At 52.4% G+C, this 57,028-nt stretch carries 65 protein-coding genes and 1 other RNA gene (2 of these 66 only partly in view); 61 read left to right on the top strand and 5 right to left on the bottom strand.

The window, feature by feature from the left end; all coding sequences use genetic code 11:
* Positions 1-3,880: the final stretch of an MBG domain-containing protein gene (locus BM322_RS07570; protein WP_075429326.1), read on the top strand. The gene continues 6,014 nt to the left of window position 1, outside the view; only the last 3,880 of its 9,894 coding nucleotides appear in the window; its start codon lies off the left edge, out of view; its stop codon occupies positions 3,878-3,880.
* A 217-nt stretch (positions 3,881-4,097) separates the two neighbouring features.
* Positions 4,098-4,859, top strand: coding sequence for a trans-aconitate 2-methyltransferase (locus tag BM322_RS07565; protein ID WP_075429324.1), 762 nt, complete (start codon positions 4,098-4,100; stop codon positions 4,857-4,859).
* Positions 4,860-4,933: 74 nt separating this feature from the next.
* Here BM322_RS07565 and ssrA read toward each other — a convergent pair.
* Positions 4,934-5,287, bottom strand: a transfer-messenger RNA (tmRNA) gene (gene ssrA / locus BM322_RS07560).
* Between the two features lie 346 nt (positions 5,288-5,633).
* Here ssrA and BM322_RS07555 point away from each other — a divergent pair.
* From BM322_RS07555 to rbr, 4 genes are all read left to right on the top strand, one after another.
* Positions 5,634-6,587 (top strand): magnesium transporter CorA family protein, encoded by a 954-nt coding sequence (locus tag BM322_RS07555; RefSeq protein WP_075429322.1) that lies wholly within the window; start codon positions 5,634-5,636, stop codon positions 6,585-6,587.
* A gap of 14 nt (positions 6,588-6,601) precedes the next feature.
* A complete protein-coding gene (locus tag BM322_RS07550) occupies positions 6,602-6,826 on the top strand; it encodes a hypothetical protein (protein ID WP_075429320.1) in 225 nt (74 codons plus the stop codon).
* 176 nt (positions 6,827-7,002) lie between these two features.
* Positions 7,003-8,796 (top strand): methyl-accepting chemotaxis protein, encoded by a 1,794-nt coding sequence (locus BM322_RS07545; RefSeq protein WP_075429318.1) that lies wholly within the window; start codon positions 7,003-7,005, stop codon positions 8,794-8,796.
* Positions 8,797-8,889: 93 nt separating this feature from the next.
* On the top strand, positions 8,890-9,429 hold the full coding sequence (gene rbr / locus BM322_RS07540) for a rubrerythrin (RefSeq protein WP_075429316.1): 540 nt from the start codon (positions 8,890-8,892) through the stop codon (positions 9,427-9,429).
* Positions 9,430-9,479: 50 nt separating this feature from the next.
* Here rbr and BM322_RS07535 read toward each other — a convergent pair whose 3' ends face one another.
* Positions 9,480-10,748 (bottom strand): metallophosphoesterase family protein, encoded by a 1,269-nt coding sequence (locus BM322_RS07535; protein WP_177220835.1) that lies wholly within the window; start codon positions 10,746-10,748, stop codon positions 9,480-9,482.
* Between the two features lie 5 nt (positions 10,749-10,753).
* The gene (locus BM322_RS07530) at positions 10,754-11,464 is read right to left on the bottom strand and encodes a TVP38/TMEM64 family protein (RefSeq protein ID WP_075429314.1); all 711 of its coding nucleotides are present in this window, start codon (positions 11,462-11,464) and stop codon (positions 10,754-10,756) included.
* A 161-nt stretch (positions 11,465-11,625) separates the two neighbouring features.
* Here BM322_RS07530 and BM322_RS07525 point away from each other — a divergent pair, with 161 nt between their 5' ends.
* The 41 genes from BM322_RS07525 to rplQ all read left to right on the top strand — a co-directional run bounded on the left by BM322_RS07525 (position 11,626) and on the right by rplQ (position 39,098).
* Positions 11,626-12,906: a hypothetical protein gene (locus BM322_RS07525; RefSeq protein WP_075429312.1), complete on the top strand. Its 1,281-nt coding sequence runs from the start codon at positions 11,626-11,628 to the stop codon at positions 12,904-12,906.
* A 55-nt stretch (positions 12,907-12,961) separates the two neighbouring features.
* Entirely contained in the window at positions 12,962-13,750 is a 789-nt protein-coding gene (locus tag BM322_RS07520; protein WP_075429310.1) for a glucosaminidase domain-containing protein, read from the top strand.
* Between the two features lie 56 nt (positions 13,751-13,806).
* Positions 13,807-15,426, top strand: coding sequence for an ABC-F family ATP-binding cassette domain-containing protein (locus BM322_RS07515; RefSeq protein ID WP_075429308.1), 1,620 nt, complete (start codon positions 13,807-13,809; stop codon positions 15,424-15,426).
* Between the two features lie 30 nt (positions 15,427-15,456).
* Positions 15,457-17,058 carry an AarF/ABC1/UbiB kinase family protein gene (locus tag BM322_RS07510; RefSeq protein ID WP_075429306.1) on the top strand — a complete coding sequence of 534 codons (1,602 nt, stop codon included), beginning with the start codon at positions 15,457-15,459 and terminating at the stop codon, positions 17,056-17,058.
* 16 nt (positions 17,059-17,074) lie between these two features.
* On the top strand, positions 17,075-17,437 hold the full coding sequence (gene aroH, locus BM322_RS07505) for a chorismate mutase (protein ID WP_075429304.1): 363 nt from the start codon (positions 17,075-17,077) through the stop codon (positions 17,435-17,437).
* 163 nt (positions 17,438-17,600) lie between these two features.
* Positions 17,601-19,604 carry a transketolase gene (tkt, locus tag BM322_RS07500; protein ID WP_075429302.1) on the top strand — a complete coding sequence of 668 codons (2,004 nt, stop codon included), beginning with the start codon at positions 17,601-17,603 and terminating at the stop codon, positions 19,602-19,604.
* 250 nt (positions 19,605-19,854) lie between these two features.
* Entirely contained in the window at positions 19,855-20,100 is a 246-nt protein-coding gene (locus BM322_RS07495; protein ID WP_075429299.1) for a ribosomal L7Ae/L30e/S12e/Gadd45 family protein, read from the top strand.
* 89 nt (positions 20,101-20,189) lie between these two features.
* Positions 20,190-20,567, top strand: a complete 378-nt coding sequence (gene rpsL / locus BM322_RS07490) for a 30S ribosomal protein S12 (protein WP_075429297.1) — start codon at positions 20,190-20,192, stop codon at positions 20,565-20,567.
* Positions 20,568-20,608: 41 nt separating this feature from the next.
* On the top strand, positions 20,609-21,079 hold the full coding sequence (gene rpsG, locus BM322_RS07485) for a 30S ribosomal protein S7 (protein ID WP_005842089.1): 471 nt from the start codon (positions 20,609-20,611) through the stop codon (positions 21,077-21,079).
* A 35-nt stretch (positions 21,080-21,114) separates the two neighbouring features.
* Entirely contained in the window at positions 21,115-23,193 is a 2,079-nt protein-coding gene (gene fusA / locus BM322_RS07480) for an elongation factor G (RefSeq protein WP_075429295.1), read from the top strand.
* Between the two features lie 17 nt (positions 23,194-23,210).
* Complete coding sequence (tuf, locus tag BM322_RS07475) at positions 23,211-24,407, top strand: elongation factor Tu (protein WP_075429293.1); 1,197 nt, start codon at positions 23,211-23,213, stop codon at positions 24,405-24,407.
* 178 nt (positions 24,408-24,585) lie between these two features.
* Entirely contained in the window at positions 24,586-24,897 is a 312-nt protein-coding gene (gene rpsJ, locus BM322_RS07470) for a 30S ribosomal protein S10 (RefSeq protein WP_014423834.1), read from the top strand.
* A gap of 18 nt (positions 24,898-24,915) precedes the next feature.
* Complete coding sequence (gene rplC, locus BM322_RS07465; RefSeq protein ID WP_033169667.1) at positions 24,916-25,560, top strand: 50S ribosomal protein L3; 645 nt, start codon at positions 24,916-24,918, stop codon at positions 25,558-25,560.
* Between the two features lie 23 nt (positions 25,561-25,583).
* Positions 25,584-26,207, top strand: coding sequence for a 50S ribosomal protein L4 (gene rplD / locus BM322_RS07460; protein WP_075429291.1), 624 nt, complete (start codon positions 25,584-25,586; stop codon positions 26,205-26,207).
* On the top strand, positions 26,207-26,488 hold the full coding sequence (rplW, locus tag BM322_RS07455; protein ID WP_075429290.1) for a 50S ribosomal protein L23: 282 nt from the start codon (positions 26,207-26,209) through the stop codon (positions 26,486-26,488). Before rplD ends, rplW begins: the two co-directional genes overlap by 1 nt.
* A gap of 23 nt (positions 26,489-26,511) precedes the next feature.
* A complete protein-coding gene (rplB, locus tag BM322_RS07450) occupies positions 26,512-27,339 on the top strand; it encodes a 50S ribosomal protein L2 (RefSeq protein WP_075429288.1) in 828 nt (275 codons plus the stop codon).
* 52 nt (positions 27,340-27,391) lie between these two features.
* Positions 27,392-27,673, top strand: a complete 282-nt coding sequence (gene rpsS, locus BM322_RS07445; protein WP_075429286.1) for a 30S ribosomal protein S19 — start codon at positions 27,392-27,394, stop codon at positions 27,671-27,673.
* Between the two features lie 21 nt (positions 27,674-27,694).
* Positions 27,695-28,030, top strand: coding sequence for a 50S ribosomal protein L22 (gene rplV / locus BM322_RS07440; RefSeq protein WP_075429284.1), 336 nt, complete (start codon positions 27,695-27,697; stop codon positions 28,028-28,030).
* 16 nt (positions 28,031-28,046) lie between these two features.
* Positions 28,047-28,715, top strand: a complete 669-nt coding sequence (gene rpsC, locus BM322_RS07435) for a 30S ribosomal protein S3 (protein ID WP_075429282.1) — start codon at positions 28,047-28,049, stop codon at positions 28,713-28,715.
* Entirely contained in the window at positions 28,715-29,158 is a 444-nt protein-coding gene (rplP, locus tag BM322_RS07430; protein ID WP_075429280.1) for a 50S ribosomal protein L16, read from the top strand. The genes rpsC and rplP overlap by 1 nt, the downstream gene beginning before the upstream one ends.
* Complete coding sequence (gene rpmC, locus BM322_RS07425; RefSeq protein ID WP_033169659.1) at positions 29,148-29,342, top strand: 50S ribosomal protein L29; 195 nt, start codon at positions 29,148-29,150, stop codon at positions 29,340-29,342. The genes rplP and rpmC overlap by 11 nt, the downstream gene beginning before the upstream one ends.
* A 36-nt stretch (positions 29,343-29,378) precedes the next feature.
* Complete coding sequence (gene rpsQ, locus BM322_RS07420; protein ID WP_033169658.1) at positions 29,379-29,636, top strand: 30S ribosomal protein S17; 258 nt, start codon at positions 29,379-29,381, stop codon at positions 29,634-29,636.
* 30 nt (positions 29,637-29,666) lie between these two features.
* Complete coding sequence (rplN, locus tag BM322_RS07415; RefSeq protein ID WP_075429278.1) at positions 29,667-30,035, top strand: 50S ribosomal protein L14; 369 nt, start codon at positions 29,667-29,669, stop codon at positions 30,033-30,035.
* A gap of 33 nt (positions 30,036-30,068) precedes the next feature.
* Complete coding sequence (gene rplX / locus BM322_RS07410) at positions 30,069-30,386, top strand: 50S ribosomal protein L24 (protein WP_173432698.1); 318 nt, start codon at positions 30,069-30,071, stop codon at positions 30,384-30,386.
* 20 nt (positions 30,387-30,406) lie between these two features.
* Complete coding sequence (gene rplE / locus BM322_RS07405; protein WP_075429274.1) at positions 30,407-30,946, top strand: 50S ribosomal protein L5; 540 nt, start codon at positions 30,407-30,409, stop codon at positions 30,944-30,946.
* A gap of 14 nt (positions 30,947-30,960) precedes the next feature.
* Positions 30,961-31,146 (top strand): type Z 30S ribosomal protein S14, encoded by a 186-nt coding sequence (locus BM322_RS07400; protein WP_033169654.1) that lies wholly within the window; start codon positions 30,961-30,963, stop codon positions 31,144-31,146.
* Positions 31,147-31,178: 32 nt separating this feature from the next.
* Positions 31,179-31,577 carry a 30S ribosomal protein S8 gene (gene rpsH / locus BM322_RS07395; RefSeq protein WP_075429272.1) on the top strand — a complete coding sequence of 133 codons (399 nt, stop codon included), beginning with the start codon at positions 31,179-31,181 and terminating at the stop codon, positions 31,575-31,577.
* A gap of 24 nt (positions 31,578-31,601) precedes the next feature.
* On the top strand, positions 31,602-32,153 hold the full coding sequence (rplF, locus tag BM322_RS07390) for a 50S ribosomal protein L6 (protein WP_075429271.1): 552 nt from the start codon (positions 31,602-31,604) through the stop codon (positions 32,151-32,153).
* Between the two features lie 30 nt (positions 32,154-32,183).
* Positions 32,184-32,543, top strand: a complete 360-nt coding sequence (gene rplR / locus BM322_RS07385) for a 50S ribosomal protein L18 (protein WP_075429269.1) — start codon at positions 32,184-32,186, stop codon at positions 32,541-32,543.
* Positions 32,544-32,568: 25 nt separating this feature from the next.
* Positions 32,569-33,075, top strand: a complete 507-nt coding sequence (gene rpsE, locus BM322_RS07380; RefSeq protein ID WP_075429267.1) for a 30S ribosomal protein S5 — start codon at positions 32,569-32,571, stop codon at positions 33,073-33,075.
* 14 nt (positions 33,076-33,089) lie between these two features.
* Entirely contained in the window at positions 33,090-33,275 is a 186-nt protein-coding gene (gene rpmD / locus BM322_RS07375; protein WP_075429265.1) for a 50S ribosomal protein L30, read from the top strand.
* A 23-nt stretch (positions 33,276-33,298) separates the two neighbouring features.
* The gene (gene rplO, locus BM322_RS07370; RefSeq protein WP_075429263.1) at positions 33,299-33,739 is read left to right on the top strand and encodes a 50S ribosomal protein L15; all 441 of its coding nucleotides are present in this window, start codon (positions 33,299-33,301) and stop codon (positions 33,737-33,739) included.
* A 1-nt stretch (position 33,740) separates the two neighbouring features.
* Positions 33,741-34,997, top strand: coding sequence for a preprotein translocase subunit SecY (secY, locus tag BM322_RS07365; RefSeq protein WP_075429262.1), 1,257 nt, complete (start codon positions 33,741-33,743; stop codon positions 34,995-34,997).
* A 14-nt stretch (positions 34,998-35,011) separates the two neighbouring features.
* Positions 35,012-35,656, top strand: a complete 645-nt coding sequence (locus BM322_RS07360; RefSeq protein ID WP_075429260.1) for an adenylate kinase — start codon at positions 35,012-35,014, stop codon at positions 35,654-35,656.
* A gap of 188 nt (positions 35,657-35,844) precedes the next feature.
* Positions 35,845-36,063, top strand: a complete 219-nt coding sequence (gene infA / locus BM322_RS07355; protein WP_009645081.1) for a translation initiation factor IF-1 — start codon at positions 35,845-35,847, stop codon at positions 36,061-36,063.
* 129 nt (positions 36,064-36,192) lie between these two features.
* Positions 36,193-36,306 (top strand): 50S ribosomal protein L36, encoded by a 114-nt coding sequence (rpmJ, locus tag BM322_RS07350; RefSeq protein ID WP_014423857.1) that lies wholly within the window; start codon positions 36,193-36,195, stop codon positions 36,304-36,306.
* A gap of 26 nt (positions 36,307-36,332) precedes the next feature.
* Positions 36,333-36,704, top strand: coding sequence for a 30S ribosomal protein S13 (gene rpsM / locus BM322_RS07345; protein ID WP_075429259.1), 372 nt, complete (start codon positions 36,333-36,335; stop codon positions 36,702-36,704).
* Between the two features lie 17 nt (positions 36,705-36,721).
* Entirely contained in the window at positions 36,722-37,114 is a 393-nt protein-coding gene (gene rpsK, locus BM322_RS07340) for a 30S ribosomal protein S11 (protein ID WP_005842142.1), read from the top strand.
* Between the two features lie 19 nt (positions 37,115-37,133).
* The gene (rpsD, locus tag BM322_RS07335) at positions 37,134-37,727 is read left to right on the top strand and encodes a 30S ribosomal protein S4 (protein WP_075429258.1); all 594 of its coding nucleotides are present in this window, start codon (positions 37,134-37,136) and stop codon (positions 37,725-37,727) included.
* A 58-nt stretch (positions 37,728-37,785) separates the two neighbouring features.
* Positions 37,786-38,745 (top strand): DNA-directed RNA polymerase subunit alpha, encoded by a 960-nt coding sequence (locus BM322_RS07330; protein ID WP_075429257.1) that lies wholly within the window; start codon positions 37,786-37,788, stop codon positions 38,743-38,745.
* A 14-nt stretch (positions 38,746-38,759) separates the two neighbouring features.
* The gene (gene rplQ, locus BM322_RS07325; RefSeq protein WP_033169642.1) at positions 38,760-39,098 is read left to right on the top strand and encodes a 50S ribosomal protein L17; all 339 of its coding nucleotides are present in this window, start codon (positions 38,760-38,762) and stop codon (positions 39,096-39,098) included.
* 310 nt (positions 39,099-39,408) lie between these two features.
* Here the strand turns inward: rplQ and BM322_RS07320 are convergent, their stop codons facing one another.
* On the bottom strand, positions 39,409-40,698 hold the full coding sequence (locus BM322_RS07320) for an MFS transporter (protein ID WP_075429256.1): 1,290 nt from the start codon (positions 40,696-40,698) through the stop codon (positions 39,409-39,411).
* Positions 40,699-41,159: 461 nt separating this feature from the next.
* On the opposite strand from BM322_RS07320, the gene BM322_RS07315 reads away from it, so the two are divergent.
* Positions 41,160-42,044, top strand: a complete 885-nt coding sequence (locus tag BM322_RS07315) for a LysR family transcriptional regulator (protein WP_075429255.1) — start codon at positions 41,160-41,162, stop codon at positions 42,042-42,044.
* 25 nt (positions 42,045-42,069) lie between these two features.
* Here the strand turns inward: BM322_RS07315 and BM322_RS07310 are convergent, their stop codons facing one another.
* Positions 42,070-42,618 carry a BsuPI-related putative proteinase inhibitor gene (locus BM322_RS07310; protein ID WP_075429254.1) on the bottom strand — a complete coding sequence of 183 codons (549 nt, stop codon included), beginning with the start codon at positions 42,616-42,618 and terminating at the stop codon, positions 42,070-42,072.
* Between the two features lie 128 nt (positions 42,619-42,746).
* On the opposite strand from BM322_RS07310, the gene BM322_RS07305 reads away from it, so the two are divergent.
* The 13 genes from BM322_RS07305 to purD all read left to right on the top strand — a co-directional run.
* Positions 42,747-43,133: a desulfoferrodoxin family protein gene (locus BM322_RS07305; RefSeq protein WP_075429252.1), complete on the top strand. Its 387-nt coding sequence runs from the start codon at positions 42,747-42,749 to the stop codon at positions 43,131-43,133.
* A gap of 112 nt (positions 43,134-43,245) precedes the next feature.
* Positions 43,246-44,094 (top strand): energy-coupling factor transporter ATPase, encoded by an 849-nt coding sequence (locus BM322_RS07300; protein ID WP_143102203.1) that lies wholly within the window; start codon positions 43,246-43,248, stop codon positions 44,092-44,094.
* Positions 44,079-44,948: an energy-coupling factor transporter ATPase gene (locus tag BM322_RS07295; protein WP_075429250.1), complete on the top strand. Its 870-nt coding sequence runs from the start codon at positions 44,079-44,081 to the stop codon at positions 44,946-44,948. The genes BM322_RS07300 and BM322_RS07295 overlap by 16 nt, the downstream gene beginning before the upstream one ends.
* Positions 44,938-45,738 (top strand): energy-coupling factor transporter transmembrane protein EcfT, encoded by an 801-nt coding sequence (locus BM322_RS07290; RefSeq protein WP_075429248.1) that lies wholly within the window; start codon positions 44,938-44,940, stop codon positions 45,736-45,738. The genes BM322_RS07295 and BM322_RS07290 overlap by 11 nt, the downstream gene beginning before the upstream one ends.
* Before the next feature lie 21 nt (positions 45,739-45,759).
* Complete coding sequence (truA, locus tag BM322_RS07285) at positions 45,760-46,536, top strand: tRNA pseudouridine(38-40) synthase TruA (RefSeq protein WP_075429247.1); 777 nt, start codon at positions 45,760-45,762, stop codon at positions 46,534-46,536.
* A 169-nt stretch (positions 46,537-46,705) separates the two neighbouring features.
* On the top strand, positions 46,706-50,962 hold the full coding sequence (locus BM322_RS07280; protein ID WP_075429246.1) for a 2-hydroxyacyl-CoA dehydratase: 4,257 nt from the start codon (positions 46,706-46,708) through the stop codon (positions 50,960-50,962).
* Between the two features lie 149 nt (positions 50,963-51,111).
* Entirely contained in the window at positions 51,112-51,984 is an 873-nt protein-coding gene (locus BM322_RS07275) for a phosphoribosylaminoimidazolesuccinocarboxamide synthase (RefSeq protein ID WP_075429245.1), read from the top strand.
* Positions 51,985-52,049: 65 nt separating this feature from the next.
* Entirely contained in the window at positions 52,050-52,535 is a 486-nt protein-coding gene (purE, locus tag BM322_RS07270) for a 5-(carboxyamino)imidazole ribonucleotide mutase (protein WP_075429244.1), read from the top strand.
* 89 nt (positions 52,536-52,624) lie between these two features.
* Positions 52,625-54,067: an amidophosphoribosyltransferase gene (purF, locus tag BM322_RS07265; protein WP_075429243.1), complete on the top strand. Its 1,443-nt coding sequence runs from the start codon at positions 52,625-52,627 to the stop codon at positions 54,065-54,067.
* A 14-nt stretch (positions 54,068-54,081) separates the two neighbouring features.
* Positions 54,082-55,134 carry a phosphoribosylformylglycinamidine cyclo-ligase gene (purM, locus tag BM322_RS07260; protein WP_075429241.1) on the top strand — a complete coding sequence of 351 codons (1,053 nt, stop codon included), beginning with the start codon at positions 54,082-54,084 and terminating at the stop codon, positions 55,132-55,134.
* Positions 55,127-55,744, top strand: coding sequence for a phosphoribosylglycinamide formyltransferase (gene purN / locus BM322_RS07255; protein ID WP_075429240.1), 618 nt, complete (start codon positions 55,127-55,129; stop codon positions 55,742-55,744). Before purM ends, purN begins: the two co-directional genes overlap by 8 nt.
* 26 nt (positions 55,745-55,770) lie before the next feature.
* On the top strand, positions 55,771-56,364 hold the full coding sequence (locus tag BM322_RS07250; RefSeq protein WP_075429239.1) for an IMP cyclohydrolase: 594 nt from the start codon (positions 55,771-55,773) through the stop codon (positions 56,362-56,364).
* 12 nt (positions 56,365-56,376) lie between these two features.
* A protein-coding gene (purD, locus tag BM322_RS07245; protein WP_075429238.1) for a phosphoribosylamine--glycine ligase crosses the window boundary here: on the top strand, positions 56,377-57,028 show its 5' portion. 623 nt of this gene lie beyond the right edge of the window; 652 of the gene's 1,275 nt are visible here — the first part of the coding sequence; the start codon lies at positions 56,377-56,379; the stop codon falls past the right edge of the window.

Genomic DNA, 57,028 nt, shown 5'->3' with positions numbered 1-57,028 from the left:
TGAGGATACGGTCAACGTCATCCAGGGGTATAAGAACTCCAATGCCGCGGTGAAGATCAGCGGCAAGATGTCCTTCGGTGAGAAAGACTACAATATCCGCAGCCAGAATGTCGTCCTTTCCGGGGCCGATATCGAAACGACTACGGGTAATGTCAACATCACGACGAACAGCCTGACGAATGATACGAGCCAGGGAAGAAACAGCATCAAGACCACCCAGGGGGGCAAGCTGACGCTGGATACCTTTGACAAGGAAAGGGAAATCCATATCGGCAAGACTGGCACGCCGGGCACGCCGGGTCTGGATATCGACAAGGAGTGGTTCGATACTGAGACGACCACGGAGACGTCAATCTTCCACGGCTTCAACGAAATCAATTTCGGTGGTGAGGATTACACAGGCAATATCACGGTCAATGGGTTCGAAGCACCAAAAGTCGATGGCTCCAAACCGAGCGTGGTGTCCATCAAGACCCAGGGCGATGTTGGGCAGCAGGCAGATGGCGGTGGTCTCATTGCGGACAAGGTAACGATTGCTGCTGGTGGCGATATTGACTTGTCAGCTGCTGAGAATCACATCAAAGAAATCGGCGATGTGACAGGCCGCAAGATCGATATCAAGAACAACACGTCAACAAGCAGCAAGACAACAGAAACGACCACCATCACGGGCCATATCCAGGGCGAGACGATTACGGTCAAGACGGATGGCAACATCAAGATTGACTCGTCAGGCAGCCTGGAGTCTACGTCCGGCGGCGTGACAATTGACGCAGCCAAAGGTCATTTCATCAATGAAAATACCAATCCGGGCAGTCAAGTGATAAAGACGCCGGATTCGCAGCGCTGGATTATCCATACGGATAGTCCGGAAGGCGATAATCCAGGGACACTTGTGCCTGATGGCATCCGCTACAATACGCAGGATGATAGAGAGGTCAAGAACCCGACGGGCAAGGACTATGGTTGGGATAAGAATGTCATTGCTTATACGAAGCCGCTGGTCGTCAATGTGACATCGGAGCGCGTCTATGGAGATGGCAATGCCAACTTCATCACTGGCGATGCTTTCAAGGCAGAACCAGCCAATAAGTCTCATCAGGGAACTGCAAAAGAGCAGGCGCAGTATGCCAAGCTGCTTGAGGCCCTGCGCAACAATCCGGATAAATCCTATACCTGGGATCCGGAATTGACGCAGACGACCGCCGTGAATACGGCTGGCGGGCCGGCAGCTGGTGCTATCTACGGCAGCGGCAAGGTGGTTGGTATTGCTGGCAAGGACCGCCGGATTGAATATGTCGGCGATAACAATCTCAATGCAACCGTCAATATTGATTTCAAGATCACGCCGCGTACCGTGACGGTGAAAGCAGCGGATGATACGAAGACATATGATGGACAAGGCTTTACCAGCATTGGGCGTGGCAATGGCCAAGTGACCTATGAGAACATCATAGAAGCTGATAAGGAGGCAGAAGGCGGTTTCAAGGACGGGATCATCACCGGCGGCAGCATCCTCTATGGCAAGACAAAGGCTGGCAAGCCGTCGGCCGAAGGTGCCAAGGATGCGGGCAGCTATGCAATCGGCATCCAGGCAAGCAATCTGCAGTCCAATGGCAACTATGCGTTTGTCTATGAGGATGGCACGCTTACCATCAACAAGCGCAAACTGGCAGTGAGCGCTGGCGATGTGCAGAAAGTCTACGGTACCGACGATCCGTCGGCGGTGGCCGGGACTGTAACCGGTGGCAGCCTGGCTGATGGCCAGCAGTCGCGGCTGGATATCCAGACGGCGGGGCAGAAGTACCAGAACGTCGGTGAGACCACAGCCGTAACGGTCAATAAAGTGACCATATTGGATGAAAATGGCGAAGATGTCACCAAAAACTATGACATCACGCAAACCGATGGTACGCTGAAAGTCACACCGCGGGATGTCATTGTCACAGTGGCAGATCATGAGCGCGTCTATGGACAGGATAATGATCAGCTGAAACCGGTGAATGGCAGTGCTGCCTATACGGTCGGTGCTACCATCGATACGGCAGAAGTGCATGCTGGCTTGGTGAATGGCGATACCCTTACGGCAGTGTCTGTCAATAAGGACGTGGCAGGCATCGACGCACTGGCAGATGCCGGTATTTATGCGGGAGCCATGCAAGCTGCGGGAGGAACCATCACACCAGGAAAGGCACAGAATTACCATATCCTCTACAAGGATGGCAATCTGGTGATCCGTAAGAAACAGGTCGTGGTAAAGGCTGCCGATGACAGCCGCAAATACGATGGAACCGCTTATGCTGGCGGCAATGGTGTCACCTATGAGGGCTTCCTGTCTGGACAGGATATCATCAATATTGCCGGTAAGTCCGGTGCAATCAGCTATGGCAAGACTGCGGACACAGGGCAGGAAAATGCCCAAGGGGCTGTGCATGCTGGCAGCTATGCAATCGGTATCCAGGGCAGTGACCTTACGGCGAAGAATTATGAGTTTGCCTATGAAGATGGTAATCTGACAATCACGCCGCGCCAGGTCAAGGTCAAGGTGGAGAATGGTTCACGCGTCTTTGGCCAGCCCAATGACGTAGTCAAAGTGACTGGCCATGCCGTTGATGAAGCAGGCTATGATGGCCTGCTGGTCGGGGATTCCTTTGCGGACTTTTCGATAACCTCGGCAGCTGATGATAAAGCAAACGTCGGCGACTACTCCATGCAGGTCAAGGAGGCAAGCTTGTCAAAGGACAGCAAGAGCTGGAGTACGGACTATCATGTAACGGCGGATCCTGGCAGATTGACGATCACGCCACGCGAAGTATGCATCACAGCTGGTTCAGCTTCCCGCAGCTACGGGGAGGAGAATCCGGTAGTCAAAGCGTATACGGTAGAGCGCGGCGACAGTCGTACGACGCGGGGCTTGTTGTTTGGCGATGCGCTGGCGGATGTCACGCTGTACTATGATGCAGGCATCACACCGGCAACGGAACAGGGAAGCTATGCAGGCGTTATCCACGCCAATAAGGATTGGAAATTCCAAGGAACAAGCGTAGACAACTATCGCTTTGTCTATGCGCCAGGTGACCTGACAATCACGCTTGGTGGCTTGCGCCCTGGCTCACCGGAGCACATTGGTGTAGAAACCAGTACAACGGTTATTACGCCGCGCTTGACGGAACCGGTTGATACGGAGGTGGATTCGCCACAGGGAACGAGGCAACCTGTGCCAGCAGTAAGTCCAGGCAACGTTGCGACGGGAGAGCATATTCCAAGCATTGACACGGCCGCGCCAGCTATTGACGTGCCGGTCAATACGAAGGGGACGATGGCTCAGCCGGATACGGTGGTCATCAAGACTGGCGGGGACAAGCCAGCCGCGTCATCGTTCCAGTCCAATCCGGATGGTTCGTTTGGCTTGACGTTGCAGGCTGATGCCGGGCCGCTGGAAGGTGAGGACATCCGCGTGGCTGGTTACATGGAACACGGCGGGCAGAGTGAGACGCCGGGCGCAATCCCGGTGCTGTATACGGATGGTGCGGCGAAGAAGCTCGATGGCATTTACATCATCAATTATGCTTCGGACAAGCTGACCATCATGCCGTCAGCCCAGAAGGTAACAATCCCGGATCCCTCGGAGATACGCCGGGAATCCACCAGCAAATACAGCTTCATGTACCAGAGCCGTGAGGGCAGTTATGATGTCAGCTATGGCAATGGCATCGTGGCAATCTATCCGCAGGATGAGGATTCGCGGAAGGTTCTGACGGATGACAGCAAGAAAGCTGGCCGTACGGTCCTGTCTGTCGGTATCTTGTCGGCTGTGCAGGATCTTGGCGTCATGCCAGATCAGATCCGGGCGGTGTATATGTTCACGAAAATTGTCTGATGGCAGTATGAAGAAAGAAAACGGCACCACATGCAGGGATTCCTGCTGCGGTGCCGTTTTTATATTGCCCGAAGGCGCTAGATGGTCAATTGCGGATTTGTAAATAGATACGTAAACTTCCCAAGAGAACATTGCTATGGAAAAGCTTCTGACATTAGGAGGATATTCATGATTTGAGGCGAATAGCTTTGGGAGTAATGGAATAGGAGGGGATTTTGTGAATCTGGATTGGAATGCAAAAGATTACGGTAATGGCTTTTCCTTTGTACATGAATATGGTGAAGACGTCATGAGCTTGATTACTGTCCCAAAAGGAAGCTTGGCCGTTGACCTGGGCTGTGGCAATGGAGCTCTTACGGCTAAGCTGTCCCAAGCGGGTTTCCGGGTGCTGGGAATCGACGCGTCAGCCTCGATGCTGGAAGAAGCGAGAAAAAATCATCCGGAATTATCCTTTAGGGAAGCTGATGCAGTATCCTTCAAGCTGGAAGAACCGGCGGATGTAATCTTTTCCAATGCAGTATTTCACTGGATTGATGAAGATAAACAGTATTTGCTGCTGCGCAATATTGCTGCCAATCTCCGCACAGGTGGTCAGCTAGTGACCGAATTCGGTGGTATTGGCTGTGGGGCAAAGGTTCACGGGATGCTGGCGCAAAAATTTGCGGAATACGGCTATAGTTACCAGCCCGTCCAATTTTTTCCCAGTATTGGGGAATATACGCCGTTAGTTGACCAAGCCGGCTTGCGCGTGGATTACGCAATCTTGTTTGACCGTCCGACGTCACAGCCCCAGGGCCGCAGTGTGGCTGATTGGATACGCATGTTTATCCAGCAGCCCTTTGAGGACATGGCGGAGGAAATGAAGGCGCGCATTATCCGGGAAACCGAGGAAGCGCTGGCGCCAGAACTCTGTCATGATGGAATCTGGACCATCGATTATGTCCGCATCCGCCTGCGGGCTGTGAAAATAGAAAACTGATTCAGACACACAAAAAGGCCGCAACTGTAAAAAGTTGCGGCCTTTATCACAAGGCGAAAAATCGCCGTATATACTGGTGGAGATGAGGAGAATCGAACTCCTGTCCGAAAATACTGATCCATGAATCTCTCCGAGCGCAGTTTGTGGTTAGATTTAAGAAATCAGCCATCCACAAACAAACGGCATCATTCCGATCTCGATGAGAGTTCCCGTAAATGCCTCCGAGAATTGGCACTTAGGTATCCCGCTGTTTGCCCCTTATCCATCCTCGCGGGAGAAAGACGGACAGGGGTTAGCCTTAAGCGGCTAAAGCGTAATCTTCGTTAGCTTTTATATTTAAATAAAAGTTTTCACCTTACTGACGGGTTGATGACCCCCCGGCTCGCTATCCACAGAGCATATATCCCCGTCGAGACCATTACATCCCCACGATAATACGTGCTCATACGCGCGTTATTCTATTGTGCTATATATTATAGTCACAATAAGTGACTATGTCAAGGAAAAAGAGGGAGATTTGTCCCTGGCAGAGGAATTTTTCCTAGACAAAAAGCGGCAAAAGGGAATATAATGAATGGCGGGAAATTTTTAAGCAGATTTCCTTTGACTATGAAAGAAAGGCTGGTGAGGAAAATGGACGATCACCCTGGAACGGCAGACCCTAAACGATGCAAGTTCAATACCATTGGGGAAGGTGCGCCATTTTCCTGATCGCTGCGATGAAGCTGGCTGGCGATGGTGCTGTTTCCTCATGAAGAAAGGAGACATTCAGCCATGCTTCAGATTTACAAATCGCTGGAGAGCGGCCCTTTGCAGGAGCTCACCTTGAAGACGCTGGAAAAGGGTGCCTGGATCAATATCGTCGATCCGACGCCTTATGAGCTGAAGGTGGTCAGCAATCTGACCGAAGTCGATCCGGACTTCCTGCGCTCGGCACTCGATGATGAGGAGCGTTCGCATACGGATATCGAGGACGACTCGGTCATGGTCCTGACCAACGTTGCAGTCTGCCGCGGGCAGGACAGTTATGATGCCCTGCCTCTAGCTATCATCGTCACGGAGGAGTACATCATCACCGTCTGCCTCGAGGAAACGCCAGTCATGGCTGAGTTCAACGAGCGCACGGCGAAACTGTTCCGTACCTACAAGAAGACGCGGTTCCTGTTTCAGATCCTGTATAAGTCCATGACATTCTATCTGCGCTATCTGCGTCAGATTAGCAAGCTGTCCGATGACATCGAGAACCAGCTGCGCCATGATATGAAGAACAGCGAGATTCTGCGCCTGCTCGAGCTGCAGAAGGGCCTGACGTATTTCAATGCGGCCATCCGCTCGAATGGTGCCGTGCTCGACAAGCTGCTGCGCATGCGCAACAATCCGCAGCTTACGCCGATTCTCAAGGCATATGATGAGGACGAGGATCTGCTGGAGGATGTCATCATCGAGAACAAGCAGGCCAAGGAAATGGTGGAGATGTATAGCAAGATCTTGGCACGCATGGCCGATACGTTCACATCCATCATCGCGAACAACCAGAACCTCGTGATGAAATTCCTGGCCGCCATGACAATCATCATCGCTATTCCGACGGTCGTTTCGAGCTTCTTTGGTATGAACGTGCCGGTGCCCTTTGCCGAAAATGGCAATGGATTCTTATATGTCATGATCATTGCCTTTGGTATCAGCATTTCTGGTGCCTACGCCTTGTGGAAGAAAGATATGTTTTGAGAGGAAACTGCCCTATGATGGTCGAGTCGAAACTGAAGGCCGGTGTCATCTTCGGAGATACAGAGAATCAGGAATATGTGTATATGCCCGGCAGTGAGGTCGGCATGGCCCAGCCCATTTGCGTCTATGAGTCAGAAAATGAGTGTGAGGATGTCAATATGCATGAGGCGCTGCGTCTCGTGCGCGTGCGCAGTCTGCGGCCGACCTGTCATCCTGTGCTTGGCGACAGTTCCTGTTGAAAAATAATATAACAGTTAAGGAATCGTGTAACTGGCAGAGTTTTCTCTGTCAGTTTTTTTGTGCGTAAGTTCCGGTGAAAGATATTTTACCCGCAAGAGCAGGAATCGAAATAAAAAGGTAGAACTATTCATGTAAGACAAAATATTCAAACGAGGTGTCTAGGGAGGGAGAGTATATGCTTTTTATGAAGTCGGTACGCGGTAAGCTGACGGCATTGTTCGTAGCGGTCAGCGTCGTAGCTACTTTAGCCGTAGGCGGTTATTTCATCTATACGACCATCGCGGATAATAATAAGCTCGTGGCAGAGTATCGGAAGGAACTGGCCGAGCATTATGATCGTGAACTGCGCTTGCAGACGGAAGGTGTTGTCTCGTCGCTCAATGGCATCTATGCGCGGCAGCAATCGGGGGAACTGACCGAGGAGCAGGCCAAGAGCCTGGCGCTTGATGTCATCCGTGCAGTACGCTACGATGATGGCAAGGGGTATTTCTTCGCCGATGAGAAGAATACGGGTATCTGCGTAGCCCATGCGGCGTCCAAAGAGTCAGAAGGACGTATGCGCCGCAACGACAAGGATCCTAATGGCGTTCCTTATATGGAAAATATGTTCAAGGCCGCGCAGAATGAAGGCGGCGGCTTTGTGGATTTCTCCTATCCGAAACCGGGTGAGAAAGAGTCTTTGCCCAAGCGCAACTATGTGCTGGAATTCAAGCCATATCAGTGGATCGTAGGGACGGGATCTTGGATTGACTATATCGATGCAGAGGCTGCTAAGTACACGAAGGAAATGCAGGAAGAGCTTTATCACAAGATCATGATTTCGTCTGTCATCATCTTGGTGGTTGCAGCAATCATGGCCCTGTTGGGGGTAAAGATCGCGCAGAGTTTCGGCGATCCCATCAGTTTCGTGACGGGGCGTTTGCAGAAGTTTGCCCAGGGGGATTATCGGCAGGAGCCAGTCAAGCAGGAATATGTCGACCGTGAGGATGAGATCGGCCAGATGATCGATATCCTCAGGGTGCTCGGTGGCAATATGCGTCAGCTGATGGGCGCTATCCGTGAGTCATCGGAGCAGGTCGCCAGTGACGCTGCACAGCTCAGTGAAATGACGGCACAGTCGGCAGCGGCCAGCCAGCAGGTGGCAAATTCGATTACCGATGTGGCCGGGGCGACCAATAAACAGCTGACGGCAGTCGATGAAGCGTCCCAGTCCATGGGGGTCTTGCTCGAACGCATTGGCGGTATGGCCCATAATGCCCGGCGGGCGGCTGTGGAAACGCAGCAAGCATCGGAACGAGCCCAGAACGGCAATCAGGTCGTAACGCGTACGGTCAGAGATATGGCCCGTCTCAGTGAGGTGGTAGGCGAGTCGGCCAAAGTGGTCAACAGCCTTGGCGAGCGGTCCGATACCATCGGCCGCATTACCGATACGATTTCGGGCATTGCTGAGCAGACGAATCTTCTGGCACTCAATGCGGCCATTGAGGCTGCCCGCGCCGGTGATGCAGGACGCGGCTTTGCTGTGGTCGCCGACGAGATCCGCAAGCTTGCTGCCCAGTCGGAGGAGGCTGCCAGCCAAATTGCCGAGCTTATCGGACAGATCCAGCAGGAGACGCAGCGGGCTGTCAGCAGCATGAATGAGGGCACGGAAAATCTGGCCACGGCTAAGGCCAGCGTCGAGGAGACAGGCCACGAGTTCAGCGGGATCGTGGAGCTGGTCGAGAAGATTGCCAGCCGTTCGCAGCAGATTGCCAGCGCGTCCAAGGAGGCTACAGACAGCGCAGATTCCTGCCAGTCAGCAATCAAGGATATCGAGGGAATGAGCCGTAGTGTCGTTGCAAATTCTGAGACGGTGTCGGCGGCAACCGAGGAACAGACTGCTTCAGTACAGGAGATGAACAATAACAGCTCGCAGCTGGCCAAGATGGCTGGTATGTTGCAGGATGAGGTACAGAAGTTCAAGGTATAAGGAATATCTGTCAGGAGAACTGCCGATTGCCAAGGCAGTTCCCTTGGCAGATGTCTTTATCATAGATGTGTGTTTATCTTTAGGAGGTAGCTTATGAGTAAATATGCAGGGACTCAGACTGAGAAGAACTTGGAGGCGGCCTTTGCCGGGGAAAGCCAGGCGCGCAACAAGTACACGTATTATGCTTCACGGGCCAAGAAGGATGGCTATGAGCAGATTGCGGCGTTGTTCTTGAAAACAGCAGACAATGAGAAAGAACATGCAAAGATGTGGTTCAAGGAACTCCATGACGGTATGCCTGATACAGAGACAAACCTGAAGGATGCTGCCGATGGCGAGAACTACGAATGGACGGACATGTATGCTGGCTTTGCCAAGACTGCCGAGGAAGAGGGATTCAAGGAACTGGCAGCGAAATTCCGCATGGTAGCAGCTATCGAGAAACACCATGAGGAGCGCTATCGTGCCCTGCTCAAGAACATCGAGATGCAGGAGGTCTTCCAGCGCAGCGAGGTCAAGGTTTGGGAGTGCCGCAACTGTGGGCACATCATTGTGGGCACCAAGGCACCGGAGCTTTGCCCTGTCTGTGCACATCCGAAGAGCTATTTTGAGATTAGCGCCGAGAATTATTGAGCGGCAGTATGGCATGATAAAAGGCTGGCAGAAATTTGCCAGCCTTTTTGTCATTTTGTAAGTGTAGTTGTCTCGATATGTTCGCCGCCGGTGGTGTAGCCGGTTAGCGTGAGTTCTTTATCGGTAGCCGTCAGCGTCAGATAGTTCGGCGGTGTGGGCTGATAGATGGCGCTGCGGTCATAGGTCTTGTCGTCAGGGACGTTGTATTGCGTATTGCCGGCTGGGCCACTGAGTATATAGACAGGGCCCGCGGTAGCTGGCTGCAGGTTCTTGATATGGCCGCGGTTGCGATAGGTATGCATATGACCGGTCAGGACCAGATCGATGCCGAGGTCGTCAAAGGTATTCATGAAGGCATGGCCAATATCGCTGATACCGCCAGTCTGATGGGTACCAAGCTGGTATTCATCATAGGCGATGACGTCCTTGTGCATGAAGACGACCTGCCAAGGCAGGTGTTTCTTGTTGGTTCCTTGTTTTAGCCAGTGCAGCTGGCGTTCGAGCAGGCCGGGCAGGAGCTCGTGCAGTTCGAGCTCCTGCGTGTTGAGCACGATGAAGTGGATGGGGCCGTAATCAAAGGCGTAAAAGCAGCCTTGGAATTTGGTGCTGTTATTGGGGGGCAGGGAAAAGGAGGCAAGGTAGCGGCGGGGCAGGCAGAACTTCCAGTCAAGGCCGTAACATTCGTGATTGCCCATAACCGGGGCCAGTGGACGAGTAGATGGCAGGGAACCCATGGCCGCAAGGAATCTGTCCCAGTGCCAGTTGGACTGGCCGTTGTCGGTAAGATCGCCGAGGATGGCACAGAAGTCACTTTGCGGATACCGCTGCCAAGCGGTCTGGAAGGTCTGCTGCCAGACCCCGTAGTCGCCACCACATTGCGAATCGCAGAATATCAAGGCGGATACGCTGCTGAGGGCGGGCGGGGCAGTCTTGAACCGATGCCAGTGTGTAGCACGTTCCTTCTGGACGATGCGGTACTCATAAGCTGAGTCAGGTGTCAGCCCATTTAATGTGACTGAGCAGAAAAAGGTGGTAACGTTGTCTTCCACCAGAGAGGTGGTCATAGCAGGCTGCGATTGGGTGGTGCGTACCTGCCCGGACAGGCGGTACTCAAGTGCACAGCCACTCAGGTTGACATTGCCTTGCCACATGATCGTACGTGAGGTGGCAGCATCGGCTGTGATGATATGACGAAGGAATCTTATGGGCATCGTGCCGTCGCTGGCAGCACTGGCACTTTTCGGCAGCCAGGCCTCAAGGCCGAGCAGGATGGCTGCTTGGCCACAGAATTGCAAGAATTTCCGGCGTGTGATATCCATGATATTCATCTCCTGTAGTCCTCGGCGGCTTCTGCAGCCGCTGCTTTGCGAGCGGCGTTGCGCTCATATATCCAGGCACCGGCAATCAGGATGATGGCAAAGACGATGACGACAATCATGCGGGTAGGATCTTCTTCGTGGGTGAGCGCATCATGACCGATGATGGCTTCGATGCCCGTTGATGGGAATTTGCCGACCAGCGAAGCGATGACGTAGTCGCGGAAGCTCATGGCCGACAGCGCGCCAATGGCGTTGAGCATGACGGAGGGGAAATACGGTACCATACGGGCGATAAGCATGACGACAAAACCGCGCTTGCCGCTGTATTTGTCGAGGTTGGAAAGTGTCTTGTTCTTGCTGATGATCTTTTCAGCTGCATCGCGGAAGAAGAACCGTAGCAGGATGAAGCTGATGGCAACGCCGACGGTTTCGGCGACTACGGACAGGACAATGCCCCAGAAGATGCCGAAGATCAGTGTGTTGGCAGTTGAAAAGATGATGGCGGGCGGGAAACCAAGCGCATTGACAAAAAGCGTCAGCAGGAAACTGAAGAGCACGGCCCAAGGTCCGAACGAGGCGATGTATCCGGCGGTCTCGAGAATATCTCCGCGCGCCAATAGGCCAAACATATGCGGCAGGAACGCCGGATTGATCAGATGGATAATGACGAACAGCAGGATGATGGCAAGTGCGGCACCGGCTTTCACCAAGCCCATAGATTTTCGGATTTGCAAAAAAGTTACCTCCTGTAACCAATATTTGTCTCCATTATAACATTAAAACTGCCTGGACAGTTGAAAATAAACTGGGGAAACTGTCATTTTTGGCGTGGCTGTGCTAAAATAGAATTGTTATACTATGGGAAAGGTGAAGGTTCATGACTGAAAAGCAGGCGGGAGAGCAGATATGGGCGCAGATACAGGCTGGTTTTACCATGGCTGGCTCTGCACTGGCAGGTTTTATCGTCGTGCCGATGCTACTGTTCCAACTGGGGATGAACTTTGCCGGAGCCTATACGTCTTTTGCTGTGCTGGCAATCGTGTCAGCGTTGCTCATGGGCTGGCTGCGCCTGCCGGTGCTGCTATTGCCACCGGTAGCTGTCAGTAATTATCTCGTGTATCTTGTGGGGATTTCACAGGGAGTCAGTTGGCAGCAGCTGCTGGGGATATGCTTTGTCGTATCCGTGCTCAGTTTGCTGATATCCGTCAGCCCTTTGCGGCACCGTTTTTTCTTGGCCGTGCCAGAGGCGATTCGCCGTTTGCTGCCGGCAGGACTTGGAGCCATGCTTATCCTGATGGGATTGACGCAGGGACGTATCATCGTGCGTTCGGCTTGGTCAGTCACGATGCTGGGAAATTTCCAGGATCCGCTCGCGTATCTTGGACTTACCGGCATTGTGGTCACGTTAGTCATGATGGCAGTGAGGTTGCGCGGGGCGCTGTTTTGGGGAATGGTGGTTACGGCGGTCATATCCCTTATGGAGGGGTTCTGGGTAATTCCGGTAGCGCCGTTCATGCTTCCCACGGGACTTGACTTGACGGCAGGACAGCTGGCCATGACGGCTGCAAATGAGAAGGTCGTGGGGGATATGCTGGCTGCTGGCCTTACATTGCTGATAGTGCTGACCAGTATGAACTGGATTGTCGGTCAGGCGCTGATAAGGGAGTCTTCTAATAGTCGGCGTTTGCTGCCCACGACCTTTGCTGTTGGAGCTTTGGGGGCGCTGATTGGCAGCCTGCCGCCAGCCGTTTCGCCGCTGTCTGCTGCAGGAACATTGTTACGTGGGGGACGGCGGGCAGCCTGGAGTGCAGCACTGCTATTCCTGGTTGCGCTGTTTTGTGAGCCACTGCTGGCCGCCATGGCTGAATTCCCTGTCATGGTAGTGCCGGTACTCGTGGGGACAGGCCTGTTGCTGTTGCTGCAGACCATAGAGGACTTACAGCAGACACCATTTGCTTGGGACTTACCCGTTTTATGTGCAGCGGCCTGTCTGCTGCTGGTCATGCCATTGGCAAATAATATCACGGCTGGTCTTGGAGCCGCCCTGATCAGCTGGTGTGTGCTCAGGGCGGCTGGCCATTCCTGGCGGGAAGTTCCTAGAAGTACCTGGGCTTTATCAATCCTGTTTGCCGTGTATTTTGTCTATGCGGCTATTTGAGAAGAAGAGATGTAAGAAAAAATTGGTTCGAATGATTTAAGGAGTGTACGTTTTCGTGGAATTCAATCGTTATCCGAGAGTTATTGCTGCCGGGACGGTGCTTGGCCTGCTGTCCTTGACCGTACCATCTGTCGGTTTTGCCGGCCGTCATGTCAGTGAGGCGGGCCTGCCAGCAACCAAGGTGGCTGCTGAACGCACGGTGAATGTTGGCAGCAGCCAGCGTGTCAGCCGGAATATCACGCAGGAATCGTCGCTGCAGGATCGCATCGACGCCATCCTCAAGCAGCATGAGCAAGAGCAGGAAAAGGCTATGGAAGTGCCGACGACTGTCTCTGCCTATGATGATTCGATTATCGGGACGCCGTTGGCCAGCCAGCAGCAGTGCGTGGATTATCTGCTGAGTGTCAATCCGAATCCGGATATCTCGGTTACGCCGCAGCAGCTGGTTTCCTATTATTATGAGGAAGGTGCACGGGAGGGCATCCGCCCTGATGTTGCCTTTGCACAGGCACTCAAGGAGACGGGGTTTTTCCGTTATGGCGGTACGGTGACCTCGGACCAGAACAATTACTGTGGTCTTGGTACGACGAGCAGTCAGGTAAAAGGTGCGTATTTCAACTCGGCGCAGCTAGGTGTACGCGCCCAGATCCAGCATCTGCTGGCTTATGCCTCGACCCGCCGTCCTAATGAGCCGGTGGTCGATCCGCGGTATACGCTGGTACGTTCGTCTTATGGTGAACGCACGCTTAAACGCTGGCAGGAGCTCAACGGCCGTTGGGCTGTGCCGGGCTATACGTATGGCCAGAGCATCATGAGCATCTTCCGTGCGATGCTGGCCAAGTGATTCCGTAGAAGTTTTTTCATTATATTCATATATCAGAGAAGGGAAATAAAGACGAAATGATTACAACCAACAATGTGAGCCTTCAGTTTGGCAAGCGCGTCCTGTATAAGGATGTCAACCTTAAATTTACGCCGGGGAACTGCTATGGCATCATCGGCGCGAATGGTGCCGGTAAGTCGACGTTCTTGAAACTGCTGGCTGGCGATATCGAGCCGACCGGTGGTCATATCGAAATCACGCCGGGTGAGCGTCTGGCCGTGCTGAAACAGGATCACTATGCTTATGACGAGTACGAGGTACTGCGTACTGTAATCATGGGGCACAAGCGTCTGGTCGAAATCATGGACGAAAAAGATGCGCTGTATGCAAAGCCGGATTTCAGCGAAGAAGACGGTATGAAGGCATCGGAGCTCGAGGCAGAGTTTGCCGAGCTCAACGGCTGGGACGCAGAGTCTGAGGCAGCACGCCTGCTCAACGGTCTCGGCATTCCCGAAAACGAGCACTCGATGAAGATGTCTGAGCTTACGCCGACCGAGAAAGTACGCGTCCTGCTGGCACAGGCACTGTTCGGCAATCCGGACATCCTGCTGCTCGACGAGCCGACGAACCATCTCGATGTCGAATCCATCAACTGGCTCGAAAACTTCTTGGCTGACTTTGAGAACACGGTCATCGTCGTATCCCATGACCGTCATTTCCTGAATCAGGTCTGTACCTATATCTGCGATGTTGACTTTGGTGAGATCAAGCTCTACGCCGGAAACTATGATTTCTGGTATCAGTCGAGCCAGCTGGCTCTGCAGCTGCAGAAAGAGCAGAACAAGAAGGCTGAGGAGAAAATCAAGGAACTGCAGGCCTTCATTGCCCGCTTTGCTGCCAATGCGGCTAAATCCAAGCAGGCTACGAGCCGTAAGAAGCTTCTCGACAAGATCCAGGTCGAGGATATCAAGCCGTCCTCGCGCCGCTATCCGTACATTGCGTTCACGCCGGACCGCGAAGCAGGCGATCAGTTGCTGCAGGTCGATGGTATTTCCAAGACTGTCGATGGCGAGCAGGTGCTGAAGAACGTAAGCTTTACCCTCAAGAAGGGCGATAAAGTTGCCTTTGTCGGTCCGAATGGCATTGGCAAGACGATGCTGTTCAAGATTCTCATGGGCGAGGAGGAGCCGGACGAGGGCACCTTCAAGTGGGGCGTAACGACGACGCAGGCCTACCTGCCTTCTGATAACAGCGATTACTTCGATGGTGTTGACCTTAGCCTGGTCGACTGGCTGCGCCAGTACTCTAAGGATCCGGATGAGACCTTCGTACGTGGTTTCCTAGGCCGCATGCTGTTTTCAGGCGAGGAAAGCCTCAAGAAGGCATCGGTCCTTTCGGGTGGCGAGCGCGTGCGCTGCATGCTGTCGCGCATGATGTTGTCAGGTGCCAATGTACTGCTGCTCGATGAGCCGACGAACCACCTTGACCTCGAGTCGATTACAGCACTCAATAATGGCCTGATTGCGTTCAAGGGAACGGCACTGTTCGTTTCCCATGACCATGAGTTCGTGCAGACCATCGCCAACCGCATCATCGATATCACGCCGGATGGTGTTGTTGACCGTGTTACGACCTATGACGACTTCCTTTCCAACGAGACAGTCAAGCAGCAGTTAGCTGAGAAGTATAAGAAATAATTTATCCTGCATTGAAAGGAGTCGGGCGCAATGCTGGGAGATTTCTTTCAAAACAAAATAGATGAAGCTGGTGCCACGGCGCGCTTGCGGGAAATGGTTGCTGTGTTGCGCAAGCGCGATGTCGTCCGAGGGATGACTCCGGATAAGCTGCGTATGGTGCTGGAGGATCTGGGACCGACATTTGTCAAGCTCGGACAGGTCATGAGCATGCGCCCCGATTTCCTGCCGCCGGAATACTGCGATGAACTCATGAAACTCCAGACTTCGGCCAAGCCACTGCCGTTTTCTGTAATACTCGACGTCATTGAGAGCGAGTATAACCGTCGGTGGGAGAAGGTGTTTCAGTATATTGACGAAGAGGCACTGGGGTCTGCCAGTATTGCCCAAGTTCATCGGGCAGTACTGACGACTGGTGAGAAAGTCGTTGTCAAGGTGCAGCGTCCAGGCATTTACGAGATAATGAGCAAGGATATTGTCCTGCTCAAGCGGGCGGCAACCTTATTGAAGGTGGTCAGCCGTTCGCAGGATGTTATCGACTTCAATATGGTGCTCGATGAGATGTGGACTATCGCCAAACAGGAAATGGATTTTTTGATTGAGGCTGACCATATCGCTGAGTTTGAGCATCTGAACCGCGATGTGGACTATATTGCCTGTCCGCAGGTGTACCGCCAGCTTTCGACACAGCATATCCTGGTGATGGAATCTGTCGAAGGCATTCAGATCGATGATTTTGAACAACTCAAGACCCGTGGCTACGATATCAATCAGTTAGGACGGCGGCTAGGCGAGAATTATGTCAAGCAGATCATCGAGGATGGTTTTTTCCATGCGGATCCGCATCCTGGCAATATTTGGATCCGCAATGGCCGGATTGTCTGGCTGGATCTTGGCATGGTCGGCCGTCTTTCGGCGCGTGACCGTACAGCTATCCGCAAGGCAGTTTATGCATTGGCGGCTCATGATGCTTTCGAGATGAAGGCTGCGGTGCTGGCTTTGGGTGTTGTTCGCGGGAAGGTCAATCATACGCTGCTGTATCAGGATATCGATGCGATGTTGTCGCAGTACAGTACGCTCGACTTCAGCGAGTTGCAGATGGGTGTCCTGACCCGGCAGATCATGAATCTCATGCGCGTCCATCATATCGGCTGCCCCCAGGGGCTGTCAATGTTTGCCCGCGGTGTGCTGACCGTTGAGGGGGTCATGCGGCTTTGCTGCCCAAAAATCAGCTTTGTTGAGATCTTTGCCAAGAGCCTGGCTGTTGACTATAAGAAGAATTTCAATTGGCGCGATGAAGTGGATAAGGCGAAACGCGAAGGCCTGATGCTGCTCCGTAAATCGGCACAGCTGCCCGAGCAGATTTCGGATATCCTGAAGATGACCATGAGTGGCCAGACGAAAGTGAATCTGGATGTGACAGGCTCGGAAGAGCCGTTGCGCAAGCTTGATCAGATGATAAACAAGATCATCCTGGCAGTGCTGGTAGCGGCATTGTTGCTGGGATCTAGTACGATATGTACTACACAGATGACTCCGAAGATCATGGAGATTCCGTTGCTGGGTTTTTTAGGGTATTTGATAGCGTTCATATTGAGCATCCGGATTATCTGGGAAATACATAAGGGGCGCTAATTAGGAGGTTGTCAATATGAGAGGAATACGTGGAGCAATTACGGTAGGAGAAAACAAGAAGGAAGAAATCTGGCAGGCAGCAAAGATGCTGCTATCGCAGATCCTGCGCCGCAACAAGGTAAAGCCTGAGGATATCGGTGCCTGCATATTCAGCACTACTAGTGATATTACGGCAGGTTTTCCTTCTACTGGCGCTCGTCAGATGGATGGTTTTGATAAAGTCCCCTTGTTTGACACGCGGGTTCCAGAGATCGATGATTCGATGGAACGCTGCATCCGTGTACTGCTTTTAGTTGACTCGCCACTGAAACAGGCGGAAATCCAGCATGTCTATATGGGGAAAGCCCAGGAACTTCGCCCAGACCTGCGCAATTTCTGATTTATGGTTGGAATAAGGCTTTACAAACGAAAGTATATAGTTTTTATTTTGTTACCATAAAAGAAATTAATGAAAATGGCGTAAAATACTGTACTTTTTCTTGGGAATTTAGTAGAATGGTGTGTGGATAAAAAACATTCAAGTGACAAGGGAGAGATACACTTTGAGTAACATCGATACGACTTGTGTCAACGCCATCCGTGTATTAGCTGCAGATGCCATCCAGAAGGCCAATTCTGGTCATCCGGGCCTGCCGCTGGGCTGTGCTGCCATGGCCTATGAGCTGTGGGGCAAGCACATGAACCACAATGGCAAGAATCCGGAATGGGCAAACCGTGACCGTTTCGTCCTTTCGGGCGGCCATGGTTCCTCGCTGCTGTATTCGTTGCTCCATTTCTTTGGCTATGGCCTGACGATGGATGACATGAAGCAGTTCCGCCAGGATGGTTCGTTGACGCCGGGACATCCGGAGTATGGACATACGGTTGGTGTTGAAGCAACGACTGGCCCACTGGGTGCCGGCATGGCTACGGCAGTTGGCATGGCTATGGCAGAGGCTCATCTGGCAGCCGAGTTCAACCGTCCGGGCTATGAAGTCGTCGATCATTATACGTTTGCCTTGGGCGGCGATGGCTGCATGATGGAAGGTATCTCTTCGGAGGCATTCTCACTGGCTGGTACGCTGGGACTGTCGAAACTGATCATCCTTTACGATTCGAATAAGATTTCAATCGAAGGCGACACGGATATCGCTTTCACGGAGGATGTACAGGCACGCATGGCTGCCTTTGGTTTCCAGACCCTTACGGTCGAAGACGGCAATGACCTTGAGGAAATCGGTAAGGCTATCGAGGCTGCTAAGGCAGATAAGGAGCATCCGTCCTTCATCACGGTCAAGACGCAGATCGGTTACGGCTGCCCAGCTAAACAGGGCAAGGCCAGCGCCCATGGCGAGCCGCTCGGTGAAGAGAATGTCAAGGCGCTCAAAGAGAACCTGGGCTGGCCGGAGCCGGACAAAGCCTTCAACATCCCGCAGGCTGTCTATGATCATTATCAGGAGCTTGCTAAACGCGGCGAGGCTGAGGAAGAGAAATGGAACAAGCTCTTTGCTGAGTATTGTGAGAAGTTCCCCGAGGAGAAGGCTCGCTGGGAGAAATTCCATGCACCGGTTGACGCTGAGGAACTGCTCAACAATGAAGAATTCTGGGCTTATGAGGATAAGGCACAGGCAACCCGCAACCTGTCCGGCACGATGATCAACCGTCTCAAGGACATGGTACCGCAGCTTATCGGCGGCAGCGCTGACCTGGCCCCGTCGAACAAGACGATGATGAATGGCGAGAGCGATTTCAGCAAGGATAACTATGCTGGCCGCAACCTCCACTTCGGTATCCGTGAGCTGGCTATGGCTGCCATGGCTAACGGCATTACGCTGCATGGTGGTCTGCGCACGTATGTGGCTACGTTCTTCGTATTCAGCGATTACACGAAGCCGATGATGCGCCTGGCTTCGCTGATGCATATTCCGGTTACTTATGTCCTGACCCATGACAGCATCGGTGTTGGCGAAGATGGTCCGACCCATGAGCCAATCGAGCAGCTCTCCATGCTCCGCGCACAGCCGAACCTTAACGTATTCCGTCCGGCAGATGCAACGGAGACGGCAGCTGGCTGGTATCTGGCCATCACGGCTGACAAGACGCCGACGGCTCTGGTGCTGACTCGTCAGAACCTGCCGCAGCTCGCTGGTTCCAGCAAAGAGGCGCTCAAGGGTGCTTATGTCGTATCTGAGGCTAAGGATGCAGCCAACATGGATGGTATCTTGATGGCATCTGGCTCTGAGGTTTCGCTGGCTGTTGATGCTCAGGCAGAACTTGCCAAAGAAGGTCTGGATGTCCGCGTCGTTTCGATGCCGTGCATGGATCTCTTTGAGCAGCAGAGTGCTGAGTACAAAGCTAGCATCCTGCCGAAGAATGTTCGTGCCCGCGTATCAGTAGAGGCTCTTTCAGATTTTGGCTGGGGCAAATATGTAGGCCTTGATGGTGCATCGGTCTGCATGGAAGGTTTCGGCGCTTCGGCACCGGGCCCAGTTCTCTTCAAGAAGTTTGGCTTTACGGTCGAGCATGTTGTCGAGGTAGCAAAGAAAGTCATTGCTGACAATAAATAATTGAAAATTTTTCTGCAAGTTGCAGGATAAAAAGATAGCAGAGGCGTAAAATCCGTCTCTGCTATTATTTTTGTCTATGGTAAGTAGACAAAATCATGGTTTTTGAAAATAAATCGGCAAAACGATACACTAGGCAACGTGTGCACGTGAATCTTTATAAATAAAGTGTTGACAAGCATTTTTGCTGGTGCTAATATATAGAAGTGCCTGATTCAAGAGCATGATTTAGTGATACAGGGGAGTGAAAACAATGACACTGGATACACTGAAAAATGCCAATCGGGTGATTGGTATCAAGCAGGTTACCAAAGCTGTGAAACGCGGGAATGTCCAGAATGTATTCGTCGCTGACGATGCGGATGATCGTGTCATCGAGCCGCTGGAAACGCTGTGCAGGGAATGTGAAGTTCCGGTAGGGCGTGCGGAGACGATGCAGGAGTTGGGACAGGCCTGCGGCATCGAAGTCGGTGCGGCAGCAGCGGCAGTCCTGAAGTAAGGTTCTAGTATATTTGTTAAAAACTTCAAAGCTTGCTTTGAGGTTTTAATAAATAATAAATTCTCAATATGAAGGAAGGAGGTGCATGTATGCCTACTATCAATCAGTTAGTTCGTAAGAGCAGAAAGAGCATGCAGGAGAAGTCCAAAGCACCAGCACTCAAGAATTGCCCGCAGAAACGTGGTGTTTGCACGCGTGTTTACACGTCTACGCCGAAAAAGCCGAACTCGGCACTGCGTAAGGTAGCTCGTGTTCGTCTGACGAATAGCATCGAGGTTACCGCATACATCCCAGGCATTGGTCATAATCTTCAGGAGCATAGTGTTGTTCTGATCCGTGGCGGTCGTGTCAAGGACCTGCCAGGTGTTCGTTACCACATCATCCGCGGTTCGCTCGATACTGCCGGTGTGCAGGATCGTGCTCAGGGCCGTTCGAAGTACGGTGCGAAAAAAGCAAAGAAAAAATAACACAGCTTCGTAAATGAAGACTATGATAAGGAGGTAAAACAATGCCAAGAAAAGGTTCCGTACCTAAGCGTGACGTACTGCCGGATCCGGTGTACCACAGCAAAACGGTTACGAAATTCATCAATAAAGTAATGCTTTCCGGTAAGAAGAGTGTTGCTGAGCGCGTCGTTTATGATGCGTTCGAGACGATCCGTGCCAAAACGGGCAAGGATCCTCTGGAAGTTTTTGAGACTGCTCTCAAGAACGTTATGCCGGTCCTCGAGGTACGCGCTCGTCGCGTCGGTGGTGCAAACTACCAGGTTCCGGTTGAGGTCCGTCCGGACCGCCGCATGACGCTCGGCATTCGCTGGATCGTCAACTACGCACGTCTCCGCGGTGAGAAAACCATGGATGAGCGCCTCTCGGGCGAGCTCATGGATGCCGCTAACAACACGGGTGCAGCAATCAAGAAGAAGGAAGATACGCACAAGATGGCAGAGGCCAACAAGGCTTTCGCTCACTATCGTTGGTAATCCTTTCTTATTTTTATTAAGGAGCGATATTAAAAGTGGCAAGAGAGTATTCCCTTGAAAAAACTCGTAATATCGGTATCATGGCTCACATCGATGCCGGTAAGACGACTACTACTGAGCGTATCCTCTTCTACACGGGTGTAAACCACAAGATCGGCGAGGTTCATGAAGGCGCTGCCACCATGGACTGGATGGTTCAGGAGCAGGAGCGCGGCATCACGATTACGTCTGCTGCAACGACCTGCCACTGGAAAGATCATCGTATCAACATCATTGATACGCCGGGTCACGTGGATTTCACGGTAGAGGTTGAACGTTCCCTGCGCGTCCTCGACGGCACGGTTGCAGTCCTGACTGCACGCGGTGGCGTTGAGCCGCAGACTGAGACCGTTTGGCGTCAGGCTGAGCGTTATCATGTCCCGCGCATGGCGTATGTCAACAAGATGGACATCACCGGCGCAAACTTCTTCAACGTTATCGATATGATGCACGAGCGTCTGCAGGCTAATGCCGTTGCAATCCAGCTGCCAATCGGCGCTGAGGACACGTTCGAAGGCATCGTCGACCTGGTCAAGATGGAAGCCATCGTTTATGAGGATGACCTCGGCAAAGTTGCTGACGAGGTTGAGATCCCGGCTGACATGAAAGAGCAGGCTGATGAGTATCGTGAGAAACTCTTAGAGGCTCTCTCCGAGCTCGATGACGAATTCATGGAGAAATATCTCGGTGGCGAAGAGATTTCGGAAGAGGAGATCAAGAAGGTAATCCGTAAGGGTACCCTCGCTGGTGAACTCGTTCCGGTAACCTGCGGTACGTCGTATCGCAACAAGGGCGTTCAGCCGTTGCTCGATGCCATCGTTGATTATATGCCGGCTCCGACGGATATCCCGCCGATTGCTGGTGTAAATCCGGATACTGGTGCTGAAGACCATCGCCCGTCTAGCGACAGCGAGCCGTTCTCCGCACTGGCATTCAAGATCATGACTGACCCGTACGTCGGTAAGCTTGCATTCTTCCGTGTATACTCCGGTGTACTCGATGCAGGTTCCTACGTATTCAACTCCACGAAGGGCAAGAAAGAGCGTATTGGCCGTATCCTCCAGATGCATGCCAACAACCGTAAAGAGATTGATAAGGTCTACAGCGGTGATATCGCTGCTGCTGTCGGTCTGAAAGACACGACGACGGGCGACACGCTCTGCGACGAGAGCGCTCCGATCATCCTCGAGTCTATGGAGTTCCCGGATCCGGTTATCTCCGTTGCCGTTGAGCCGGCTACGAAGAACGACCAGGAGAAGATGGGCGTAGCTCTCCAGAAACTCGCTGAAGAGGATCCGACGTTCCGTGTTCGCACGGATCAGGAGACTGGTCAGTGCATCATCTCCGGTATGGGTGAGCTTCACCTCCAGATTATCGTTGACCGTATGCTCCGCGAGTTCCATGTTGACTGCAAAGTCGGCGAGCCGCAGGTTGCATATCGTGAGACGATCCGCAACACGGTCAAGGCTGAAGGTAAGTTCGTTCGTCAGTCCGGTGGTCATGGTCAGTATGGTCACTGCTGGCTCGAGCTCATTCCGCAGGAGCCGGGCGAAGGCTTCAGCTTCGAGAACAAGGTCGTCGGTGGTGCGATTCCGAAGGAATTCATCAACCCGATCGAGGCCGGCGTAAAGCAGGCTATGGAAGCTGGTGTTGTCGCTGGTTATCCGATGGTCGACATCAAGGCTATCGTATTCGATGGTTCCTATCACGAGGTCGACTCCTCCGAGGCAGCATTCAAAGTTGCTGGTTCCATGGCTTTCAAGAACGGCTGCGAAAAGGCTAATCCGGTTCTCCTTGAGCCGTACGTCAAAGTCGAAGTCGTCGTTCCGGAAGAGTACATGGGCGATGTAATCGGCGACCTGAACTCCCGCCGCGGCCGTATCGATGGTATGGAAGCGCGCAACGGTGCTCAGGTCATCAACGGATTTGTTCCGCTTTCCGAGATGTTCGGTTATTCGACGGATCTCCGTTCTAAAACTCAGGGCCGAGGGAACTACAGCATGGAAGTAGCTTACTATGATGAAGTTCCTAAAAATATAGCCGAAAAGGTTATTGCTAAAAACAAAGGCGAATAAGGGAGGAAAAAATTACAATGGCTAAAGAAAAGTTTGAGAGAACTAAACCGCATGTTAACATCGGCACCATTGGTCACGTTGACCATGGCAAGACGACGCTGACGGCAGCTATCACGAAAGTTCTGTCCGAGACGGAAGGCTGCAAGGCTGCTTTCGAGGATTACGCTGATATCGATAAGGCTCCGGAGGAGCGTGAGCGCGGTATCACCATCAACACGGCACACGTTGAGTATGAGACGGAGAAACGTCATTATGCACACGTTGACTGCCCGGGCCATGCTGACTATGTCAAGAACATGATCACTGGTGCTGCTCAGATGGATGGTGCTATCCTGGTTGTTTCCGCTGCTGATGGCCCGATGCCGCAGACGCGTGAGCACATCCTGCTCGCTCGCCAGGTTGGCGTTCCGGCAATCGTAGTCTTCCTGAACAAGGTTGACCAGGTTGACGATGAGGAGCTCCTCGAGCTCGTAGAGATGGAAGTTCGCGAGCTGCTCTCCAGCTACGAATTCCCGGGCGATGACATCCCTGTTGTTGCTGGTTCCGCTCTGAAGGCTCTCGAGGGCGATGCTGACATGAAAGCTAAGATCATCGAGCTCATGAACGCTGTTGATGAGTACATCCCGACGCCGGAGCGTGACACGGATAAACCGTTCCTCATGCCGGTCGAGGACGTCTTCACGATCACTGGCCGTGGTACGGTTGCTACGGGCCGTGTTGAGCGTGGCGAGCTGAAACTGAACGATACGGTTGAGATTGTTGGTCTTCAGGACGAGTCGAAATCCACGGTTGTTACGGGTATTGAGATGTTCCGTAAGATGCTCGATAGCGCTGTTGCTGGTGATAACATCGGTGCTCTGCTCCGTGGTATCGACCGCAAAGAGATCGAGCGTGGTCAGGTCCTCGCAAAACCGGGCACGATTCATCCGCACACGAAGTTCAAAGCTCAGGTTTATGTCCTGACGAAAGAAGAGGGTGGCCGTCATACGCCGTTCTTCACGAACTACCGTCCGCAGTTCTACTTCCGTACGACTGACGTTACGGGCGTTGTTTCCCTGCCGGAAGGCACGGAGATGGTTATGCCTGGCGATAACATCGAGATGGATGTAGAGCTCATCACCCCAATCGCTATCGAGAAGGGTCTCCGCTTCGCTATCCGCGAGGGTGGTCACACGGTTGGTGCTGGCCGCGTAACGGATGTCGTTGAGGCATAAGTTTCAAGTCAATTAAACCAATAAGTAAGAGCGGCGCTCGCGTCGCTCTTATTTAAAGGTTTAAAATAATATGGTACCCCCCAATGCGATGACGTGGCAGATGGCTCGGCATTGTCCGAGGGAACTGTTACGGAGAAATGTTTGGGCCGAGAGTCCGGACGATAAGGAGGAAAAACAATTGTCTAAGAATCAAAAGATTAGAATCCGTTTGAAGGCTTATGATCATAAAGCCCTCGATCAGAGCGCAGTAAAGATTGTGGATACTGCAAAGAAGACCGGTGCAATGGTATCTGGTCCGATTCCACTCCCGACGGAGAAGAATATCTACACGATTTTGCGTTCCCCGCATGTCAATAAGGATTCCCGCGAGCAGTTCGAGATGAGAACTCATAAGCGTCTTATCGACATCCTGCAGCCGACGAACAAGACGGTAGATGCGCTGATGCGCCTTGACCTTCCGGCTGGTGTAGACATCGAAATCAAATTATAATCCGAGGAGGTGGAATGAATGTCTAAAGCAATTTTAGGTAGAAAACTGGGCATGACTCAGATCTTCACGGAAGAGGGCAAGGTTGTTCCTGTTACGGTTGTTGAGTCTGGTAACAACATCGTTATCCAGAACAAGACGGTCGAGAACGACGGTTACAACGCTGTTCAGCTTGGCTTCGGTGAAGTTAAGGAATTCAAAGTAAATAAACCAATGAAGGGTCATTTCGCTAAAGCTGGTGTTAAGCCGGTAAAATTCATCCGCGAGATGCGTCTTCAGGATCCTTCTGAATACAAAGTCGGTGATTCCATCGGCGTTGACATATTTAGTGCTGGAGAATTAGTCGATGTTACTGGTACTTCCAAAGGTAAAGGTTTTGCCGGCGGTATCAAACGTCACAACTTCGCCCGTGGTCCTATGGGACATGGTTCCAAATCCCACCGTGAGCCGGGTTCGACTGGTGCAATGATTTCCGGTCCTGGCGGACGCGTGCTCAAAGGCAAGAAACTGCCGGGCCGCATGGGTGGCGAGCGCGTTACGGTTCAGCGCCTCACGGTTGTCCGTGTTGATGCAGACCGCAACCTCATCCTCATCAAGGGCGCAATTCCGGGCCCGAAGAAGAGCTTCGTTGTGATCAAAAATACCGTTAAACCGGGCAAAAACTAATTGGAAGGAGGATAACCTAAATTATGGCTACAGTAGCAGTTTATGACATCACCAACAAGCAGGTTGGCGATATCGAACTCAATGACAACATCTTCGGCGTAGAGATGAACGCAGGTCTTCTCCATCAGGCCGTTGTAATGCAGCTTGCAGCTCAGCGTCTGGGCACGCATGCAACCAAGACGAGAAGCTTCGTTCGTGGTGGCGGCCGCAAGCCTTGGAAACAGAAAGGCACTGGTCGTGCTCGCGCAGGTTCGACGCGCAGCCCGCTGTGGGTTGGCGGCGGCACGGTCTTTGGACCGCATCCGCGCAAGTATGCTTTCACGATGCCGCGTAAACAGCGTCGTCTCGCTATCAAATGCGCACTTTCCGATAAAGTTAAGAGCGGTGAGCTCGTAGTTCTCGACAGCCTCAATTTCGATGCTCCGAAAACGAGCCAGGTCGTCAAGATGCTTGGCGATTTCAGCGTTGACTCCAAAGCTCTCCTCATCACTTGCGATGAAGCTGAGAACGTAGAGAAGTCCGCACGCAACATTCCGGGTGTGAAGGCAATCAGCACGATGGGCCTCAATGTTCATGATATCCTGAATCATGACAAGCTGTTCATCACGAAGGATGCCATCACCCGCATCGAGGAGGTATTCGCATAATGGAAGCACGTGATATCCTGATCCGTCCGCTGATCACTGAGAGAACGACTCAGCTTATGGCTGAGGGCAAATACGTCTTCGTTGTTGCGAAAGCAGCCAACAAGATCGAGATTGCTAAAGCTGTCGCTGAGGTTTTCAACGTCAAAGTTGAGAAAGTCAACACGGTCAACGTACTGGGCAAAACGAAACGCATGGGCCGCACGTCTGGTAAGCGCCCTGACTATAAAAAAGCTATCGTAAAGCTCGCTGCTGGCGAAAGCATCGAGTTCTTCGAGGCATAATTGAGAAAAGGAGGTACATTTAAGTGGCAGTAAAGAGTTTCAAACCATATTCTGCAGGCCGCCGTTTCATGACCGTCGCTTCGTTCGACGAGATTACGGCAAGCAAGCCTGAGAAGTCCCTGACTGAGCGCCTGACGAAAAAAGGCGGCCGTAACCAGCAGGGCAAGCTGACCGTTCGCCATCAGGGTGGCGGCCATAAGCGTCTTTATCGCGTGATCGACTTCAAACGCACGAAAGACGGTATCCCGGCTCGCGTCGCTACCATCGAGTACGACCCGAACCGCAGCGCACGTATTGCTCTCCTCAACTATGTTGATGGTGAGAAGCGCTACATCCTCGCACCGAATGGTCTCAAGGTTGGTGACAAAGTTGTTTCCGGCCCGGATGCTGATATCAAAGTCGGTAATGCTCTTCCGCTGAAGAACATCCCGGTTGGTACGACTATCCATAACATCGAGCTCAAGATCGGCAAGGGCGCACAGCTCGTCCGCAGTGCTGGTACTTCCGCTCAGCTCATGGCTAAGGAAGGCGATTACGCACTCCTCCGTATGCCGTCTGGTGAGCTCCGCAAGGTTCATATCAACTGCCGTGCAACGATTGGTGAAGTTGGTAACCTCGAGCACGAGAACATCACGATTGGTAAAGCAGGCCGTAACCGTTGGCTCGGCGTTCGTCCGGAGAACCGCGGTACTGCAATGAACCCGAACGACCATCCGCATGGTGGTGGTGAGGGTCGTTCCCCTGTCGGCCGCAAGAACCCTGTTACGAAGTGGGGCAAATGCGCTATGGGTGCCAAGACTCGTCGCAAGAAAGCTTCGGATCGTCTCATCGTCAAAGGACGTACGAAATAATCATAGAAATCGACAGGCAGCTTGATGCCGCCTGACGAAAGGAGGAGACACTTTGTCAAGATCTATTAAAAAGGGACCTTACGTTGCAGAAAGCCTCATGAAGAAAATCGAGGCCCTCAACGAAGCTAACGATAAAAAAGTTGTAAAGACCTGGTCGAGAAGCTCCACGATTTTCCCTGATTTCGTCGGTCACACGATCGCTGTTCATGACGGTCGTAAACATGTACCGGTTTATGTCACGGAAGATATGGTTGGTCATAAGCTCGGCGAGTTCGCACCGACCCGCACGTTCAAGGGTCATGCAGGCGAAGAGCGCAAGACTTCACTGAGATAATTTTGCGAAAGGAGCATACTTGTGGAATCTAAAGCAGTAGCTAAATATGTTCGCATCACTCCGCGCAAAGTTCGTGTAGTCCTGGATCTTATCCGTGGCAAGAACGTTGCAGAGGCATTTGCGATCCTTAAATTCACGCCGAAAGCTGGCGCTGATGTTGTAGAAAAAGTTCTGCGTTCTGCTGTTGCAAACGCTGAGAACAATTTTGATATGGACGTAGACAAGCTGGTCATCAAGACGGCTTTCGCTGACCAGGGTCCGACGCTCAAGCGTATCCATCCGCGTTCCCGTGGACAGGCTTTCAAGATTTTGAAGCGCACGTCCCATGTAACCATCGTCGTTGACGAGAAGAACTAAGAAGGAGGGAAACGGATTGGGTCAGAAAGTAAATCCGCATGGTATTCGCCTTGGCATCGTCAAGACTTGGGATGCTAAGTGGTATGCAGATAAAGATTTTGCAGATAACCTGCATGAAGATATTAAAATCCGTGACTATCTGAAGCAGAGCCTTCAGGCAGCCGGTGTGTCCAGAATCGAGACGGAGCGCAGCAAAAACCGTCTTAAGCTGACGATCCATACTGCTAAACCGGGTATGGTAATCGGCCGCGGTGGTTCGGGCATCGAGCAGATCAAAGAGGGTCTGAAGAAATACACGGAAAAACGTGTTGACATCAATATTGCTGAAATCAAACAGCCGGATATGGATGCTACTCTCGTTGCTGAGAACATCGCTCAGCAGCTGGAGCGCCGCATCGCTTTCCGCCGTGCAATGAAGCAGGCCGTTGGCCGCACGATGCGTCTTGGTGCTAAAGGTATCAAGGTTGCACTCGGTGGTCGTCTCGGCGGCGCAGAGATTGCTCGTAAGGAGTCCTACCGCGAAGGCAGCATTCCTCTTCACACGCTGCGTGCTGATATCGACTATGGTACGGCAACGGCACATACGACTTACGGCGACATCGGCGTAAAAGTATGGATCTTCAAGGGTGAAGTTCTTCCGGAAAGAAAGCAGCGCAAGGCTGTAGCTGAAGGGAGCGAAGCTTAATGTTATTACCAAAGAGAGTAAAATATCGCAAACAGTTCCGTGGCCGTATGAAGGGTAAAGCTCATCGCGGCAACACGGTTAGCCATGGTGAGTATGGTCTGGTCGCTCTTGAGCCGGCTTGGATCACGAACCGCCAGATTGAGGCTGCCCGTATCGCTATGACCCGTTACATCAAACGTGGCGGTCAGGTTTGGATCAAAATTTTCCCGGATAAGCCGGTAACGGCTAAACCGGCTGAGACCCGCATGGGTTCCGGTAAAGGTTCGCCGGAGTACTGGGTTGCAGTTGTTAAGCCGGGCCGCGTCCTCTTCGAGATGGACGGCGTATCCCGTGAAGTTGCTCAGGAAGCAATGCGTCTTGCAGGCCACAAGCTGCCGATCAAGACGAAGTTCGTTGTCAAAGAAGAGACTAAAGCAGAGGGCGGTGAAGTAAATGAAGGTTAATGAGATTCGTGAGATGAGTGCTGACGAGCTTAACCAGAAACTTGCTTCGCTCAAAGAGGAACTGTTCAACCTCCGTTTCCAGCTCGCTACTGGCCAGCTTGAGAACCCGATGCGTATCAAAGAAGTAAAGAAGACGATCGCCCGTATCAAGACGATCCAGCGCGAGACTGAGCTCAAGGCTTAATCGCAAACTGATATGCAGAAGGAAGGAGGCTCCCTAATGAGCGAAAGAAACGTACGTAAAGTAAGAATCGGTAAAGTCATTTCCGATAAAATGGATAAGACGGTTGTTGTTGCAATCGAGGAACTCGAGCAGCACAAACTGTACAAAAAACCGGTAAAGAGAACGGTCAAGTTCCATGCCCATGATGAGAAAAACGATGCTCATGTTGGCGATAAGGTTTCCCTGATGGAGACGCGCCCGCTGTCCAAGACGAAACGTTGGAGAGTTGTTGAAGTAATCGAGAGAGCTAAATAATCCCAAAATATCGAAGAAGGAGGTCAAACAATGATCCAACAGCAAACAATCCTGAATGTTGGCGACAACACTGGCGCAAAAGAAATCATGTGCATCCGTGTTCTCGGCGGTTCCTATCGCAAATACGCTAACATTGGTGATATCATCGTAGCTGCAGTCAAATCGGCTGCTCCTGGCGGCACGGTCAAGAAAGGCGATGTCGTTAAGGCAGTTGTTGTCCGCAGCGTAAAGGGCCTGCGCCGCAGCGATGGCTCTTACATCCGTTTCGATGAGAACGCAGCAGTTATCATCAAAGACGACAAGACTCCGAAAGGCACGCGTATTTTCGGACCGGTAGCTAGAGAGCTTCGCGATAAAGACTTCATGAAGATCGTATCTCTGGCTCCTGAAGTACTTTAATTGTGAGGAGGTGCGATTTTGGCATTCGTTAAGATGAACGTAAAGAAGGGCGACACGGTCGTTGTGCTGTCCGGTAAAGATAAAGGCAAACAGGGCAAAGTCGTTACGGCTATGCCGAAAAAAGGTAAGGTTGTTGTCGAGGGCGTCAACAAAGTAAAGCGTCATACGAAACCGAACCAGAAAGCTCCGCAGGGCGGTATCCTCGTCAAAGAGGCTCCGATGCATGCTTGCAAAGTTATGCTCGTTTGCCCGGCTTGCTCCAAAGCAACGCGCGTTGCTCACAAAGAAGTCAATGGTAAGATGGTTCGCGCCTGCAAGAAATGCGGCGAAGTTATCGACCAGACGAAATAATCAGGAAAGGAGGAGCATAAGTGGATAGATTACAGGAAAAATATCAGAATGAAGTTTGCAAGGCTATGACGGAGAAGTTCGGTTACAAGAATGTCATGCAGCTTCCGAAAATCGAGAAAGTCATCATCAACATGGGTGTTGGCGAAGCTGTCGGCAATCCGAAAGCTCTGGATTCTGCTGTTGCTGATCTGACGATCATCGCTGGCCAGAAGCCGCTGCTGACTCGTGCTAAGAAATCCCTCGCTGCTTGGAAACTGCGTGAGGGCATGCCAATCGGCTGCAAAGTAACGCTGCGTGGCACGCGTATGTACCAGTTCCTCGACAAGTTCATGAACGTAGCTCTGCCGCGCGTTCGTGACTTCCGTGGTGTAAGCGACAAGGCTTTTGATGGCCGCGGCAACTACGCTATCGGTCTCAAAGAGCAGCTCATCTTCCCGGAAATCGAGTACGATAAAATCGACAAGATCCGTGGTATGAACATTGTTATCGTTACGACGGCACAGACGGATGAAGAAGCCAGAGAGCTCCTGAAACTCATGGGTATGCCGTTCAGTGCATAAGGAGGTAAGGAAATTTGGCTAAGAAGTCTATGGTAGAGAAGTGGAGCAAAGAGCCGAAATTCTCCACGCGCGCTTATAATCGCTGCAAAATCTGCGGCCGTCCGCACGGCTACATGCGTAAATTCGACATGTGCCGTATCTGCTTCCGTGAGCAGAGCTACAAAGGTGCCATCCCTGGCGTAACCAAAGCCAGCTGGTAAGTATTTAAAGTTTAAAGGAGGATATCGATTCAATGGCAATGACTGATCCTATTGCAGATATGCTGACTCGTTTGCGCAATGCAAACAATGTATTCCATGAGAGTGTTGAAATCCCGGGCTCCAAAGTCAAGACCGCTATCGCAGAGGTCCTGAAGGAAGAGGGTTTCATCAATGACTACACCTTCACTGAGGATGGCAAACAGGGCGTTATCTCTGTTTCCCTTAAATACGGCCCGAACCGTGAGAAGGTAATTTCCGGTATCAAACGCATCTCGAAGCCTGGTCTTCGTCAGTATGCAAAACACAATGAGCTCCCGCGCGTTCTTGGCGGCCTCGGTATCGCTATCATTTCCACGTCCAAGGGTATCATGAGCGATAAGCAGGCTCGCAAAGCTGGTCTCGGCGGCGAAGTTGTTGCATACGTTTGGTAATCGAAGTAGTCAGGAGGTGTACAGATGTCAAGAATTGGTAATGCACCGATTGAAATCCCAGCTGGCGTAACCGTTACGGTTGGCGAGGACAATCTGGTCAAAGTAAAGGGCCCGAAAGGTGAACTTTCCCGCCATATTCATCAGGATATGAAAGTAACCGTCGATGGCGCAATCTGCAAGGTTGAGCGTCCGTCCGACGATAAGAACCACAGATCGCTCCATGGTCTGTCCCGTACGCTCATCAACAACATGGTTGTTGGCGTAACGGAAGGTTTCTCCAAGAATCTCGAAATCAATGGTGTCGGCTATCGTGCTCAGCTCAAGGGCAACACGCTGAACCTCTCCCTTGGTTTCTCCCATCCGGTAGTTGTCGAGCCGCCGCAGGGCATCAAATTCGAGTGCCCGTCGGCTAACGCTATCACGGTTTCTGGTATCGACAAGGAAGTTGTCGGCCAGATCGCTGCTGAGATCCGCAGCTTCCGTGAGCCGGAGCCGTACAAAGGCAAGGGTATCAAATATGCTGGCGAGCATATCCGTCGTAAAGAGGGTAAAGCCGGCGCTAAGGGTAAGAAATAAGACACTGATTCGAGAAAGGAGTGAAGTTCTGTGCTTCTTAAAGCAGATAAGAATAAGGCACGTCAGAAACGTCATCTGCGTGTCCGCAACCATATCGCAGGTACGGCAGCTCGTCCGCGCCTCAACGTATATCGCAGCCTGGCAAACATTTACGCTCAGGTCATCGATGATGAGAACGGTGTGACGCTCGTGTCCGCCAGCTCCCAGGATAAGGGTTTCGAGAACTACGGTGGTAACATTGAGGCAGCAAAAGCTGTTGGTGCTGCTGTTGCTAAACGTGCTCTCGAGAAGGGCATCAAAGAGGTCGTATTCGACCGCGGCGGTTATGTTTACCATGGCCGTGTCGCTGCTCTGGCTGAGGCCGCTCGTGAAGCTGGTCTCAAGTTCTAAATCATTGATATAAGGAGGTAAATGAATGGCTAGAAATATGGACAACGAAACTCCAGAGTTCGAGGAGAAAGTTGTATATATCAATCGAGTAGCTAAAGTCGTCAAAGGCGGCCGTCGCTTCTCGTTCAGCGCCCTTGTCGTTGTTGGCAACAAGAAAGGCAAAGTCGGCGTTGGTCTCGGCAAAGCTGCTGAGGTTCCGGAGGCAATCCGTAAAGGCGTTGAGGATGCAAAGAAGAACCTCGTTGAGGTCGCTATCCTCGATGAGCGCACGATTCCGCATGAGATGGTTGGTATCTTCGGCGCTGGCCGCGTAATGCTCAAGCCGGCTGCAAAAGGTACTGGTGTCATCGCTGGCGGTCCGGCACGTGCCGTACTCGAGCTGGCAGGTATCAAAGACATCCTGACGAAGTCCCTCGGTTCTTCCAACCCGAACAACATGGTTCGCGCAACGATGGAAGGTCTCAAAGCCCTCAAGAAGGCAGAGGCTGTTGCTGAGCTCCGTGGCAAGACGGTTCAGGAAATCTTAGGTTAATAGGAGGCTGTACAATGGCAAAAGTTAAAGTTACGCTTAAGAGAAGCCTCATCGGCCGTCCGGAAACCCAGCGCAAGACGGTTCGCGCTCTGGGCCTGCGCAAGATCAACTCCGTTGTTGAGCTGCCAGACAACCCGGCAATCCGTGGTCAGCTTCACAAAGTTGAGCATCTGATCGTTGTAGAAGAAATCGCAGACTAATCATAGAACAGGAGGTGCACTAGATGAAATTGCATGAATTACAGCCAGCAGCTGGTTCCCGTAAAGTCCGCAACCGTGTAGGCCGCGGTATTGGTTCCGGCAACGGCAAGACTTCCGGTAAAGGCATGAAGGGTCAGAACTCCCGTAGCGGTGGCGGCGTACGCACCGGCTTCGAGGGTGGCCAGATGCCGCTTTATCGTCGTCTCCCGAAACGTGGCTTCAAGAATATCTGGGCTAAGACCTTTGCTGAGGTTAACGTTGAGTCCCTGAATCGTTTTGAGGATGGTGCAACGGTTGATCCGGTAGCTCTGGTTGAGTCCGGTATCCTGAAGAACGTCCAGGATGGTATCCGCATCCTTGGTAACGGCGAGCTCACGAAGAAGCTGACGGTTCGCGCTAACGGCTTCACGAAATCCGCAGAAGAAAAGATTACGGCAGCAGGCGGTAAAGTTGAGGTGATCTGAGGTGCTCTCAGCCCTTGGCAATGTATGGAAAATTCCGGAGCTTAGGCAGAAGATCACGTTTACGCTGATCATGTTTGCCGTCTTCCGGATGGGTACCCATATTCCGGTTCCGGGAGTTGATCCGAAGGCGATTGAGCAATTATTCGCCAACGGCAATCTCTTCGGCCTGTTAGACCTCTTTTCTGGTGGTGCTTTCAGCAAGTTCTCCATCTTTGCGATGTCCATTACGCCATACATCAATGCGGCGATTATCATTCAGCTCTTGAATGTTGTCGTTCCGACGTTGGAGCAGTGGTCAAAGGAAGGACAGGAGGGGCACAAGAAGACCACCAAAGTAACGCGCTATCTCACGGTAGTGCTGGCATTCTTTCAGGCGATTGGCATGTCCATCGGCCTGAAGGCTGCCATACTGAATCCGAATCCGGTCAACATCTTGATCATTGCGATCACTTTGACGGCTGGTACGGTGTTCCTCATGTGGCTCGGTGAGCAGATCACGGCCCAGGGGGTTGGTAATGGTATTTCCCTTATCATCTTCGCTGGTATCGTAGCTGCTCTGCCGAAAAACATTGGAACGATTTACCATTACGTCCAGGCTGGTACGATCAGCTACTTCAGCGTGTTCATGTTCGCGGTCATCGCCATCGCGATGGTTGTGTTTGTTGTCCATGTTGAGAACGGCTTCCGCCGTATCCCGATTTCCTATGCGAAACGCGTGGTAGGGCAGAAGGCATATGGTGGTCATTCCAGCCACATCCCCCTGAAAGTAAATCAGGCGGGCGTAATCCCAATTATCTTTGCGTCATCCGTGCTGATGTTTCCAGTAACTATTGCCCAGTTTATTGATATTCCCTGGGTAAAGACGATTGCCAGTTATTTGGAGTGGGGTAAGCCGCTTCAGACCACGTTGTACGTTGGTATGATTATCTTCTTCACTTACTTCTATACTGCGGTTACTGTAAAGATATCGGATATGGCAGAGAATCTGAAAAAATACGGTGGTTTCATCCCGGGCATCCGTCCAGGACAGCCAACGGCAGATTATTTAGATCATGTCATGACTCGTATCACGCTTGCTGGCTCCATTTTCCTGGCCTTTATCGCAGTCCTGCCGAACTTGGTCGCAGGTGCAACTCATATTGAGGGTGTATACTTCGGCGGTACGGCACTGCTCATCGTTGTCGGCGTTGCGCTGCAGACGATGAAACAGATAGAGTCCATGATTGTAATGCGTCACTACGAAGGGTTCATGAAATAAGAGGAGGCAAAATCATGCATATCTTGTTGATGGGCCCCCCGGGTGCCGGCAAAGGCACGCAGGCGGCTGAACTGGTCAAGGAGTTCAACATTCCTCACATCTCCACGGGCGACATGTTCCGTGCAGCGATGAAGGAAGGTACGGAGATGGGAAAGCTTGCTAAGTCGTACATCGACGCTGGCAATCTTGTCCCGGATTCCGTTACGGTCGGCATTGTGCGCGATCGTTTAGCTCAGGACGACTGCAAAAAAGGTTTCATTCTCGATGGTTTCCCACGTACGGTTGAGCAGGCTGATGCTCTCGACGGTATCATGGCTGACCTCGGTCTGAGCCTGACGCGTGTACTGAACATCAATGTTCCGGCTGCTGATCTCGTAGAGCGTGCAGTTGGACGTCGCATCTGCAAGAAGTGCGGTGCTACCTATCATGTCAAGTTCAATCCTTCCAATAAAGAAGGTGTATGCGACGAGTGCGGTGGCGAGCTCTTCCAGCGTGCAGACGATACGGCAGAGACGATGACGAATCGCCTTTCCGTATACGAAGCTTCCACGAAGCCGCTGATTGATTTTTATCAGAAAGCTGGCATCTATACGGAAGTTGATGGCAGACAGGCGATTGACAAGGTCACGAAGGATCTCGTTGAGACCCTGAAAGGCTGAGTCGATTCCGTTGGTGAGATTCACTGAACGATAGAAGTTATTGTAAGGGCGGCATAAATACTTGCCGCCCATTACAATGATTATGAAAAATTGATTGACAACCTGTTGTTGGGCATGGCATTGATAGAAAATGCAGAAGCTCCTTAGATGACTTTGGCCCAACCAATTTCCATAAAAGGAGAAAAAACATGTCGAAGCAAGATGTTATCGAAGTAGAGGGCAAGGTTCTGGAAGCACTGCCGAATGCAATGTTCCAGGTTGAGCTCGAGAATGGTCATGTTGTACTGGCGCATGTATCCGGTAAGATCCGCATGAACTTCATCCGCATTCTTCCCGGTGACAAAGTCACTATTGAACTCACGCCATATGACTTAACGCGTGGCCGTATAACCTACCGATTCAAATAAGTCATCTCCGCTTTTGCGGGTTTTAGAAATATTTACCAATTTTTTTTCGTTTGCCACTAGGCAGGACGGAATAAACATGGTATACTAGCAAAATGAGACTGACAATAAAGAAAAGGGGGCAACCACAAGATGAAGGTAAAACCGTCAGTAAAACGGATTTGTGAGAAATGCAAAGTCATTAAACGCAAAGGCCGTGTTATGGTCATCTGCGAAAATCCGAAACATAAACAGAGACAAGGTTAATTATTGAATAAGGAGGTGCTTTATTAATGGCACGTATTGCCGGTGTAGATTTACCCCGTGACAAGAGAATTGAAATTGCATTGACGTACATTTTTGGTATTGGTTTGAAGACTTCGAAGGATCTTCTGAAGGAGACTGGCATCAATCCGGATACCCGTACGCGTGACCTCACGGAGGATGAAGTTGTAAAACTTCGTGATGCCATCGATAAGAACGTTATCGTCGAAGGTGACCTTCGTCGTGAGCGTCAGATGAACATCAAACGACTCGTTGATATCGGCTGCTACCGTGGTCGTCGCCACCGTCTTGGCCTTCCTGTCCGTGGACAGAACACTAAGAACAACGCCCGCACGCGTAAAGGCCCGAAAAAGGCTGTAGCAGGCAAGAAGAAAGACTAATAAAGGAGGGTTAACTGGTGGCAGTTAAGAAAGCAGTTCGCACGAAGAAAAAAGTTCGTAAGAACATAGAATATGGCGTAGCGCACATCAGCTCTACGTTCAACAACACGATTGTAACGCTCACTGATAAGAGCGGTAATGCACTTTCCTGGGCTAGCGCAGGCGGCCTTGGTTTCCGTGGTTCCCGTAAGAGCACTCCGTTTGCAGCTCAGATGGCTGCTGAGACGGCTGCTAAGGCAGCTATGGAGCACGGCCTCAAGCAGGTCGAGGTTTACGTTAAGGGTCCTGGTGCTGGCCGTGAAGCCGCAATCCGTTCCCTGCAGGCAACGGGCCTCGAGGTTAACATGATCAAAGATGTTACCCCGATTCCGCACAATGGCTGCCGTCCGCCGAAGCGTAGAAGAGTTTAATAGGAGGTGCAATTACTAGATGGCAATTGATAGAGTACCAGCCATTAAAAGATGCCGTGCACTTGGCATTGAGCCGGCTGTTATTGGTCGTTCCAAAGAATCGAAACGTCAGCCGCGCCGTACGAACCGTAAGGTTTCCGAGTATGGTCTGCAGCTGAAAGAAAAGCAGAAAGCAAAGTTCATCTACGGTGTACTGGAGAAACAGTTCCGTGGATACTACGATAAAGCAAAGAAGATGCAGGGTGTAACGGGTGAAAACCTGCTTGGTCTTCTTGAGCGTCGTCTTGACAACGTCGTTTTCCGTCTTGGCCTTGCCAATACGCGTCGTCAGGCTCGTCAGCTCGTTCGTCATGGCCACTTCACGGTCAATGGCAAGCGCGTAGACATTCCGTCCGCACTTGTTTCCGCTAACGATGTTATCGCTGTTAGCGAGAAGAGCCAGAGCAACGCCTTCTTCAAAGAGCTCAAAGAGAGCAACAACGCTCTTTCCGCTCCGGCATGGCTCCAGGCTGACCAGGCCAACCTCACGGGTACGGTGACTCGTTTCCCGAACCGCGAAGAGATCGATGTTCCTGTCAACGAGCAGGCTATCGTCGAGTTGTACTCCAAATAATGAATATTTGTGCCTGTGTGCATAGTGTTCGATTGATTATTGAGGAGGTTCATTTCAGATGATAGATATCGAGAAACCGAAAATTGAAATTGCGGAAATCAGTGAAGATAACCGTTATGGTAAATTCATCTGCGAGCCGCTCGAGCGTGGCTATGGCACGACGTTTGGCAACAGCCTGCGCCGTATGCTGCTGTCCTCGCTGGAGGGTGCTGCAATTACCTCCATCCGGATCGATGGGGTACTCCATGAGTTCTCGACGATTCCGGGTGTCCGGGATGACGTAACCAACATCGTTCTGAACCTGAAGCAGCTCTGCCTCAAGATGGCAGGCAATGAGCCGAAGGTCATCCGCATTGACGTGGAAGGCGAGAAGGAAGTTACGGCTGCCGACATCATCTGTGATGCCGACATTGAGATTCTCAATCCGGACCTCCATATTGCTACGGTTGACGAGACGGGCAAGCTCAAGATTGAGATGACCGTTGAGCGCGGCCGCGGCTACGTTCCGGCTGACAAGAACAAGAAGCCGGAAGATACGATTGGCGTTATCCCAATCGACTCGATTTTCTCCCCGGTACAGCGTGTGAACTACACCGTACAGGATACGCGTGTAGGCAATGTCACGGACTATGACCGCCTGATTCTCGAAGTCTGGACTGATGGTTCGCTTCGTCCGGAAGAGGCAGTCAGCAAAGCTGCTGGCATTCTTGTCATGCACCTCAAACTGTTCCAGAACATGGACGGTCTGCCGGATGAGATTGAGGAGGAGGAGGCATCCTTCCCAGAGGAGGAAGAGGATGATTCTTCGAAGGTCCTCGAAATGACCATTGAAGACCTCGACCTCTCGGTACGTTCCTTCAACTGCCTGAAACGCGCTAACATCAACACGGTCGCTGACCTTGCTGAGAAGACGGAAGATGACATGATGAAGGTCCGCAACCTCGGACGCAAATCTCTTGAGGAAGTCAAGAAGAAGCTCGAGGAACTCGGTTTGGCTCTGAGAGAAAACAACGATTGAAAAGAGGGAAATAAATGAGCTACAGAAAATTAGGACGTAACTCCGCAGCCCGTAAGGCGCTGTTTGCTAGCATTCTTACTTCCTTCTTCAGATATGGCCGCATTGAGACGACGGAAGCTAAGGCAAAAGAGCTCCGCAAATTTGCTGAGCAGCTGATCACGCTTGCAAAGCGTGGCGACCTGAGCGCTCGTCGCAAGGCTATCGCAGCCCTGTCTGATGAAGATGTTGTAAGAAAACTGTTTGATGAGATCGCAGCTAAATACGCTGACCGCCAGGGCGGTTACACGCGTATCCTCAAGCTCGGCGTACGCCGTGGCGACGCTGCTCCGATGGTTATCATCGAACTCGTTTAATCGCAGATTGCAACTACAAGGACCTGACCGTTTGGTCAGGTCTTTTTCTATGCTATTGATTGTGGTAGAATATAATTGGTGAAGAACTCTCTTTCCCATCAATCTAGGAGAAGGGATAACATCGTACCGTCTCTGCCGGAGTCCTTTGAATGGTTGATATTGAAGGCAGGCGTTCTATAGACGTTAATGGCAATTTTATGGAAAAAACAAGCGGGAGCTTTTAGGAGAGCTTCCGCTTGTCTTTTATGCTGTGTTGTGATTGTTTTGAGATAGGAATCGTTAATCCTGGCAGTATAGGGATAGAGCCTGATCAGCCATGCTGGTTGGCCAGGCGTTTTTCATAGAAATGCTGGCGGCGCTGTTCGACGATGGTCTTGGCCTCGCTGTCCCGGTCCATCTGATGACGGGTGAAGCGATGATGGCGGCCGAGGAGGTAGAAGTAGAGGCCGATACCCAGGAGGGAAATCGCTCCGGCGCCGAGATATACAACCTGAAAGCCAAAATCCGGGACAAAACTGCCTAGGGTATAGGGGCCTACGCCAATGCCGAGATCGAGGAGGACAAAGTAGGTGCTGGTGGCAATGCCAACTTGATGCATGGGAGCACAGTGGACGGCTAAGGCATGACAGCAGGCTGTCAAGGTTCCGTAACCAAAGCCCAGGAAGAGGGCGCCAATCAGCAGAGGGATATCCGTAGTTGCACGGGCGATGATACTCATGGCAGTGGCCATGCAGAGCAGTGACGGATAGACGACAATATCGCCGCCGTAATTGTCAAGCAGGAAGCCGGTAAGTGGACGGCTGATGAATGACGTGGCGGCAAAGCAGAGGAAGAAGCAGGTAGCGCCAATTCCCGTTACCCCGATGGCGTTGGTATAGGCGCCCAGGAAGCTCAGTACGGTGGAGTAACAAACGCCGCCCATGAAGGCTATGCTCGATATGCCGAGGGCCTTCAGGGAAAAGAAGCGGTCAAAGGAAATATGGTACAGGTCTTCCCGTTCAGACGGCAGGATGGTGCGCTCTGGTGTTTTCAGCAAGCAGGAGAGCAGGAAAATCACAAATGTCGCGGCGGTACAGATTTTAATTCCCAGATTGAAGTTGCCAGCTTGAGTGATGTTCATGGCCAAGAAGGGGCCGATGGCTGAGGCGAGTGTGACGCCAAGCGTGAAGTAGCCGATGCCTGTTCCCATGCGTTTGAGAGGAACCAGAGCTGCTACGATCGTGCTGGCAGCAGTGGAGGTTGTACCGAAGGCGAGTCCATGAAGAAAACGCACGACCATGAAGGAAGCAAGATTCGGTGCGAGCTCATAGCAGAGGACCAGCAGGAAGAACATGGCCGTGCCGCTCCGGAATAATCTGCGGCGGCCAATAAAGTCGATGAACCGGCCTGCTGGGATGCGGGCAAAAAGTGCCCCGACGATGAACAGGCCGGAAGCAAGTCCGGCCATGCTGATGGAAGCATTCCAGGTATGGATGGCATAGGCAGTGGACCATAACATCAGCAGGAAATGAACACTGTAAACCAAGAAGTTGATGATGATGTCGAAAACATAATCCTTGCTCCAGAGGCTGACAGGAGCTTGATCCGAAACAGCTGGCATAATAGATATCGTCTCCTTTCGCATTGTCTGTCGGCGGTGGCTGGATGCGCAGACGGGAAAGGATAAGGTCTGGAGATAATCTGCTGCATCCGATGCATCGATATGAGCGGTGACACTCAATTCGTGCATGTAATCGTTTGAAAGTTGATTATGCATGATTACACAATTCTACCCTCCTATAATAAGTTTACAGGAACTTATTATAGGAGGGTAGGAATGAGATGTCGAATGTGAAAAATGCACGGGAAAAGCGCAAAAAATGCATAACAGATACAAATTGTCACAAAACAATGCGAATATGAAAAAATTTCACGATATCTATGCATAAAAATCATCAAAATCATGATATATTTCTTGAAAGCCCTGATTTCACTGGGTATAATGAATCTGGATGTAGTTTATTATGCATGATATACAACAAAGTGTTGGCTGGAGATAGAACAGGGGAGGCCTTACCGGTTATGGAGTTAACACAGTTGAAATATTTTCAGGCTTTGGCGCGTCATGGGAGTTTCTCGCAGACTGCAAAAGCCATCATGGTGTCCCAGTCGGCACTTAGCCGCTCCATTGCCAAGCTGGAGAAGGAACTGGCAGTGATGCTGTTTGAACGCCAGGGAAAACAGACGAAGCTCACAGAGGCCGGCGAGAAGTTCCTGTTCCATGTGGACCGGGTACTTCGTGAGATGGAGGTAGCACGGCAGGAAATCATCATGGATCATGGGGGAGAAGGGTCAGTGAGTGTATCGTTCCTCCACTCCCTGGGCGATACCTATCTGCCCTTGATCCTCAGCAGGTTTCATATCCGTTATCCGCATATAGGGATTACGCTGAACCAGCAGAACTCCACTGCATTAACCGAGGCACTCATGAAAGGGGATACCGATATCTGCCTATGTTCGATGCTGAATGGAGCAGATATTGCCTGGATGTATCTGTGGTCCGAGGAACTTTTCCTGGTAGTGCCCTGTTCGCATCCATTGGCGCAGAAGGAAAAGGTGCGGCTAGAGGAAATCGATGGCGAGGCATTCATCACGCTGAAGCCGGAGTATACTCTTCGCCAGCAGGTCAATCAGCTGCTGGATCTGGCTGAAAGCCAGCCGCAGGTGATCTTTGAGGGAGACGAAGTCCATAATCTGATTTCGCTCGTGGCCGCGCAGTTAGGGGTCAGCTTGCTGCCACATATCCCGTGTACGGAACAGATGGGCGTTTGTTATATCCCCGTGGCATTTCCTGTATGCAAGCGCGCCGTGGGAATCGCTTGGAATACACGACGGCCGCTCACGTCGGCAGCAATCTGTTTCCAGCAATTCACCATTAATTACTTCAACAGCCATCAGGATGCATAATAGGCTCCCTTGACGTCGTGTTCCATCAGTTTCCGATGACTATGCCGCCGTGGATGAGGACGGGAATGCTGTGGGTGGCAGTGCGCGTGGGGAGCTTGGCTGACAGCTTGCAGGGGGTATCGAGGAGGTAGGCGGTGGCGAGCACAGCTTTCTCTTTTATGCTGCGGTAGGTTTTACTGTCCAGCTCTTCGTCGTAGACGGTGGTGCTGTGTGGCGAGATGACGACGGTGGTCAGGGCCTGGGTGAAGACCATATTGTCGGACCATTGCCAGAGCTTTTGGCCGTTCTTGTCAGTGATGATGATGTCATAGAGCTGTCCAGTCCGGTGTTGAAGCGAGTGAGAAATACTGCTGGTGTTGGTAATCTTGAATTCGATCTGCAGACGGCCATGTTTTTCCTGAAGGATCAGTTCCTCGGCAATATTCTCAAAGGTCACGGAAGCGTAGGTGCTTTGCGGCGCAGAGCTGCTTGCTGATGATGCGGGGAAGGTAATGCCGATGCCTGTGCCAAAATGGGCTGAGGCCATACTGGGAAACAAAAGGAACAACGAGAGCAGTAAAAGAATCTTTTTCATGGTATATACTCCTATAGCGTTAAATATATCTTTGCTTTTATTTCGTGGGAAAACCTTGTGTTTCCTCTATTTTTTTTGTACAATATAAGTGTGAATTTTGTGTGTATTATAAAAATGGAGGGGAAGGTATGGCCAGCAAATTTTATCGTTGCAGTAAATGTGGTAACCTTATCGGTCTGATCCATGAGGGCGGAGGGCCTCTGGTATGCTGCGGACAGCCGATGGAAGAGCTGACGGCGAATACGACCGATGCGGCGCAGGAGAAACATGTACCGGTGGCTGAGTATGATGCCGGTGTGGGTGTGCTGAAGGTAACAGTTGGTTCGGTGGCTCATCCTATGACGCCTGAGCATTTGATTGAGTGGATTCACGTGCAGACGAAACTGGGCGGCCTTATGCGGCAGCTGACGTCAGAGGATAAGCCCGAGGCGGTGTTCAAGCTGGCAGATGACGATGCGCCTGTAGCAGTCTTTGCGTACTGCAACCTCCATGGTTTGTGGAAAACGGATATCTAAGTGTTTGTCTGAGCGAAAAAGCAGAGCGGTTTGTGCAGGATTTTGCACAGACCGCTTTGTTTTTTGTGTTATAATGATGCATGTATGATTTTTGTGGAAAGAGGATATCCAGATGGCATTTATTGAGGTAGAGAACCTTACACATATATATCATCCAGGCACACCGCAGGAGTTTGTGGCGTTGGATGATGTGAGCCTGTCCATCGAGGCGGGGGAATTTGTGGCGGTGCTGGGGACAAATGGCTCGGGCAAGTCGACCCTTGCACGTCACTTGAATGGCCTGCTGCTGCCAACAGAGGGGCGTTGTCTAATCGATGGCTTGGATACGCGCAAGGAGCAGGAGCTGTGGCAGATACGGCAGCATATTGGCATGGTGTTCCAGAACCCGGATAATCAGCTCATCGCAGCGGTGGTCGAGGATGATGTGGCCTTCGGTCCGGAGAACCTCGGGGTAGAGCCGCAGGAGATCCGGCAGCGGGTGAGGGATGCGCTAGCGGCAGTCAATATGGCAAAGTTCCGTACTTATGCGCCGCATCTCCTGTCTGGTGGACAGAAGCAGCGCATTGCCATTGCCGGAGCACTGGCGATGCATACGCGTTGTCTGGTGCTTGATGAACCAACGGCCATGCTCGACCCGCAGGGGCGCGAGGAGGTCATGCGTACGGTGCAGCGGCTGCATGATGAGCAGGGCATAACCATTGTATATATCACGCATTTCATGGAGGAGGCGGCGCAGGCTGACCGCCTTATCGTGATGGATAATGGCAAGGTAGCGGCAGAGGGGACACCCCATGAGCTGTTTGCCGATGTGGGGGAAATGAAGAAACGCGGCCTCGATGTGCCGGTAGCGGCTGAGGTTGGCTGGCGGCTGCGGCAGCAGGGCGTCAAGCTGCCAGTAGATATCGTGACTGATGAGGAATTACTTGAGGCATTGGAGGCATATACGTGTCAATTGAATTAAAACAGGTCAGCTATACTTATATGCCGAAGACCCCTTTTGAGCGACAGGCCCTGCGTGAGGTATCGCTGACAATCGAGGAGGGCAGCTTCACGGCGATTGCCGGGCATACAGGCTCGGGCAAGTCGACGCTGGTGCAGCACCTGAATGGGCTGCTCAACCCGACGAGTGGGCAGGTCCTTGTCGATGGCATCGACCTTGCCGATAATAGCAAGGCAGGCCGCGAGCAGGCCCGGCGGGCTCGTCAGCAGGTCGGCATGGTGTTCCAGTATCCTGAGCAGCAACTCTTTGAGGAGACGATTGCAGCTGATGTGGCCTTCGGGCCGAAGAATCAGGGCCTTAGCGGTGAGGAGCTTGAGCAGCGTGTACGCGAGGCCATGGAGCTTGTCGAGCTTGACTACGACAAGTACAAGGATCGCAGTCCGTTCCAGCTGAGCGGCGGGCAGAAACGGCGGGCGGCGATTGCCGGAGTACTGGCGCTGCATCCGCGGTATCTGGTACTCGATGAGCCCACGGCCGGACTTGACCCGCGGGGCCGTGAGTCGCTGATCCGCACGATCTGTACACTGAAGAAGAAATGGAAACTCACGATTGTCTTTATCTCGCATAGCATGGAGGATATCGCGCGGCTGGCCGATTCAGTCATCATCATGAAGCAAGGGGAGCTGGCTCTGCAGGCGCCACCGAAAGAGGTCTTTGCCCAGAAGGTGTTGATCCAGGAGGCGGGGCTTAAAACGCCGCATATCCTGACGCTGCTGCAGAAGCTGCAAGCTGCTGGTCTGCCGGTCAAGGCGGATGCTTTGGATATTGAAAGCGGCGTACAGGCGATAAAGGAGGTGCTGGCCCGTGCTAAGTAATATAACGATAGGGCAGTTCTTCCCTGGCGACAGCCTGCTGCATCGTCTTGACCCGCGGGTCAAGATTGTGCTGCTGCTTATCTATCTCATCGAGGTGTTTGTCTTCAGTCATCCCGCTGCTTATGGGATTTTGACCTTGGGGACGTTCTTGCTCATCCTGCTGTCAGGTGTTCCTTTGCGCATGATGCTGCGTTCGTTGAAGCCGCTCTGGTGGATCATATTGTTTACTTTCCTCATCCATCTGTTCAGCAATCCGGGGACGCCGATTGCGCGGGTGTGGATCTTTACGATGACCTGGGAAGGCGTGCAGAAGGGATTCTTCCTGTCGTTGCGCCTGGTGTTGCTCATCCTGGCAAGTTCACTACTGACCTATACGACAAGTCCGTTGAAGCTTACGGATGCACTGGAGAGCCTGCTCTCGCCGTTCCGGCGGTTTGGGCTGCCGGCGCATGAACTGGCGATGATGATGACGATTGCTCTGCGGTTCATCCCGACGCTGATTGCCGAGACCGATAAGATCATGAAGGCACAGCAGTCGCGCGGTGTGGATTTTTCGAGTGGCAATGTGATGGCACGGCTCAGGAATATGGTGCCGATACTCGTGCCGTTGTTCTTGTCGGCGTTCCGCCGGGCCGATGAACTTGCGATGGCGATGGAAGCACGCTGCTACCGTGGCGGTGTGGGCCGCACGCAGATGAAGGCTTTGCAGCTCTTATCCATCGATTATGCGGCAGTGACGGTGTTTGTCCTGCTGACCGCCGGGCTGGCCGTTATCCAGATCATCGGATAATTATTATGGAAGGGAATGGGTATGAAACCAGAGCATAAAGCAGAGATGAAGGCCCGTGCGCGCAATATCGTATTGACCGTGGCCTATGATGGCACGGCCTATCATGGATTCCAGCGGCAGACGCCGCCGGTGGTGGCTGTGCAGAATGTATTGGAGGAGAAACTCCAGGTGGTGTTCGGCGATTCCATTGAGCTGGCGGCATCGGGGCGTACAGATGCCGGTGTCCATGCCTATGGGCAGGTCGTGAATTTCTTTACCGATGGCACGATACCGACGGAGCGTATCGTGCGGGCAGTAAACAGCCTGCTGCCGCCGGATATCGTCGTGACTGAGGCGCATGAGGGCGGCCGTGAGTTCAGCGCCCGTCATAGCGCAAAGTCCAAGACGTATATCTACCGTATCCAGCAGGGAGATGTGCCGTCGGTGTTTACCCAGCGCTATGCCTGGTATGTGCGGCGGCCCCTTGATGTGGCAGCTATGCAGCAGGCTCTTGACTGCATCCTGGGCACCCACGACTTCAGTGCGTTCCGCGCAGCTGGCGGTGCGCCGATGAGCCCGATACGCACCATGTATGAGGCCAAGGTGATGGTGAAAGAAGACGACATTCTCGAGTTTTCTATCCATGGCAATGGCTTTCTTTATCATATGGTGCGCAATATCATTGGCACCGTGGTCAACGTGGGGCTCGGGCGGCTGACCGTCGAGGATTTCCAGCGGATCCTCGCCAGCCTTGACCGCAAACAGGCCAGTGCCACTGCACCAGCCTGCGGGCTCTACCTGTATAAAGTCGAATATTGATGTCAGGCGTTAATGATAGAAAGCATAGGATTGACTTCTATTATTAGCGCTTGTTTTGTTATTTTTGAGATAATTCAGCTTGCACGGTACTTGCAGATGCGTTAAAATATGAAAAGACCCTGTAAAAGGAGGGTCTTTACTCGTATGCATTTTTTCAGGTGGTGAAACTATGAATTCCCTATTGAAAGTTGGTATCGACGTAGGTTCTACGACCATCAAGCTGGTGGTTTTAGACCATGAGAAGAATATCATCTATAAGAACTACGCCCGCCACTTTTCCGAGATTGGCAATGCCCTGCAGGAGAATCTGACGCATCTCAAGACGATTGTCGGTGAGCAGAAATTCTCCTTTGCCTTGACTGGCTCTGCTGGTATGGGGATTGCCCAGCGCATTGGCCTGCCCTTCGTGCAGGAGGTTATTGCCTGTGCCACGGCTGTTCGCGAGCTCATCCCGCAGACTGACACGGTCGTCGAACTTGGCGGTGAGGATGCGAAAATCACGTATTTCGGCGATGCACCAGAGCAGCGCATGAATGGTGTCTGTGCTGGCGGCACGGGCTCGTTCATCGACCATATGGCATCGCTGTTGTCTACGGATGCACCGGGACTCAATGAGCTGGCGGCTAAGGGCAAGCAGATCTATACAATCGCCTCGCGCTGCGGTGTCTTTGCCAAGACCGATATCCAGGCCCTCATGAATGATGGAGCGGAAAAAGCGGATATTGCCCTGTCGATTTTTCAGGCGGTGGTCAATCAGACCATCGGCAATCTGGCCCAGGGGCGTCCAATTGATGGTCATGTGGCATTCCTCGGCGGTCCGCTGCATTTCCTGCCGGAGCTGCGCAAGCGCTTTATCGAGACGCTGGGGCTCGACAAGGGGCATGTTGTCGCTGTGGATTACGGCAACTACTTTGTCGCGATGGGATCGGCATTATCGGATGAGGCCAAGTGCATCGATGTGGCGCAGCTGGAGACGAGCATCAATCGTGCCAAGGAGGCTGCAGCCAGCGAGACGCGCAAGGCAGATTTCACGCTGTTTGACAGCGAGGCAGAATATGAGGAATTCAAGCGCCGCCACGATAGGGATAAGGTAAAGCGCGGCGAACTGGCCGTTTACGAGGGGCCGGTCTATGTCGGTATCGACGCCGGTTCGACGACGACGAAAATCACGGCCATCGGCCGCGACAAGGAGATACTCTATACCTCCTATGGCAGCAATCAGGGTTCGCCACTTACGACGGTTGTCCGCGAAATCAAGGAACTTTATAAGGCGATGCCGGAGACGGCCTGGATTGCTGGTACCATGACGACGGGCTATGGTGAAGCCATCGTCAAGGCGGCTATCCACGCCGATGGCGGTGAGGTTGAGACCTTTGCCCATCTGCGGGCGGCCCAGGAATTCTGCCCCGAGGTCACCTTTGTCCTTGATATCGGTGGCCAGGATATGAAGTGCTTCTTCGTCAAGGATGGCAGCATTGGCAATATCACACTCAATGAGGCTTGCTCGGCGGGCTGTGGTTCCTTTATCCAGAACTTTGCCGAAGGTCTGCATATGACGCCGGCGGAGTTTGCGAAAAAGGCGCTGACCTCTAAGGCGCCCGTTGATCTCGGCACGCGCTGTACGGTCTTCATGAATTCGAAGGTCAAGCAGGCGCAGAAAGAGGGGGCGGAAGTCGCTGATATTTCGGCGGGCATTGCCTTCTCGGTCATCAAGAATGCGCTGTTCAAGGTCATGCAGCTCAAGGACGTTCGCGAGCTCGGCGACCATATCGTCGTGCAGGGGGGGACCTTCTACAACGATGCGGTACTGCGCTGCATGGAGAAACTGCTGGACCGGGACGTCATCCGTCCCGACATTGCCGGGCTCATGGGCGCCTATGGTGCGGCTATCCTAGCCTTGGAGACCGGGGCGGAAAAATCGGCGGTCTTGTCGGCAGACGAACTGCAGAATTTTACGGTGGACACGAGCTCTTACCGTTGCAAGGGCTGCGGCAACAAGTGCCTGATCACGATGCAGAAGTTCCCCGATGGCAGCAAGTATTTCACGGGGAACCGCTGTGAGCGCGGCGTGGGCGGCGAAAAACAGACTCAGGAGCAGACGCCGAACATCTATAAGTATAAGTACGACCGCGTATTCAAATATTACAAGCCCCAGGCTGATGCCAAGCGGGGCCGCATCGGTATCCCGCGGGTGCTCAACATGTACGAGGACTATCCGTTCTGGTTTACCTTCCTCGATAAGCTCGGCTATGAGGTTGTATTGTCGGGCAAGTCGAGTGCCAAGATGTACTATAAGGGGATGGCGACGGTGCCGTCGGATTCCCTTTGCTATCCGGCCAAGATTACCCATGGCCATATCGTCGATCTCATCGAGAAGGGCGTAAAGAAGATTTTCTATCCCTGTGAGCCATACAATATGGAGGACGATGTCAACGAGTCGGACAACCATTTCAACTGTCCGATTGTTGCCTCCTATGCGGAAAATATCCGTGGCAATATGGATATCCTGCGGGAGCAGGATATTGACTTCATCCAGCCATTCCTGCCCATCAATGACAAGAAACGTTTGATTGTGCGCCTCTATGAGGAGCTGGGGCGCAGGGAAGGGATTTCCAAACAGGAAATCGCGGCGGCAGTTGAGGCGGCCTATAAGGAAATCGAGCAGTATCGTCAGGATGTCCGCGATTATGGGGCGAAGATTCTCGCCCGGATCGAAAAAACTGGGGAGCAGGCAATCCTGCTGGTTGGCCGTCCCTATCATGTGGATCCGGAAATCAACCACGGCATTCCCGAGATGATTCAGTCCTATAAATTGCCAATCTTATCAGAGGATGCGGTCTATCATCTGCCGGTCAAGGCTGGAAAGCTCAAGGTGGTCAATCAGTGGAGCTATCATGCGCGTCTCTATCATGCGGCGCAGTTCGTGGCGGAGCATGACAATCTGACGCTGATCCAGTTCAGCTCTTTTGGCTGCGGCCTCGATGCGCTGACGACGGGACAGGTCAAGGATATCCTCGAGCAGCATCATCGCATCTACACGATGATCAAGCTCGATGAGGTCTCGAATCTTGGGGCGGCCCGCATCCGTCTGCGCTCGCTGATGGCAGCGCTCACGCGCCGCACGCCGGTGGCCTACAAGGAAATCAAGCCGATTGAGCGGCCGCGGTTTACCGAGGATTGCAAGGCTACCCATACGATCCTGGCGCCGCAGATGGCACCCATCCATTTCGAGCTTTTCAAGACGGCTATCCGCAAGTATGGCTACAACGCAGTCATTCCGCCGATGCCGGGCAAAGAGGCCATCGATACGGGGCTGCGCTATGTCAATAACGATATGTGCTATCCGGCTATCGTCGTCATTGGCCAGCTTATCCAAGCGCTGAAGTCGGGGCTTTGCGATCCTGATCATACGAGCATCATGCTGTTCCAGACCTGTGGTGCCTGCCGGGCGACGAATTATCTCAGCGTCCTGCGCGAAGCCCTCAAATATGCGGGTTATCCCCAGGTACCGGTCTTTGCCGTTCATGGCCTGAAAGATGAGACCGATGCGTTCAATCTCGACCGGGCTATGCTCACCGACGCCATCAAGGCGGCTGTCTATGGCGATACGCTGATGAACGTGCGCAATCGCATGATGCCCTATGAGATGACCCAGGGGGCAACCCAGGCGCTTTTCCACAAGTGGATGGAGCGCTGCAAGGCCGAGATCAACCACGGCAATTACTTCAAGTTCAAGAAGAATATCAAGGCCATGGTGCGGGATTTTGACAACTTGCCCATCGATGAAACCCTTTGGAAACCGAAGGTGGGCATCGTCGGCGAGATTCTCGTCAAGTATCATCCGGTGGCCAATAACCATATCGAGAAGGTGCTCATGGACGAGGGCGCCGAGGTCGTCATGCCGGACTTTGTCGATTTCTTCCTCTACTCGGCTTATGATTCCATTGCCAAGCATCGGCTGCTGGCTGGCAAGTACAAAGACGAATTCTTTGGCAAGCTGTTCATCAAGGTTATCGAGTTCTTCCGCAAGCCCATGCGCAAAGCACTCAAGGAGAGCCATCACTTCCGGGCACCGAATACGATCTATGAGACTGCTGAACTTGCTGCGCGTCATGTGAGCCTCGGCAATATGGCTGGCGAGGGTTGGTTCCTGACCGGTGAGATGGTGAAGCTCATCGACGAAGGTGTGCCCAACGTGGTCTGCCTGCAGCCCTTTGGCTGCCTGCCGAACCATATCACAGGTAAGGGCGTCATGCACGAGCTGCGCACGAGCTATAAGGGGGCCAATATCACGGCCATCGACTGCGATGCGGGATCGAGTGAAGTCAACCAGCTCAACCGCCTGAAGCTTATGCTGGCCGTCGCGAAAGAACGTGGGCCGCAGAAGGTGCAGAAAGAATATAAAGACAAGGCAATTAGCCACTGAAAAATTTGACCCGTCAATTTTGACGGGTCATTTTTTGACACATAAATCAAGGACACGTGTCCTAAAAATCATTGACAGGCAAAAAAAATCTCGTTATTATGAAATAGTCGGTTAATAATTTTATGTTTTTATGGGAGACGATAAAATCCATGAAAGAGTACAAACCATTTAAATCCGGTAAGGTTCGTGAAGTCTATGAGGCTGAGGACAGCATCATCATGGTGGCTACGGACCGCATCTCCGCCTTTGACCATATCTTGAAGAACAAGATTACGGATAAAGGCGCTATTTTGACGCAGATGTCCCGGTTCTGGTTCGACTTTACGAAAGACATCCTGCCGAATCATATGATTTCGGTGGACAACAAGGATATGCCGGAGTTTTTCCAGCAGGAAGGCTTTGTTGGCAACAGCATGAAGTGCAAGAAGCTCACGATGATTCCGATGGAGTGCATCGTGCGCGGCTACATCACGGGCAGCGGCTGGGAAAGCTACAAGGAAAACGGCACGATCTGTGGCATCAAGCTGCCGGAGGGTCTTGTCGAATCGCAGAAACTGCCGGAGCCGATCTTTACGCCGAGCACGAAGGCTGAGCTTGGTGATCATGATGAGAATGTCTCCCTCGAAAAGGGTGCGGAGGTCCTGGAGAAGTCCTTCCCAGGTCATGGTCGTGAGTATGCTGAGAAGGTTCGCGACTATACGATTGCCATCTACAAGAAATGCGCGGAGTATGCTCTTTCCCGCGGCATCATCATTGCCGATACGAAGTTCGAGTTCGGTATCGATGAAAACGGCAACATTGTCCTCGGCGATGAGGTACTGACTCCGGACAGCTCGCGTTTCTGGCCGTTGGAGGGCTATAAGGAAGGCCAGAGCCAGCCGTCCTATGACAAGCAGTTCGTCCGTGACTGGCTCAAGGCTAATCCCGACAGCGACTACAAGCTGCCGCAGGATGTCATCGACAAGACGATTGCCAAGTACAAAGAAGCTTATAAAATGCTTACGGGCAAGGATTTTGAGTAATGGTTTGATTCTGGAGAACGCGAATCGTCAGGATTCGTGTTCTCTATGAAAGGAGAGCATGATTGATGAAAGTTGCAGTAATGATGGGAAGCGATTCCGATTGGCCAATCTTGAAGCCAGCCGTCGAGATCCTCAAGTCGTTCGGTATCGAGTCTGAGGTCGTCGTGGCGTCGGCTCACCGCACGCCGGCCAAAGTCCGCGAAGTCGTGCTCAGTGCACCGGAAAAAGGGATTGGTGCGTTCATCGTGGCGGCAGGGGCTGCGGCTCATCTGGCAGGTGTGGTAGCAAGCTATACGACGCTGCCGGTTATTGGTGTGCCCATCAACGCTACGCCCCTTAATGGCATGGATGCACTTTTGAGCACGGTGCAGATGCCGTCGGGCATTCCGGTGGCGACGATGGCCGTCAATGGCGCTAAGAATGCGGCAATCTTTGCTGCGGAAATCTTTGCTGTAGCGGATAAGGATCTTGCGCAGAAACTGGCGGATTACCGCACGAAAATGATTCAGGAAGTCGAAAAGAAAGCAGCCCGTGTTGCGGCGCAGCTTTAAGCTGCGCGCAATCGGACTGTTTTTTTGACCGCAAATAGCGGATGAGCGTGTATTATCAGACAAAAAGGAAAAGAGAGAACAAAATAACCATGTATGAAAATGGCTATAACTTAGAACCGAAATGGAAAGAGGAATGCGGCGTCTACGGTGTCTATTCCCATACCGAAGATGTATCGGGCATGACCTATCTGGGACTCTATGCGCTGCAGCATCGCGGCCAGGAAAGCGCTGGCATCGCCATCACCGATGGCGCCTGGATGGATGTCACACGTGGCATGGGCCTTGTCAATGAGGTATTCCGTCATCAGGTCCCGCATATGGAGAATCAGTGCATCGCCATCGGCCATGTGCGCTATTCGACGACGGGCTCGAGCCTGCTGGCTAATACCCAGCCGCTGATGGTCAACTATGCGGGCGGAAAGATTGCCTTGGCGCATAATGGCAATCTGACTAATGCTGCCGAGATCCGCCATGATCTTGAGCAGCAGGGCACGATTTTCCAGACGTCCATCGATTCCGAGGTGTTTGTCAACCTCATTGCGCGTTCGCGCCAGGAGACCATCGAGGACAAGGTCATCGAAAGCCTCAAGAAAATCAAGGGGGCGTACTGCCTGACCATCATGACCGAGAGCAAGCTTATCGGTGCGCGTGACCCGCAGGGGTTCCGGCCGCTGTGCATTGGCAAGACCGAAGAGGGAAGCTACATCATATCCTCGGAAACCTGCGGGCTTGATGTGGTCGGGGCCGAGTTCATCCGTGATGTACTGCCGGGGGAAATGGTAGTCATCGATGAAAACGGTATCAAGTCGTATCCGTTTGCGACGCAGGAGCCCAAGGCTGCATGCATTTTTGAATACATCTACTTTGCACGTCCCGATTCGGTCATCGATGGTCAGAGTGTCCATGATGCGCGTTTCATGATGGGGCGCATGCTGGCCCGCGAGTCGGGCTGTCAGGGCGATATCGTCATTTCGGTCCCGGACTCGGGCACGACGGCGGCTACAGGCGTGGCTTTTGAGTCGGGCATCCCGTTTGTCGAAGGCCTGATTAAGAACCGCTATATCGGCCGCACGTTTATCCAGCCGACTCAGAAGAAGCGCGATACGGCGGTGAAGCTCAAGCTCAACGCTATCCGTTCGGTAGTTGCGGGCAAGCGCGTCATCATGGTGGATGATTCCATCGTTCGCGGTACCACCAGCGGCAAGATTGTCAAGATGCTCCGCAATGCCGGGGCCAAGGAAGTCCATATGCTCATCAGCAGTCCGCCGATTGGCTATCCTTGCTACTATGGCATCGATACGTCGGTGCGCAAGGAGCTCATCGCAGCGACCAAGAGCGTGGAAGAGATTCGCGAGTACATTGGAGCTGACAGCTTGCACTTCCTGAGCATCGAAGGGCTCAAGCAGTCGGTATCGGCCGTTGACCCTGAGGCGATGTGCTATGCTTGCTTTAATAGTGCGTATCCGATTGAGGATGGCGAGAAGCCGGCTGGCGACAGCAAATATGTATTTGAACAGCGTAAAAAGTGCTAAGAGAGAGGATAGAAATGGCAGAACAACTTACTTATAAAGATTCCGGTGTTGATATCGATGCCGGCAACAAATCCGTCCAGCTGATAAAAGATAGCGTCAAAGCTACGTATCGTCCCGAGGTCTTGGGAGATTTGGGCGGATTCGGTGGTCTCTTTGCACTGAATTCCGGGAAATATAAAGAGCCAATCCTGGTGTCCGGTACCGATGGTGTCGGTACGAAACTGCGTCTGGCGTTTATGCTCGATAAGCATGACACGGTCGGGCAGGATGCTGTGGCTATGTGTGTCAACGACATCCTTGTGCAGGGCGCAGAGCCTCTCTTTTTCCTTGATTACCTGGCTGTTGGCAAACTCGATCCGGAGCAGGTGGCCGATGTCGTAAAAGGCGTGGCGGGAGCCTGCAAGGAATCGGGCTGCGCGCTGATTGGCGGCGAGACGGCAGAGATGTCCGGTTTCTATCCGGTGGGCGAGTATGATATCGCTGGCTTTGCTGTCGGTGTGGTCGAAAAATCGAAACTCATCACCAGTGAGAAAGTCAAGGAAGGTGATGTGGTTCTGGGCCTGCCGTCCTCAGGCGTGCATTCCAATGGCTATTCGCTCGTGCGCAAGATCTGCTTTGATCTCAAGGGCTTCAAGGGCGATGAGTACATCGAGGAGCTGGGCAAGACCATCGGCGAAGAGCTTTTGACGCCGACGCGCCTTTATCCGAAGTCCTGCCTGCCCCTTATCGAGAACTTTGATATCCACGGCATGGTTCATATCACGGGGGGCGGCTTCTACGAGAACATCCCTCGCGCATTGCCGGAGGATATGGCGGTGGAAATCGATAGCTCGGTATGGCAGATGCCGGCAATCTTTAGGCTCCTGCAGCAGTGGGGCAACGTGGATTGGAAAGAGATGTACCGTACCTTCAACATGGGCATTGGCATGATTATCATCGCCAGTGCCGAGGAGGCGGAGAAAATCAAAGAGCATCTTGCAGGAGTTCAGGAGACGGTTTATGAGATTGGCCGCGTAGTAAAAGGCAATCATGATGTGACTATCAAAGGCGGCGTGTTCCATGACTGAGGCTAAACAGAAACTGGGCGTTCTCTGTTCAGGACGCGGTACGGATTTGCAGTCCATCATCGATGCCATCGGTCGCGGCGAAGTCGATGCCGAAATCGCCGTCGTGCTTACCGATAAGCCCGAGGCCTTTGCCCTGGAACGGGCAAAAAAGGCTGGCATCAAGGCTGTCTGCGTCAACCGCAAGCAGTACGATGGCCGTGAGCCCTTTGAAAAGGCCTTGATTGCTGAGCTCGAAGAAGCAGGGGTAACGTTGGTTGTCTTGGCTGGATTTATGCGGATCCTGACGCCGGTATTTGTACGTCATTTTGCGGGCCGCATCATGAATATCCATCCGGCGCTTTTGCCAAGCTTTCCTGGCGCGCATGCGCACCGCGATGTTTTGGCTTATGGCGTCAAGGTCAGCGGTTGCACCGTTCATTTTGTCGATGAAGGTACCGATAGCGGCCCGATTATCCTGCAGGCGGCTGTTCCTGTGCTGGATGGGGATACCGAGGAGACGTTGGGGGCCCGCGTACTCGAGCAGGAGCATATCATCTATCCGCAGGCTATCCAGCTTTACTGCGAGGGGCGGCTGCAGGTAGACGGACGTCAGGTACGGATTTTGGATTGAGTTTTTAGACAGAGGAGAATATATCCATGCAGATTAAACGCGCACTTATCAGCGTATCGAATAAAGACGGTGTTGTTGAGTTTGCCCGCCAGCTCCATGAGGCTGGTGTGGAAATCGTTTCGACGGGCGGTACCATGAAGGCCATCAAAGAGGCAGGCATCCCGGTTACTTATGTCAGCGATGTCACGGGCTTTCCGGAAATCATGGATGGCCGCGTAAAGACGCTGAACCCGTATATCCATGGCGGTATCCTGGCGGTACGTGACAACGAAGAGCATGTCAAGCAGATGAAAGAGTATAAGATTACGGGCATCGATCTCGTAGCCGTCAATCTCTATCCGTTCAAGGAGACGATTGCTAAACCTGATGTCACATTGGCTGAGGCCATTGAAAACATCGATATCGGCGGTCCGGCTATGGTCCGTGCAGCAGCGAAGAACTTCAAGTTCGTCACGATCGTGACAAATCCTGCCCGCTATGCAGAGATTGCCAAGCAGGTAAAAGAAAATGGCTGCGTCGATGACCGCACGCGCATGGAGCTTTCCCAGGAAGCCTTTGCCCATACGGCCGCCTATGATGCCATGATCAAAGATTATCTGGCTGAACAGCTGCAGAAATAAGAGGGGTAGACGATGAATATTCTTGTTATTGGTTCCGGCGGCCGTGAGCACACGCTGGCCTGGAAACTTTCCCAGTCGCCGAAGGCCACGAAACTCTATGCGATTCCTGGTAATCCGGGCATGGCTGAGGTGGCAGAGTGCGTTAGTGGAATTTCTATCACCGATAATGATGCGCTGGCAGTTTTTGCCAAGGAAAAGCAGATTGATTTGGCCGTGGTCGGTCCCGAGGTTCCGCTGACCAATGGTCTGGTGGATGCCTTGAATGCAGCTGGCATCAAGGCCTTTGGCCCGACGAAACTGGCGGCTGAGATTGAAGGCTCGAAGGCTTTTTCCAAAGGCCTGATGAAGAAGTACAATATCCCGACGGCAAAATATGAAGTCTTTACCGAGGCTGATGCGGCCCGCGCCTATATCGAGCAGGAAGGCGTCCCTATTGTCATCAAGGCCGATGGCCTGGCCGCTGGTAAGGGCGTTATCGTCGCCATGACGAAGGAAGAAGCCTTGGCAGCCATTGCCGATATCATGGAGGATCAGGAATTCGGGGCGGCGGGTAGTCGTGTTGTCATCGAGGAGTTCATGGAGGGCGAAGAAGCCTCGCTGCTCTGCTTTACCGATGGCAAGACCATTTGTCCGATGATAAGCTCCCAGGACCACAAGCGCGCCT

It is taken from the genome of Selenomonas sp. GACV-9 (assembly GCA_900116485.1).
Taxonomy (GTDB): domain Bacteria; phylum Bacillota; class Negativicutes; order Selenomonadales; family Selenomonadaceae; genus Selenomonas_A; species Selenomonas_A ruminantium_G.
This window is presented reverse-complemented; position numbering and strand designations above follow the sequence as displayed.

Bases quoted from the DNA above. Each gene is read 5' to 3' on its own strand.
- rpsG (WP_005842089.1), top strand. From the start codon at position 20,609: ATGCCAAGAAAAGGTTCCGTACCTAAGCGTGACGTACTGCCGGATCCG.
- purM (WP_075429241.1), top strand. From the start codon at position 54,082: ATGGCAGAACAACTTACTTATAAAGATTCCGGTGTTGATATCGATGCC.
- rplD (WP_075429291.1), top strand. From the start codon at position 25,584: ATGGCTACAGTAGCAGTTTATGACATCACCAACAAGCAGGTTGGCGAT.
- rpsQ (WP_033169658.1), top strand. From the start codon at position 29,379: ATGAGCGAAAGAAACGTACGTAAAGTAAGAATCGGTAAAGTCATTTCC.
- BM322_RS07360 (WP_075429260.1), top strand. From the start codon at position 35,012: ATGCATATCTTGTTGATGGGCCCCCCGGGTGCCGGCAAAGGCACGCAG.
- BM322_RS07495 (WP_075429299.1), top strand. From the start codon at position 19,855: ATGACACTGGATACACTGAAAAATGCCAATCGGGTGATTGGTATCAAG.
- rpsM (WP_075429259.1), top strand. From the start codon at position 36,333: ATGGCACGTATTGCCGGTGTAGATTTACCCCGTGACAAGAGAATTGAA.
- truA (WP_075429247.1), top strand. From the start codon at position 45,760: ATGAAACCAGAGCATAAAGCAGAGATGAAGGCCCGTGCGCGCAATATC.
- BM322_RS07280 (WP_075429246.1), top strand. From the start codon at position 46,706: ATGAATTCCCTATTGAAAGTTGGTATCGACGTAGGTTCTACGACCATC.
- BM322_RS07515 (WP_075429308.1), top strand. From the start codon at position 13,807: ATGATTACAACCAACAATGTGAGCCTTCAGTTTGGCAAGCGCGTCCTG.
- BM322_RS07555 (WP_075429322.1), top strand. From the start codon at position 5,634: ATGCTTCAGATTTACAAATCGCTGGAGAGCGGCCCTTTGCAGGAGCTC.
- rplC (WP_033169667.1), top strand. From the start codon at position 24,916: ATGTCTAAAGCAATTTTAGGTAGAAAACTGGGCATGACTCAGATCTTC.
- BM322_RS07525 (WP_075429312.1), top strand. From the start codon at position 11,626: ATGACTGAAAAGCAGGCGGGAGAGCAGATATGGGCGCAGATACAGGCT.
- BM322_RS07510 (WP_075429306.1), top strand. From the start codon at position 15,457: ATGCTGGGAGATTTCTTTCAAAACAAAATAGATGAAGCTGGTGCCACG.
- rpsL (WP_075429297.1), top strand. From the start codon at position 20,190: ATGCCTACTATCAATCAGTTAGTTCGTAAGAGCAGAAAGAGCATGCAG.
- BM322_RS07330 (WP_075429257.1), top strand. From the start codon at position 37,786: ATGATAGATATCGAGAAACCGAAAATTGAAATTGCGGAAATCAGTGAA.
- BM322_RS07250 (WP_075429239.1), top strand. From the start codon at position 55,771: ATGCAGATTAAACGCGCACTTATCAGCGTATCGAATAAAGACGGTGTT.
- purF (WP_075429243.1), top strand. From the start codon at position 52,625: ATGTATGAAAATGGCTATAACTTAGAACCGAAATGGAAAGAGGAATGC.
- rbr (WP_075429316.1), top strand. From the start codon at position 8,890: ATGAGTAAATATGCAGGGACTCAGACTGAGAAGAACTTGGAGGCGGCC.
- rpsH (WP_075429272.1), top strand. From the start codon at position 31,179: ATGGCAATGACTGATCCTATTGCAGATATGCTGACTCGTTTGCGCAAT.
- BM322_RS07535 (WP_177220835.1), bottom strand. From the start codon at position 10,748: ATGGATATCACACGCCGGAAATTCTTGCAATTCTGTGGCCAAGCAGCC.
- BM322_RS07545 (WP_075429318.1), top strand. From the start codon at position 7,003: ATGCTTTTTATGAAGTCGGTACGCGGTAAGCTGACGGCATTGTTCGTA.
- rpsE (WP_075429267.1), top strand. From the start codon at position 32,569: ATGGCTAGAAATATGGACAACGAAACTCCAGAGTTCGAGGAGAAAGTT.
- rplP (WP_075429280.1), top strand. From the start codon at position 28,715: ATGTTATTACCAAAGAGAGTAAAATATCGCAAACAGTTCCGTGGCCGT.
- rpmC (WP_033169659.1), top strand. From the start codon at position 29,148: ATGAAGGTTAATGAGATTCGTGAGATGAGTGCTGACGAGCTTAACCAG.
- rpsD (WP_075429258.1), top strand. From the start codon at position 37,134: ATGGCAATTGATAGAGTACCAGCCATTAAAAGATGCCGTGCACTTGGC.
- purE (WP_075429244.1), top strand. From the start codon at position 52,050: ATGAAAGTTGCAGTAATGATGGGAAGCGATTCCGATTGGCCAATCTTG.
- BM322_RS07320 (WP_075429256.1), bottom strand. From the start codon at position 40,698: ATGCCAGCTGTTTCGGATCAAGCTCCTGTCAGCCTCTGGAGCAAGGAT.
- rplF (WP_075429271.1), top strand. From the start codon at position 31,602: ATGTCAAGAATTGGTAATGCACCGATTGAAATCCCAGCTGGCGTAACC.
- BM322_RS07275 (WP_075429245.1), top strand. From the start codon at position 51,112: ATGAAAGAGTACAAACCATTTAAATCCGGTAAGGTTCGTGAAGTCTAT.
- rplW (WP_075429290.1), top strand. From the start codon at position 26,207: ATGGAAGCACGTGATATCCTGATCCGTCCGCTGATCACTGAGAGAACG.
- rplO (WP_075429263.1), top strand. From the start codon at position 33,299: ATGAAATTGCATGAATTACAGCCAGCAGCTGGTTCCCGTAAAGTCCGC.
- BM322_RS07305 (WP_075429252.1), top strand. From the start codon at position 42,747: ATGGCCAGCAAATTTTATCGTTGCAGTAAATGTGGTAACCTTATCGGT.
- rplN (WP_075429278.1), top strand. From the start codon at position 29,667: ATGATCCAACAGCAAACAATCCTGAATGTTGGCGACAACACTGGCGCA.
- infA (WP_009645081.1), top strand. From the start codon at position 35,845: ATGTCGAAGCAAGATGTTATCGAAGTAGAGGGCAAGGTTCTGGAAGCA.
- rplQ (WP_033169642.1), top strand. From the start codon at position 38,760: ATGAGCTACAGAAAATTAGGACGTAACTCCGCAGCCCGTAAGGCGCTG.
- rpmD (WP_075429265.1), top strand. From the start codon at position 33,090: ATGGCAAAAGTTAAAGTTACGCTTAAGAGAAGCCTCATCGGCCGTCCG.
- purN (WP_075429240.1), top strand. From the start codon at position 55,127: ATGACTGAGGCTAAACAGAAACTGGGCGTTCTCTGTTCAGGACGCGGT.
- BM322_RS07550 (WP_075429320.1), top strand. From the start codon at position 6,602: ATGATGGTCGAGTCGAAACTGAAGGCCGGTGTCATCTTCGGAGATACA.
- tuf (WP_075429293.1), top strand. From the start codon at position 23,211: ATGGCTAAAGAAAAGTTTGAGAGAACTAAACCGCATGTTAACATCGGC.
- BM322_RS07310 (WP_075429254.1), bottom strand. From the start codon at position 42,618: ATGAAAAAGATTCTTTTACTGCTCTCGTTGTTCCTTTTGTTTCCCAGT.
- BM322_RS07530 (WP_075429314.1), bottom strand. From the start codon at position 11,464: ATGGGCTTGGTGAAAGCCGGTGCCGCACTTGCCATCATCCTGCTGTTC.
- rplX (WP_173432698.1), top strand. From the start codon at position 30,069: ATGAACGTAAAGAAGGGCGACACGGTCGTTGTGCTGTCCGGTAAAGAT.
- BM322_RS07300 (WP_143102203.1), top strand. From the start codon at position 43,246: ATGGCATTTATTGAGGTAGAGAACCTTACACATATATATCATCCAGGC.
- aroH (WP_075429304.1), top strand. From the start codon at position 17,075: ATGAGAGGAATACGTGGAGCAATTACGGTAGGAGAAAACAAGAAGGAA.
- BM322_RS07315 (WP_075429255.1), top strand. From the start codon at position 41,160: ATGGAGTTAACACAGTTGAAATATTTTCAGGCTTTGGCGCGTCATGGG.
- rpmJ (WP_014423857.1), top strand. From the start codon at position 36,193: ATGAAGGTAAAACCGTCAGTAAAACGGATTTGTGAGAAATGCAAAGTC.